General features: G+C 51.9%; 58 protein-coding genes (2 of these 58 cut by a window edge). 15 read left to right on the plus strand and 43 right to left on the minus strand.

Features of this window, described 5'->3' with window-relative positions:
• Together ACS18Q_RS10600 and fabB are read right to left on the minus strand one after the other, a co-directional pair.
• Positions 1-1,015 carry the 5' portion of a 4-phosphoerythronate dehydrogenase gene (locus tag ACS18Q_RS10600; protein WP_004724612.1) on the minus strand. The gene continues 131 nt to the left of window position 1, outside the view, so only the first 1,015 of its 1,146 coding nucleotides appear in the window; it begins with the start codon at positions 1,013-1,015; its stop codon lies off the left edge, out of view.
• A 248-nt stretch (positions 1,016-1,263) separates the two neighbouring features.
• Positions 1,264-2,475: a beta-ketoacyl-ACP synthase I gene (gene fabB, locus ACS18Q_RS10605; protein WP_238773208.1), complete on the minus strand. Its 1,212-nt coding sequence runs from the start codon at positions 2,473-2,475 to the stop codon at positions 1,264-1,266.
• A gap of 128 nt (positions 2,476-2,603) precedes the next feature.
• On the opposite strand from fabB, the gene mnmC reads away from it, so the two are divergent.
• Positions 2,604-4,622 carry a bifunctional tRNA (5-methylaminomethyl-2-thiouridine)(34)-methyltransferase MnmD/FAD-dependent 5-carboxymethylaminomethyl-2-thiouridine(34) oxidoreductase MnmC gene (gene mnmC / locus ACS18Q_RS10610; protein ID WP_441257070.1) on the plus strand — a complete coding sequence of 673 codons (2,019 nt, stop codon included), beginning with the start codon at positions 2,604-2,606 and terminating at the stop codon, positions 4,620-4,622.
• A gap of 100 nt (positions 4,623-4,722) precedes the next feature.
• Here the strand turns inward: mnmC and ACS18Q_RS10615 are convergent, their stop codons facing one another.
• The 3 genes from ACS18Q_RS10615 to ACS18Q_RS10625 form a co-directional block, all read right to left on the minus strand.
• Entirely contained in the window at positions 4,723-5,247 is a 525-nt protein-coding gene (locus tag ACS18Q_RS10615; RefSeq protein WP_004724621.1) for an NADPH-dependent FMN reductase, read from the minus strand.
• Between the two features lie 130 nt (positions 5,248-5,377).
• A complete protein-coding gene (locus tag ACS18Q_RS10620; protein ID WP_004724623.1) occupies positions 5,378-5,641 on the minus strand; it encodes a YfcL family protein in 264 nt (87 codons plus the stop codon).
• A 10-nt stretch (positions 5,642-5,651) separates the two neighbouring features.
• Positions 5,652-6,182 carry an elongation factor P hydroxylase gene (locus tag ACS18Q_RS10625; protein ID WP_004724625.1) on the minus strand — a complete coding sequence of 177 codons (531 nt, stop codon included), beginning with the start codon at positions 6,180-6,182 and terminating at the stop codon, positions 5,652-5,654.
• Between the two features lie 195 nt (positions 6,183-6,377).
• Here ACS18Q_RS10625 and ACS18Q_RS10630 point away from each other — a divergent pair, with 195 nt between their 5' ends.
• Positions 6,378-7,001, plus strand: coding sequence for a trimeric intracellular cation channel family protein (locus tag ACS18Q_RS10630; RefSeq protein WP_004724627.1), 624 nt, complete (start codon positions 6,378-6,380; stop codon positions 6,999-7,001).
• A gap of 76 nt (positions 7,002-7,077) precedes the next feature.
• Here the strand turns inward: ACS18Q_RS10630 and aroC are convergent, their stop codons facing one another.
• On the minus strand, positions 7,078-8,163 hold the full coding sequence (aroC, locus tag ACS18Q_RS10635; RefSeq protein ID WP_004724629.1) for a chorismate synthase: 1,086 nt from the start codon (positions 8,161-8,163) through the stop codon (positions 7,078-7,080).
• A gap of 187 nt (positions 8,164-8,350) precedes the next feature.
• Positions 8,351-9,283: a 50S ribosomal protein L3 N(5)-glutamine methyltransferase gene (prmB, locus tag ACS18Q_RS10640; protein ID WP_004724631.1), complete on the minus strand. Its 933-nt coding sequence runs from the start codon at positions 9,281-9,283 to the stop codon at positions 8,351-8,353.
• 64 nt (positions 9,284-9,347) lie between these two features.
• On the opposite strand from prmB, the gene smrB reads away from it, so the two are divergent.
• A complete protein-coding gene (gene smrB, locus ACS18Q_RS10645; RefSeq protein ID WP_004724633.1) occupies positions 9,348-9,902 on the plus strand; it encodes an endonuclease SmrB in 555 nt (184 codons plus the stop codon).
• A 39-nt stretch (positions 9,903-9,941) separates the two neighbouring features.
• Here smrB and flhB read toward each other — a convergent pair whose 3' ends face one another.
• From flhB to ACS18Q_RS10780, 27 genes are all read right to left on the minus strand, one after another.
• On the minus strand, positions 9,942-11,072 hold the full coding sequence (gene flhB / locus ACS18Q_RS10650) for a flagellar biosynthesis protein FlhB (RefSeq protein ID WP_038150802.1): 1,131 nt from the start codon (positions 11,070-11,072) through the stop codon (positions 9,942-9,944).
• Positions 11,073-11,090: 18 nt separating this feature from the next.
• Positions 11,091-11,873, minus strand: coding sequence for a flagellar biosynthetic protein FliR (gene fliR / locus ACS18Q_RS10655; RefSeq protein ID WP_014204623.1), 783 nt, complete (start codon positions 11,871-11,873; stop codon positions 11,091-11,093).
• A gap of 8 nt (positions 11,874-11,881) precedes the next feature.
• The gene (fliQ, locus tag ACS18Q_RS10660) at positions 11,882-12,151 is read right to left on the minus strand and encodes a flagellar biosynthesis protein FliQ (RefSeq protein ID WP_004724641.1); all 270 of its coding nucleotides are present in this window, start codon (positions 12,149-12,151) and stop codon (positions 11,882-11,884) included.
• A gap of 12 nt (positions 12,152-12,163) precedes the next feature.
• A complete protein-coding gene (gene fliP / locus ACS18Q_RS10665) occupies positions 12,164-13,063 on the minus strand; it encodes a flagellar type III secretion system pore protein FliP (RefSeq protein ID WP_004724643.1) in 900 nt (299 codons plus the stop codon).
• The gene (fliO, locus tag ACS18Q_RS10670) at positions 13,041-13,430 is read right to left on the minus strand and encodes a flagellar biosynthetic protein FliO (RefSeq protein ID WP_004724645.1); all 390 of its coding nucleotides are present in this window, start codon (positions 13,428-13,430) and stop codon (positions 13,041-13,043) included. Before fliO ends, fliP begins: the two co-directional genes overlap by 23 nt.
• 3 nt (positions 13,431-13,433) lie before the next feature.
• Positions 13,434-13,844 carry a flagellar motor switch protein FliN gene (gene fliN, locus ACS18Q_RS10675; protein WP_004724647.1) on the minus strand — a complete coding sequence of 137 codons (411 nt, stop codon included), beginning with the start codon at positions 13,842-13,844 and terminating at the stop codon, positions 13,434-13,436.
• Positions 13,845-13,861: 17 nt separating this feature from the next.
• Positions 13,862-14,920, minus strand: a complete 1,059-nt coding sequence (fliM, locus tag ACS18Q_RS10680) for a flagellar motor switch protein FliM (RefSeq protein WP_004724649.1) — start codon at positions 14,918-14,920, stop codon at positions 13,862-13,864.
• Positions 14,921-14,927: 7 nt separating this feature from the next.
• Positions 14,928-15,425 carry a flagellar basal body-associated protein FliL gene (fliL, locus tag ACS18Q_RS10685; RefSeq protein WP_004724651.1) on the minus strand — a complete coding sequence of 166 codons (498 nt, stop codon included), beginning with the start codon at positions 15,423-15,425 and terminating at the stop codon, positions 14,928-14,930.
• A gap of 32 nt (positions 15,426-15,457) precedes the next feature.
• On the minus strand, positions 15,458-17,314 hold the full coding sequence (locus tag ACS18Q_RS10690; protein WP_441257071.1) for a flagellar hook-length control protein FliK: 1,857 nt from the start codon (positions 17,312-17,314) through the stop codon (positions 15,458-15,460).
• Between the two features lie 131 nt (positions 17,315-17,445).
• Entirely contained in the window at positions 17,446-17,898 is a 453-nt protein-coding gene (gene fliJ / locus ACS18Q_RS10695) for a flagellar export protein FliJ (protein ID WP_441257072.1), read from the minus strand.
• A gap of 4 nt (positions 17,899-17,902) precedes the next feature.
• Entirely contained in the window at positions 17,903-19,225 is a 1,323-nt protein-coding gene (gene fliI, locus ACS18Q_RS10700; protein WP_004724657.1) for a flagellar protein export ATPase FliI, read from the minus strand.
• Positions 19,225-20,028, minus strand: coding sequence for a flagellar assembly protein FliH (gene fliH / locus ACS18Q_RS10705; protein ID WP_441257073.1), 804 nt, complete (start codon positions 20,026-20,028; stop codon positions 19,225-19,227). The genes fliI and fliH overlap by 1 nt, the downstream gene beginning before the upstream one ends.
• 56 nt (positions 20,029-20,084) lie before the next feature.
• Complete coding sequence (fliG, locus tag ACS18Q_RS10710; RefSeq protein ID WP_004724661.1) at positions 20,085-21,137, minus strand: flagellar motor switch protein FliG; 1,053 nt, start codon at positions 21,135-21,137, stop codon at positions 20,085-20,087.
• The gene (fliF, locus tag ACS18Q_RS10715; RefSeq protein WP_004724662.1) at positions 21,130-22,872 is read right to left on the minus strand and encodes a flagellar basal-body MS-ring/collar protein FliF; all 1,743 of its coding nucleotides are present in this window, start codon (positions 22,870-22,872) and stop codon (positions 21,130-21,132) included. Before fliF ends, fliG begins: the two co-directional genes overlap by 8 nt.
• Positions 22,873-22,888: 16 nt before the next feature.
• The gene (fliE, locus tag ACS18Q_RS10720; protein ID WP_038150871.1) at positions 22,889-23,200 is read right to left on the minus strand and encodes a flagellar hook-basal body complex protein FliE; all 312 of its coding nucleotides are present in this window, start codon (positions 23,198-23,200) and stop codon (positions 22,889-22,891) included.
• Between the two features lie 87 nt (positions 23,201-23,287).
• Positions 23,288-24,694: a sigma-54-dependent transcriptional regulator gene (locus ACS18Q_RS10725; RefSeq protein ID WP_038150805.1), complete on the minus strand. Its 1,407-nt coding sequence runs from the start codon at positions 24,692-24,694 to the stop codon at positions 23,288-23,290.
• A gap of 2 nt (positions 24,695-24,696) precedes the next feature.
• On the minus strand, positions 24,697-25,749 hold the full coding sequence (locus ACS18Q_RS10730; RefSeq protein ID WP_004724669.1) for a sensor histidine kinase: 1,053 nt from the start codon (positions 25,747-25,749) through the stop codon (positions 24,697-24,699).
• Positions 25,750-25,875: 126 nt separating this feature from the next.
• A complete protein-coding gene (locus tag ACS18Q_RS10735; RefSeq protein WP_158140346.1) occupies positions 25,876-27,342 on the minus strand; it encodes a sigma-54 dependent transcriptional regulator in 1,467 nt (488 codons plus the stop codon).
• A gap of 228 nt (positions 27,343-27,570) precedes the next feature.
• Complete coding sequence (gene fliS, locus ACS18Q_RS10740) at positions 27,571-27,981, minus strand: flagellar export chaperone FliS (RefSeq protein WP_004724672.1); 411 nt, start codon at positions 27,979-27,981, stop codon at positions 27,571-27,573.
• 11 nt (positions 27,982-27,992) lie between these two features.
• Complete coding sequence (locus ACS18Q_RS10745) at positions 27,993-28,298, minus strand: flagellar protein FliT (protein ID WP_014204621.1); 306 nt, start codon at positions 28,296-28,298, stop codon at positions 27,993-27,995.
• Position 28,299: 1 nt separating this feature from the next.
• The gene (fliD, locus tag ACS18Q_RS10750; protein WP_238820949.1) at positions 28,300-30,303 is read right to left on the minus strand and encodes a flagellar filament capping protein FliD; all 2,004 of its coding nucleotides are present in this window, start codon (positions 30,301-30,303) and stop codon (positions 28,300-28,302) included.
• Positions 30,304-30,325: 22 nt separating this feature from the next.
• A complete protein-coding gene (gene flaG / locus ACS18Q_RS10755; RefSeq protein WP_004724678.1) occupies positions 30,326-30,787 on the minus strand; it encodes a flagellar protein FlaG in 462 nt (153 codons plus the stop codon).
• Between the two features lie 75 nt (positions 30,788-30,862).
• Complete coding sequence (locus ACS18Q_RS10760) at positions 30,863-31,993, minus strand: flagellin (RefSeq protein WP_004724680.1); 1,131 nt, start codon at positions 31,991-31,993, stop codon at positions 30,863-30,865.
• A 230-nt stretch (positions 31,994-32,223) separates the two neighbouring features.
• Entirely contained in the window at positions 32,224-33,357 is a 1,134-nt protein-coding gene (locus tag ACS18Q_RS10765; protein ID WP_004724681.1) for a flagellin, read from the minus strand.
• A 240-nt stretch (positions 33,358-33,597) separates the two neighbouring features.
• Complete coding sequence (locus tag ACS18Q_RS10770; protein WP_441257074.1) at positions 33,598-34,734, minus strand: flagellin; 1,137 nt, start codon at positions 34,732-34,734, stop codon at positions 33,598-33,600.
• Positions 34,735-34,852: 118 nt separating this feature from the next.
• Positions 34,853-35,758 (minus strand): Dyp-type peroxidase, encoded by a 906-nt coding sequence (locus ACS18Q_RS10775; protein ID WP_004724686.1) that lies wholly within the window; start codon positions 35,756-35,758, stop codon positions 34,853-34,855.
• 87 nt (positions 35,759-35,845) lie between these two features.
• The gene (locus ACS18Q_RS10780; protein ID WP_014204616.1) at positions 35,846-36,310 is read right to left on the minus strand and encodes a DUF2919 domain-containing protein; all 465 of its coding nucleotides are present in this window, start codon (positions 36,308-36,310) and stop codon (positions 35,846-35,848) included.
• A gap of 130 nt (positions 36,311-36,440) precedes the next feature.
• Here ACS18Q_RS10780 and ACS18Q_RS10785 point away from each other — a divergent pair, with 130 nt between their 5' ends.
• The 5 genes from ACS18Q_RS10785 to ACS18Q_RS10805 all read left to right on the plus strand — a co-directional run bounded on the left by ACS18Q_RS10785 (position 36,441) and on the right by ACS18Q_RS10805 (position 42,495).
• On the plus strand, positions 36,441-36,791 hold the full coding sequence (locus ACS18Q_RS10785) for a DUF2956 domain-containing protein (protein WP_394624835.1): 351 nt from the start codon (positions 36,441-36,443) through the stop codon (positions 36,789-36,791).
• 324 nt (positions 36,792-37,115) lie between these two features.
• Positions 37,116-38,747: a sodium/sugar symporter gene (locus tag ACS18Q_RS10790; protein ID WP_004724693.1), complete on the plus strand. Its 1,632-nt coding sequence runs from the start codon at positions 37,116-37,118 to the stop codon at positions 38,745-38,747.
• A 99-nt stretch (positions 38,748-38,846) separates the two neighbouring features.
• On the plus strand, positions 38,847-40,709 hold the full coding sequence (locus tag ACS18Q_RS10795) for a DUF294 nucleotidyltransferase-like domain-containing protein (RefSeq protein ID WP_441257075.1): 1,863 nt from the start codon (positions 38,847-38,849) through the stop codon (positions 40,707-40,709).
• A gap of 1 nt (position 40,710) precedes the next feature.
• The gene (locus ACS18Q_RS10800) at positions 40,711-41,439 is read left to right on the plus strand and encodes a 3'-5' exonuclease (protein ID WP_238773238.1); all 729 of its coding nucleotides are present in this window, start codon (positions 40,711-40,713) and stop codon (positions 41,437-41,439) included.
• 48 nt (positions 41,440-41,487) lie between these two features.
• Positions 41,488-42,495, plus strand: a complete 1,008-nt coding sequence (locus tag ACS18Q_RS10805) for a substrate-binding domain-containing protein (protein WP_004724699.1) — start codon at positions 41,488-41,490, stop codon at positions 42,493-42,495.
• A gap of 386 nt (positions 42,496-42,881) precedes the next feature.
• Here the strand turns inward: ACS18Q_RS10805 and galK are convergent, their stop codons facing one another.
• From galK to ACS18Q_RS10825, 4 genes are all read right to left on the minus strand, one after another.
• Positions 42,882-44,045: a galactokinase gene (gene galK / locus ACS18Q_RS10810; protein ID WP_014204613.1), complete on the minus strand. Its 1,164-nt coding sequence runs from the start codon at positions 44,043-44,045 to the stop codon at positions 42,882-42,884.
• An 86-nt stretch (positions 44,046-44,131) separates the two neighbouring features.
• Positions 44,132-45,196: a UDP-glucose--hexose-1-phosphate uridylyltransferase gene (locus tag ACS18Q_RS10815; RefSeq protein WP_441257076.1), complete on the minus strand. Its 1,065-nt coding sequence runs from the start codon at positions 45,194-45,196 to the stop codon at positions 44,132-44,134.
• A 13-nt stretch (positions 45,197-45,209) separates the two neighbouring features.
• On the minus strand, positions 45,210-46,226 hold the full coding sequence (gene galE / locus ACS18Q_RS10820; protein WP_014204611.1) for a UDP-glucose 4-epimerase GalE: 1,017 nt from the start codon (positions 46,224-46,226) through the stop codon (positions 45,210-45,212).
• 342 nt (positions 46,227-46,568) lie between these two features.
• A complete protein-coding gene (locus ACS18Q_RS10825) occupies positions 46,569-46,856 on the minus strand; it encodes a winged helix-turn-helix domain-containing protein (RefSeq protein WP_004724708.1) in 288 nt (95 codons plus the stop codon).
• Between the two features lie 203 nt (positions 46,857-47,059).
• On the opposite strand from ACS18Q_RS10825, the gene ACS18Q_RS10830 reads away from it, so the two are divergent.
• From ACS18Q_RS10830 to ACS18Q_RS10845, 4 genes are read left to right on the plus strand one after another with little or no spacing between them, the layout of a single operon-like run.
• Positions 47,060-47,407, plus strand: a complete 348-nt coding sequence (locus ACS18Q_RS10830; protein ID WP_143678699.1) for an ArsC family reductase — start codon at positions 47,060-47,062, stop codon at positions 47,405-47,407.
• Between the two features lie 32 nt (positions 47,408-47,439).
• Positions 47,440-48,576, plus strand: coding sequence for a succinyl-diaminopimelate desuccinylase (gene dapE / locus ACS18Q_RS10835; protein ID WP_441257077.1), 1,137 nt, complete (start codon positions 47,440-47,442; stop codon positions 48,574-48,576).
• Complete coding sequence (locus ACS18Q_RS10840; RefSeq protein WP_441257646.1) at positions 48,576-49,262, plus strand: M15 family metallopeptidase; 687 nt, start codon at positions 48,576-48,578, stop codon at positions 49,260-49,262. Before dapE ends, ACS18Q_RS10840 begins: the two co-directional genes overlap by 1 nt.
• On the plus strand, positions 49,262-49,462 hold the full coding sequence (locus tag ACS18Q_RS10845; RefSeq protein ID WP_172475428.1) for a DUF2897 family protein: 201 nt from the start codon (positions 49,262-49,264) through the stop codon (positions 49,460-49,462). Before ACS18Q_RS10840 ends, ACS18Q_RS10845 begins: the two co-directional genes overlap by 1 nt.
• 31 nt (positions 49,463-49,493) lie before the next feature.
• Here the strand turns inward: ACS18Q_RS10845 and bamC are convergent, their stop codons facing one another.
• Together bamC and dapA are read right to left on the minus strand one after the other, a co-directional pair.
• Complete coding sequence (gene bamC, locus ACS18Q_RS10850) at positions 49,494-50,528, minus strand: outer membrane protein assembly factor BamC (protein ID WP_143678693.1); 1,035 nt, start codon at positions 50,526-50,528, stop codon at positions 49,494-49,496.
• 57 nt (positions 50,529-50,585) lie between these two features.
• On the minus strand, positions 50,586-51,464 hold the full coding sequence (gene dapA / locus ACS18Q_RS10855; RefSeq protein WP_004724721.1) for a 4-hydroxy-tetrahydrodipicolinate synthase: 879 nt from the start codon (positions 51,462-51,464) through the stop codon (positions 50,586-50,588).
• A 280-nt stretch (positions 51,465-51,744) separates the two neighbouring features.
• Between dapA and ACS18Q_RS10860 the strand changes: the two genes are divergently transcribed.
• Entirely contained in the window at positions 51,745-52,287 is a 543-nt protein-coding gene (locus tag ACS18Q_RS10860; protein ID WP_004724723.1) for a glycine cleavage system protein R, read from the plus strand.
• Positions 52,288-52,304: 17 nt separating this feature from the next.
• The gene (gene bcp, locus ACS18Q_RS10865) at positions 52,305-52,772 is read left to right on the plus strand and encodes a thioredoxin-dependent thiol peroxidase (RefSeq protein ID WP_004724724.1); all 468 of its coding nucleotides are present in this window, start codon (positions 52,305-52,307) and stop codon (positions 52,770-52,772) included.
• A gap of 122 nt (positions 52,773-52,894) precedes the next feature.
• Here bcp and ACS18Q_RS10870 read toward each other — a convergent pair whose 3' ends face one another.
• From ACS18Q_RS10870 to ACS18Q_RS10880, 3 genes are all read right to left on the minus strand, one after another.
• Complete coding sequence (locus tag ACS18Q_RS10870) at positions 52,895-54,766, minus strand: methyl-accepting chemotaxis protein (protein WP_014204606.1); 1,872 nt, start codon at positions 54,764-54,766, stop codon at positions 52,895-52,897.
• Between the two features lie 201 nt (positions 54,767-54,967).
• Positions 54,968-56,041 (minus strand): AI-2E family transporter, encoded by a 1,074-nt coding sequence (locus ACS18Q_RS10875; protein ID WP_014204605.1) that lies wholly within the window; start codon positions 56,039-56,041, stop codon positions 54,968-54,970.
• Positions 56,034-56,270, minus strand: a complete 237-nt coding sequence (locus ACS18Q_RS10880; RefSeq protein WP_143680989.1) for a sulfurtransferase TusA family protein — start codon at positions 56,268-56,270, stop codon at positions 56,034-56,036. Before ACS18Q_RS10880 ends, ACS18Q_RS10875 begins: the two co-directional genes overlap by 8 nt.
• A 267-nt stretch (positions 56,271-56,537) precedes the next feature.
• Here ACS18Q_RS10880 and ACS18Q_RS10885 point away from each other — a divergent pair, with 267 nt between their 5' ends.
• On the plus strand, positions 56,538-57,671 hold the 5' portion of the coding sequence (locus ACS18Q_RS10885) for a beta-barrel assembly-enhancing protease (RefSeq protein ID WP_441257078.1). Its footprint extends 327 nt past the window's final position; only the first 1,134 of its 1,461 coding nucleotides appear in the window; its start codon is at positions 56,538-56,540; its stop codon lies off the right edge, out of view.

Here is a 57,671-nt window from a genome sequence, read left to right on the forward strand (position 1 = left end):
GGTCAAACGCGCCAGGTTTGTGTATTTCGCGACGGAACAGGGCGTCATCACGACGCACATCGTAAATCAGTTGTGTGAGTGTCAGCAGCGTCGCTTCATCCCATGCACGATCTAACGTGACTTCTGGGATTGGCGCCACAGGCAACAAGGTTGAAGGGTTCGCCCACAACGCGTTCCCAAGGAACTCACAGTAACTGTTAAAAATCATCGTTGTGCCACGCGCTTTACCTTCGAGGCCATACCCGGCCACGTGCGGTGTAGCAAACGCCAGCAACGGCAGCAATGCCATATCCACTTGCGGTTCAAATTCAAACACATCCAACGCCGCGGTAAAACCGTCACCTTGTTGCAGGCGCGCTTTGAGCGCGTCGTTGTCGACCACTGGACCACGCGCAGCGTTGATCAGAATCTGATCGCTGCGCAGGTTCTCCAACACCGTGCTGTCAATCAAATGATGGGTGGGCCATTCCCCCTCGGTGGTGATCGGCGTGTGCAGCGTGATCACATCCGACTGGCTCAACAGCACGTCCAGCGGCGTGAATTCACGGCTGTCCCCTTGTGCCTGTTTCGGTGGATCGTTCAACAGCACGTTGATCCCCATTCCCATCAAACATTCAGACAAATACGTCCCCACCTGACCGGCACCAATGATACCGACGGTTTTATCAAATACCGAGAATCCCTGTTGCTGTGAAAGCACCATCAGCACGCTGAACACGTACTCCGCCACGCCCACTTTGTTACAGCCTGGCGCCGCGGTAAAGAAAATGCCACGCTCTGCCAGCAGCGCTTGGTCCACATGGTCCATACCTGCCGTCGCAGTGCCGACGAATTTTAACTTGTTGGCTTTGCTAATCAGCGCTTCATTCACCTTCGTTACAGAACGAATCATCAGCGCATCCACATCCACCAAGTCGTCTGCCGTCAATGTACGGCCCGGTTTCAGAACCACTTCGCCAAGCTGACTAAACAGCTCTGCGGCGTAAGGCATATTTTCGTCGATCACAATTTTCATAACAGAGTTCACACTATTTGAATTGACTGGTTGTTGTGTTGGAAAGTTTGCAAGGCATTGTGCAGAAAAGCACTGCCGGTGTCGAGGACTAAAGGGGCACGAATAAAAATGCCCGATGGCAAATTCGCCACCGGGCAACATCCAGAACAAAAGGATCCTATCCCGCTCTCCATGGGACAGAGTCTGCGTCTGTTCGATCAGCGAAGCCGATCAGTTCTGGAAACCTTTTACCTAAAGGTATGAGGTGCTTAACCTTGGTATTTTTTGATCACGAGCGTTGCGTTCGTGCCACCAAAACCAAAGCTATTCGACATCACTGTCGTTAATTCTTGCTCACGCGTCTCTGTCACAATGTCCAGACCTTGCGCCGCTTCATCCAAGTTTTCAACGTTGATACTTGGCGCAATGAAGCCGTGGTGCAGCATCAGCGTTGAGTAAATCGCTTCGTGTACACCTGCAGCACCCAGCGCGTGACCTGTCATCGCTTTGGTTGCCGAAATCGCAGGGCTGTTGCCACCGAAAATCTGTTGAATCGCGCCCAGCTCTTTCACATCACCTACTGGTGTTGATGTACCGTGCGTGTTCACGTAATCCACTGCTTCTACGTTTTGCATCGCCATCTTCATGCAGCGCACTGCGCCTTCACCCGATGGTGCAACCATGTCGTAACCGTCTGAGGTTGCGCCGTAGCCCACGATCTCACCGTAGATTTTCGCGCCACGCGCCAATGCGTGTTCTAACTCTTCCACCACGACCATACCGCCGCCGCCAGAGATCACGAAACCATCGCGGTCTGCATCGTACGTACGAGACGCTTTTTGTGGTGTGTCGTTGTATTTGGTTGACAGCGCACCCATCGCATCAAACATCATGGTCAATGACCAATCGAGTTCTTCACCGCCGCCGGCGAATACGATGTCTTGCTTGCCAAGCTGAATCAATTCCATGGCGTTACCGATACAGTGTGCAGATGTCGCACAAGCTGAGCTGATCGAGTAGTTCACACCACGGATTTTAAATGGAGTCGCCAAACAAGCAGAAACCGTTGAAGACATCGTGCGCGGCACCATGTAAGGACCAACACGTTTCACGCCTTTCTCACGCAACGTATCAACTGCCGTGACCTGGTTCATTGAAGACGCACCGCCTGAACCCGCGATGATACCAGTACGATCGTTTGACACTTGCTCCGGAGACAGACCAGAATCCGCAATTGCTTGTTCCAGAGATAGGTATGCATACGCCGCCGCATCACCCATAAAACGCATTTGTTTACGGTCGATGTGCTCAGCAGGGTTAATTTTCAGATCACCCCAAACTTGCGAGCGAAGACCGTTCTCTTTGAATTGCTCAGAAGCATTGATGCCTGACTTACCTGCTTTAAGAGACGCTAAAACTTCTTCGACGTTGTTACCGATACTTGAAACAATACCCATACCGGTGATTACGACTCGTTTCATGTGACATTCCTATAATTCAAAATTCCGCTAAATAATAACGAAGAAGGACAACAAAAGTGGTCAGCTTTCCCATAAATCCGTACAATCTCAGCCCATATTTCCGCCAGATTTCATAGAATCCATTCATAATGACTTCCATTACTCACGCGCAGCTCGGCTGGAACGATGTCGGCACACCGGTTTCAGACCAATTTGACGATGTCTATTTCTCGAACGTCAATGGCTTGGAAGAAACCCGCTACGTGTTTCTGACTCAAAATCATCTCCCACAAAGATGGCATGAATATGACCAACGTCGTTTTGTGGTGGCTGAGACGGGCTTTGGGACCGGCCTCAACTTCCTTGCCCTATGGCAATGGTTTGACAAGTTTAGACACCAAAACCCGCAAGCGACACTAAAATCGTTGCATTTCATCAGTTTTGAGAAATATCCGCTCAATAAAGACGATTTAATCAAAGCGCACGAGTCCTGGCCGGAACTGGCCGACTACGCCAAACAACTGCACGAACACTACCCGATTGCGGTGCCGGAATGCCATCGCATCGTGTTGGCAGACGGCGCCGTGACGCTCGATCTGTGGTTTGGCGACATCAAAGATTGTATGCCAAACGTTCCGGTTCCCGCCCAAGGTTTAGTGGACGCTTGGTTCCTTGACGGCTTTGCGCCCAGCAAAAATCCGGAAATGTGGAATCAAAACCTGTTCAACGGCATGGCAAAGCTGGCCAAACAAGATTGCACCTGCGCCACCTTCACTTCAGCCGGCTTTGTTCGCCGTGGCTTAATTGAAGCCGGGTTCGCGATGAAAAAAGTCAAAGGCTTTGGCACCAAACGGGAAATGATCGTGGGGTCCCTCACCGAGAAACATCCCGACAGTAACATTAAACCGTGGTACAAGCTCAACCCCCTAGAGAACGTTCATGATGTGGCCATCATTGGTGGCGGTATCGCCAGTGCAGCGCTAGCGAAATCGCTGAGCGAGCGCGGTGTGACCGTCACCTTGTATTGTGAGGATGATGCACCCGCACAAGGCGCATCCGGAAATCGTCAGGGCGCGGTTTACCCACTGTTGAATGGTGAGCACGTGGGGGTATCTCGTGTGTTTGCGCCTGCATTTCTCTATGCTCGTCAATTTGCCGAGCGTGCAGCAAAGCACATCGACTTCGATCATGATTGGTGTGGCGTCACCCAGCTGATGTGGGATGACAAATCGGCCGTCAAACTCAACAAAATGATCGACGGTGAGTTTTCAGCGCAATTGGTGACCCAACTCGATGCGGAGCAAACGTCCGCCATGATGGGGCTGCCCGTCTCGGTGCCGAGCGTTCATTACCCGCTCGGGGGCTGGCTGTGTCCGGCGCAGCTCACCATAGGGTTGCTCGAGAAACTCCGTGAGGAAGGCAAATTAACCGCGCATTTCAATCACCGCGTGACGGCCTTGAATTGGGATGCAGCCAACCAAGTGTGGCACCTCAGCGTTGCAGAGCGCCAAGCCGAACACCAATGCGTGATCGTTGCCAACGGCCATCAGTTTGATGCCTTTGAGCAGACTCAATCGCTGCCACTCGGCAAAGTCAAAGGTCAGGTCAGTCACATTCCGACCAATGACACACTCCAACAACTGCGCACCGTGCTGTGCTATGACGGGTACATGACCCCCAATAACCCAGCCTCAGGCACCCATTGCATCGGCGCCAGCTATGATCGCACGCACCTCGATTGCGAATTCGACCCTGCCGCGCAAATCGAAAACGGCGCCCGTCTGACAAAATGTATTGCCGACCAACACTGGCCAACATTGGTCGATACCCGCGACAACGCCTCTCGCCAAGGCATTCGTTGTGTTAGCCGCGATCACTTGCCGTTTGTGGGAAGTATCGGCAACCTAGATGCGATTTTGCGTCAGTATCATGACCTCGTCCATCAAGATGAGCAGCATGCCGAACCAGTCGCGCAATATCCGCACTTGTATGGCTTGCTGGGATTGGGCTCGCGCGGCCTCAGCTCCGCGCCATTGCTGGCGGAAGTGTTGGCCTCCATCATTTGTGGCGATCCGCTGCCGCTGCCCGTCGATGTGATGGAGACGCTGCACCCAAGCCGCATGTGGGTACGCCGCTTGCGCAAAGGCAAAGCGCTCAGCGAACAATAATCGCGCCCATCCGCCAAAATACAAATCAGTAGACACACAAGTCAGCAGACACAAAAAAGCCTCGCAATGCGAGGCTTTTTCTTGATGAAAACTGTGCAAATTATGCCAGTGTTGCCACCGCTTGTTGAATTTCAGTGGCGATGGCTTCGTTGGTCACTTGACCGCTTGCGAGATCAAAGTTGTCGTAGAAGCTTGGTACAGAAACCGACGCTTTGACATTGCCACCAAAGAATGGCGCTGAACCTTTTGCCGCCGCCAAGACTGATTGTGCGCCGCCAGGGCCCGGTGAGGTTGCAAGGTAAACGGCCGGTTTGTTTTTAAACATTTCACGATCGATACGTGAGGCCCAGTCAAACAAGTTTTTGTATGCCGCTGGGTAGTGGCCGTTGTGCTCAGCAAAAGAGATCACAAACGCATCAGCTTGCGCCAAATCGCGTAGGAAGCCTTGTGCACCTTCAGCTTGGCCAATCTCTTTTTCAAGATCTTCACTGAACATCGGAACGTTGTAGTTGTTGATGTCCAGAACCTGAACGTCAGCGCCATCGATGAGATTCGCTGCATAGGTTGCCAAAGCTTTGTTGATTGATGTTGAGCTAGTGCTAGCCCCAAATGCGATAACTTTCATGCTGATATCCTTAAGTGCTCATTTGATGAAACTAGATTAAACATTCAGCACGCCAGCCACAACCGTAAAAATTGTAAGGAGTTATTCGAATAAATTGAATGACCCAGACGCAACCTGCCACGGCGGTCAATTACACCAACGCCACCAGTTCACGCCACAGATCCGAGACAATCACGCGGTCGGCCGGATTGAGCTCTGAACGCGCCGCATCCAAGCTCTGTTCAATGCGATTTTTCAGCTCTTCCACATCCTGCACACCGTCGTCTTCACACGCCGCCGCCGATAACGAGATATGACCACGCAGATACCCTCCCGCAAACAATTCATCAGGGGAAGCGGTTTCGATGCGGGTGTCGATCAGCTCAAGGAGTTTTTCTTCAAATTCAATAATCATATTTATCTCGTTACTTCACTAAAAATTGGTCTGCGGTTAAAGGTGCGATGTGGTAAAAAGCGCGCAGTGCCTCCGACAACATCTTCACTCGCTGCGGCAATCCATCGGCTAAAATACGCAGCACTTCTTGATGCACCGTGTGCATAAACGCCAGTCGATCAGGCTCAAAATCGCCGTTGAGGTTGTCACAACTGACGGTAAAAGGAAACCCTGCACTCCGTGACAAAATCCATTCGTATGCCTGTGGGCGTACTTCCACTTTCTCAAACGCCGCTTGAACCGCCTCCGTGCGGCCATCCGGTTCATACCAATAGCCAAAGTCTTCCAATAGACGGCGCTCTGGCCCCGCCACGCACCAATGGGCGATTTCATGCAACGCAGAGGCATAGAACCCGCGCGCGAAGATGATGCGGTGATAAGCAACGCTATCATCGGCAGGTAAATAGATCGGTTCATCGCCCCCGAGTTCCAACTGGGTGTTGAATGAGGCAAAGAACGTCTCATTAAAAATGGTGATCAAATCTGTGTAGTGATGAGTCATAACATTACGGCTAACGATCCTCGACGCGGTGCATTCTGGCGATTTTTTTGTTCCGGGTAAAGATTTGCAACAAAGTTCATTAGTTTTAGTAATCCGGCAAACGGTTTCTTTGCACAAAATCTCATTCGTCAACGACGCACTTTCCCTCTACACTTGCGCCTTTTACGGCGCATACGATTCATAGGGTCTTTTTCGATGCTTTTGAGTGTTTTATATATTATCGGGATTACCGCAGAAGCCATGACAGGCGCATTGAGCGCAGGCCGACGCAAAATGGATTGGTTTGGTGTCATGCTGGTTGCCAGCGCAACCGCCATTGGCGGGGGCACGGTGCGCGATATTCTGCTGGGTCACTACCCGTTGGGTTGGGTGAAACATCCAGAATACTTGGCCATCACTTGCTTAGCAGGGGTTCTGACCACCGGCATTTACCAATGGGTAATCAAACTCAAAGGACTGTTTATTCGCTTGGATGCGCTGGGGCTGATTGTGTTTAGCATCATCGGGACCAAAGTTGCGATGGGCATGGGCCATCATGCGATGATCTGCATGGTTGCGGCGCTGGTCACAGGGGTATTTGGTGGCCTGCTGCGCGATTTGATCTGTCGTCAGCAACCTTTGGTGCTACACGATGAGCTTTACGCCTCGGTCACCTTGGTCGCATCCGGTTTGTACTTGGGCATGCTAGAGCTGGGCATCAATGACGTCACCACCACCATCGTCACCTTGGTGGTCGGTTATACGCTGCGCATGGCGGCTGTCCGCTTTAAATGGCGCTTGCCGTCATTCCATCTGGAAACGGAAAACTCATTGCACTGATGCATTGCATTGAGCATTGATACATAAAAAAACGCCCCTATCATTGGGGCGTTTTTGTTTGATGTTTGTGGTGCGATTAAATCATCGGCGTTTCCGTGTGCACGCCGTGGTTTTGACCACGGTGACGCAACAGATGATCCATCAACACAATTGCCAGCATTGCTTCAGCAATAGGCACTGCGCGAATGCCCACACATGGATCATGACGACCTTTGGTGATGAGCTGCGTTGCTTCACCCGTGCGCGTGATGGTGTCGCCCGGAACCGTGATGCTTGATGTGGGTTTCAGGGCAATGTTTGCCACCACATCCTGACCGGTTGAAATGCCGCCAAGAATGCCGCCCGCATGATTGCTTGCAAACCCTTCTGGCGTCAGCGGATCACGATGTTGGCTGCCTTTTTGCTTCACCACATCAAACCCGTCACCGATTTCTACGCCTTTCACCGCGTTGATGCTCATCAGCGCGTGAGCAATATCGGCATCCAAGCGATCAAACACTGGTTCACCAAGGCCCACTGGCAGATTGGTTGCTACAACCTGAATCTTGGCACCAATCGAATCGCCCTCTTTTTTCAGATCGCGGATCAGTTGATCAAACGCATCCACTTTGTCGACATCCGGACAGAAGAACGCGTTGTTGTCGATTTCATTCCAGTCCACTTTGTCGATCGACACATCCCCCATCTGTGACAGGTAGGCGCGAATCTCAACGCCGAATTCCTGCTTGAGGTACTTCTTGGCAATGCCACCTGCCGCCACGCGCATCGCGGTTTCACGTGCCGACGAACGGCCGCCGCCACGGTAATCTCGAATGCCGTATTTCTGATGGTAGGTGTAATCCGCATGACCCGGACGGAACTTGTCTTTAATGTCGGAATAATCTTTGGAGCGTTGATCGGTGTTTTCAATCAGCAGTCCAATCGAGGTGCCGGTGGTTTTGCCTTCAAACACCCCCGAAAGGATTTTCACTTCATCCGGTTCACGACGCTGTGTGGTATAGCGCGATGTGCCCGGACGGCGACGATCCAAATCCACCTGCAAATCTGCTTCACTGATCTCTAAGCCCGGAGGGCAACCGTCAACGATACATCCCAGTGCGATACCGTGACTTTCCCCGAATGTCGTCACTCGGAAATGTTGTCCGATACTATTTCCTGCCATTACTTCCTCAAATTAGCTTTCCGCAAGCCTGAACGTTTGGCTCGCGGCACACATTACAATTCTTCGTGGATTCATAGTCGCTTGATTACGAAATGATGTAAAGCCCCAAAATCGAACAATTTTGCGAGGCACAAAAAAGCCGGCGCAATGGCCGGCTTAGGTCGTTAATATGGGTAATTTGAGCGGCTTAGTCGCGGTAAAGCGAGAAATCGCTCGCGCATTCCACCAGTTGTTCACGGGTCAACAGGAACACGCCGTGACCGCCGTTTTCAAACTCCAACCAGGTAAACGGAATGTGCGGATATTGATCCATCAAGTGCACCATGGAGTTACCCACTTCACACACCAGAATGCCGTTGTCTGTCAGGTAGTTTGGTGCATTCGCCATAATGCGGCGCACCAGTTTCAGGCCGTCAGTTCCGGCAGCCAAGCCAAGTTCTGGTTCATGTTTGAACTCATCAGGCAGGCTGTTCATGTCTTCCTGATCCACATACGGTGGATTGGTGACGATGATATCGTACGGCGCTTGCGGCAAATCACGGAACAGATCCGAGCGGATCGGGAACACTTGTTGCTCCAAACCGTGGTCTTGAATGTTTTGCTCAGCCACTTGCAGCGCATCGGCTGAAATATCAATCGCATCCACTTCGGCATCTGGGAACGCATGCGCACACGCAATCGCGATACAGCCACTGCCAGTACACAAGTCCATAATACGAGTCGGTTCATTGATCAGCCACGGTTCAAACTGGGCTTGAATCAACTCACCAATCGGTGAACGTGGCACGAGCACGCGCTCATCGACGAAAAATTCTAAACCACAGAACCACGCTTTATTCGTCAGGTAAGCGACTGGGGTACGGTCTTTGATTCGTTTGATGACACGTTCAACCACGCGCAGACGTTCACTGCTGGTCAAACGCGAGTTCAACACGTGAGGAGGCACATCAATCGGCAAATACAGCGTTGGCAGAATCAACTGAACCGCTTCATCCCATGCGTTATCGGTGCCGTGACCGTAAAATAAATTCGCAGCATTAAAGCGGCTCACTGTCCAACGAATCATATCTTGAAGCGTATGCAGTTCAGAAACCGCTTCATCCACAAAAATCTTATCCAAAATTGCCTCCGAAAAGCGCTACAATACTGCTAATTCCGATTAACCACAGAATATTTATTCCCTAATGAGCAAAAAAGACACCGATTTCAACGACGATCATGATTTCGATGCTGATGATGATTTCGCTTTATTTCAGGATGCAGTAAAGGGCGTTAAAAAGTTTTCGCAGGATACCATAATCCAGCAGCCAAACAGAAACCCCAAACAAAAAGAAATCCGCCGTAGCGCACGCGAAGCGCGAGACAACGACTTCTATTTTTCCGATGAGTTTGTCCCCATGCTGAGCGAAGAAGGCCCGATGCGTTATGCCCGTAGCGATGTCTCAAAGTACGAAGTCAAACGCCTGCGACGCGGCGTCTACGTGCCAGATGTATTTCTTGATATGCATGGCATGACACAACAAGAAGCCAAACGCGAATTGGGCGCGATGGTCGCATACTGCATTAAAGAAGGCGTCCATTGTGCTTGTGTGCAGCACGGGATTGGCAAACACATTCTGAAACAGAAAGTGCCCTTGTGGCTGGCGCAGCATCCCGAAGTATTGGCGTTTCACCAAGCGCCACTCGAATTTGGTGGCAATGGCGCATTACTGGTGCTGCTGTCGGTGCCGGAGAAATAACACAACGCCCCAATCTTTGGGGCGTTGTTGTTGATGGGGTCAGTAGCGCATGTCCGGCGGAATCGGCATGTTCTCGTCTTTCAATTGTGGGCGCTGGCCGCCCTTGCGTCGATATTGTTTGAGCTGGAATACGTACGCCAACACTTGCGCGACCGCCACGAACAAGCCATCCGGAATTTCCTGCTCCAATTCAGTGGTGTGGTACAACGCACGCGCCAAAGGCGGCGCGGGAATAATCATGATGTCATGCTCGCGGGCCACTTCCCGAATCTTCAAGGCCAAATGGTCGATCCCCTTGGCGACCACCACCGGCGCTCTATCGGTATTTTGCTTGTAGCGCAACGCCACCGAGAAGTGATCCGGGTTGGTGATGATGACATCGGCCTGCGGCACATCGGCCATCATCCGTCGCTGGGCGGCTTCCCGTTGCAGCATACGAATTCGACCCTTCACTTCCGGTTTACCTTCCGTGTCTTTGTATTCGTCTTTCACTTCCTGCTTGGTCATTTTCAGTTGGTTGGCGTGTTGCCAAATCTGAAACGGCACATCAATCGCCACCACCACCAGCAACGAACAGCTGATCAGCAACACGAAGTTGAGCAGAATATCCAACGCATGGAAAATGTTTTGCGGGAAAGTATCCAGGCTAAGCTGAAACAGATCCTGCTTTGACGCTTCAATCAAATAGAAGGCGACGCCGGCCACCAGCAAGACTTTCAGAATGGATTTGAGCAACTCGACCCAGCTTTGCAGGCCGAACATGCGTTTCAAACCGCTCAGTGGATTCATTTTCGAGAACTTTGGCATCGCCGCTTCGGCAGAGAAGTTAATGCCCCCCACCCCAGCGGCGCCAATCAGCGCCGCGACAAACAGCGTGATGAGAATCAGCAGCAGCGGCAGGATCAAATTGACCATCGCACCCGAGACGATATCAAACAGTTTGTTGACGTCGAAAATCTCTTCGCGGCTCAGATTGAACAAACGCCCCATGGCAGCATACAACCCGCGTGCGAGCGCATCACCGAACCACATCAGTGATAATGCGCCCACCACCAGCACGGAAACCGACGCCAACTCCTTCGAACGCGCAACCTGGCCCTTTTCTCGAGCCTGTTGCAACCTTCGGGGCGTGGCCTCTTCGGTCCTTTCTTGTCCGTCTGATTCTGCCAATTCAGCCTCCTAAACGGGTCAACACGCGAGACGAATCAGGCGACAGACTTGCTGCTCGCCCTCCGCCCAGAACAGTTCATAATGCGAGAAAAGTCCGCTGAGGATGTACCAACACAGCAGCAAACCAACCAACAGCGCAAATGCAAAACCGAGTGAGAAAATGTTCAACTGCGGGGCCGCCCGCGTCATGACACCAAACGACAAGTTCACCGTCAGCAGCGCGACAATGCCCGATAGCGACATACTCAGCGCCACTTTGAACATGGTGCCAAGCCATAGCGCCAACTCACGAAAATCAACCGCAGTTAACGAATGAGTACCAATCGGTAAGCTCTTGAAGCTGAGCACCACCAGATGAATCATTTTTAAGTGCCCGTCGCTGACCAAAAAGAACAGCGTGGCCAGAAACATGAACAATTGACCGAGCAGCGGCGTGTTCTGGCCGTTGGCCGGATCCACCATCGATGCAAACCCCAAGCTCGATTGCATGCCGAGGATTTGCCCCAGCATCACGAAAGTTTGAATCATAAACTGCGTCACCATGCCCATCGCCACCCCGATGATGATCTGATTCAGCGTGGTCAAAAAGCCATTAAACGACAACAACTCAAGGTCGGGAGGCACTGCAGGAATCGCTGGCATGACTGCAAACGTGATCGCAAGCCCAAGGTAGAGACGAATACGGGTGGAAACAAAACGCGCCCCGGTCACCGTCATCACCATCAACATCGCGGAGATACGGGCGTAGGGCCAAAAGTAGTTGGCAATAAACTCAAGGATGACGCTGGTTGGGTACTCCATAAGCCGCCCTAATACAGCACCTGAGGCAAGCGCTCAATCATGGCGAAGAAGAACTCCATCATCATCTGCGTCATCCAGTGGGCAAACAACATCAGCGCTAACAAGGTCACAATCAGACGCGGCAAAAAGCTCAGCGTCTGTTCGTTAATCGAGGTGGCGGCTTGGAACACCGCCACCACCAAACCAATCAGCAAGCTTGGCACAATGATCGCACACACCATGATCAGCACCATCCACAGCGCATCACGGAACATTTCGACAAAGACTTCAGGTGTCATGATCGTCCCCCGCTACATGGCAAAACTGCCGGCCAGCGTCGAGAGGATAAGGTTCCACCCATCCACCAACACAAACAGCATCAGTTTAAACGGCAATGAGACAATCATAGGCGACAGCATCATCATACCCATCGCCATCAGCACCGAGGCGACCACCAAGTCGATGATCAAGAATGGTAAAAACAGCATAAAACCAATCTGGAACGCTGTTTTCAGCTCCGACGTGATGAACGCCGGGATCAGCACCGCCATCGATACATCTTCCGGGTTTTGCACTTCTGCGCCCGCAATATTGACGAACGTTTCCAAATCTTTGACGCGCGTTTGCTTGAGCATGAAGGCTTTCATCGGCTCCTGAGCGCGATCAAACGCCTGGCGCGCCGAAATTTGCTCATTGAGATACGGCTGAATGGCCTGATCATTAATCTTGTTCAGCACCGGCGACATGATGAAAAAGGTCAAGAAGATAGCAATGCCGACGATGACTTGGTTAGATGGCGTCTGTTGCAAACCCATGGCTTGGCGCAGAATCGACATCACCACCACAATCCGGGTGAACGAGGTCATCAAAATCACCATCGCAGGCAAGAAGCCCAGCATGGTCATCAGCGCCAGAATTTGCAGGTTGACCGAATAGTCTTCGCTGCCATCCGGGTTGGTGGTCATGGTGAACGCAGGAATGCCGCCGCTGCCACTCGCACTGCCCAGCGCCATGGTGCGGGAATTGCCCTGCTCTCTTTCCATCGCAGACACCGTCACACTGCTCGCTCCGGCGGCCGTGGCCGGAATCGGCGTCTCTAACTCCTGCTGCGCACTGGCGAGCGGCGCAAACAGCAGCGCGCTCAACCACATCACCATCGCCACACGGTGCGTGAGCACCGACAGCACATTACTCAGACGTTTTCTTATCATGCTTTTTCAGTAGCTGCGTCAATTGGTTCGAGAAAGGCGTTGACTCCAGCTCCTCCTGCTTGAGTGGCGTTTCCAATTTTGAAATCAGTTGAATCGACTGCGATGTTACGCCGATCAGAAATTGTGCGTCACCGGCCTGCACAATCATCACCCGCTCTTTGGTACCGACGGGCAACTGGCGAACCACGCTCAGCCCCTTTTGCTGGCCAAATGCAGGCACGCGCATGCGTTTCAACAGCCAAGCCATAAAAAGGATCAGCGCAATAACGAACAAAAGCGACCCGAACGTGGTCGCTAAATCCAGTGATGTGTTTTCGGCCGCCAACGCAGGTGCCGAAAACAATCCTAAGCTTATGAACTTTTTCATAAGCTATCTCAGTTTCTTAATGCGTTCAGTCTGGCTGATCACGTCGGTGAGACGAATACCAAATTTGTCATTGACCACCACGACTTCGCCATGGGCAATCAAAGTGCCGTTCACCATCACATCCAGCGATTCACCCGCAATGCGGTCCAACTCAACCACGGACCCTTGGTTCAATTGCAGCAGGTTACGAATACTGATTTTTGAACGCCCAACTTCCATGGAAATGGTCACCGGAATGTCCATGATGGTGTCGAGCTTACGACGTTCATCATCGGAAATTGGCGAGGTGGTGTCTTTGAGTTCATCCAGAGGTGCCGCGAGCACTTCATCGACATCGATGTCTGGCGCGGAAGGATCTTCGCCCAGCGCCGCTGCCCACTCATCTGCCAGCTTTTGATCATCTGATTTTGACATCTTTGTTACCTATTGTTTTATTCTACCGTTTCTTCATCTTCATCCTCGTCGTTCTCCAGCTCAGCAATAATATCTTTGCCTAAGAACGCAAGGTCGGTTTTCACCACATCCGGGCGACGGATTTTTTCGGAGACCTGGACCGCCAGCTTCTCTCCCGAACGTCCCATTTTCACGCGATACGTCGGTAATTCTTCGACGAACATGGTCGCATGTTCGGGCATTTTAATGGGAATGATATCGCCGACTTGCAGCTCCATCAGATCGCGCAGGGCCAAATCTTGTTCCAGTAGATTCACACGAAAATTCACCGGCACATCCATGATTTCTTCCCGCAGCGCAGAACTCCAGCGCACGTCGGTTTCCATCTTGTCCGATTGAACACCGGCATCGAGCAGCTCGCGAATCGGCTCCACCATGGAGTACGGCATCACAATATGGAAATCGCCGCCCCCGCCATCGACTTCGATGTGGAATGAACTGACGACGATCACTTCAGTCGGGCTGACGATGTTCGCCATGCTGGGGTTCACTTCGGAATCGAGGTACTCAAATTCAACCCCCATCACCGGCGCCCAAGCGTCTTTGTAATCACCAAACACGATTTTAAGCAGCAACTGAATAACGCGACGTTCAGTCGGCGTGAATTCGCGCCCTTCAATCCGCGCGTGATAGCGACCATCCCCGCCAAAAAAGTTCTCCACCAAGATGAACACCAAGCGCGCTTCCATGGTCACCAAAGCCGTCCCTTTTAACGGACGAAAACGCACCATGTTCAAACTGGTCGGGACATACAGCGTGTTTTGGTATTCACCAAATTTCATCATCTGCACACCGTTGATGGAGACTTCGGCGGTTTTGCGCAGCATGTTAAATAAGCTAATGCGCATGTGACGAGCAAAACGTTCGTTGATCAGCTCCAGCGTCGGCATTCGGCCACGCACGATCCGATCTTGCGACGAGAAGTCAAACGAGACCGCACTGGCGTCCGAGGTGTCTAACTCTTCTTCGGCTTCATCGACACTGTCTACCCCGTGGAGCAGCGCATCGATTTCGTCTTGGCTTAATAAATCAGTCACGAGTCACCTACTGCATTACAAAGTCAGTAAACAGAACGCGTTCAATCACCGGTTGACCAACCACTTTGGTCATCGCCGCTTTAATGTCATCGGTCGCTTTGTCACGCAATTCCACACGTCCGGTTGCGCTACGCAATTGCTCCACAGTGGCAGATGCAAACGTTGCCAACAACGTACTTTCGACCAACGGCGAGTGGTAACGCGCCAAGCCTTCATTTTTGCTGCCGCGCACCATCAACTGCACTTTGATCTGCACCATGCGATCACGCGTATCGCCGCTGACGTTAAACACGAACGGCTGAGCGATGTTGACGTAAGACACCGGGTCTACGGGAGCTGCCGCTTCTTGAGTTGTTTCCGCTTTCGCGTCTGCACCGCTGTCTGAGCCCATGAGGAAGAAAGCAGCACCGCCCCCGCCAAGCAGCAACACAACGGCCGCCACAATGATGATCAGCAGTTTCTTTTTGCTCTTCGGGGCGTCTTGTGGGAGTTCTTCAACAGCCATAACCTACTCTATGTCGTTATTTTCTATTTAGTTTAAGCGTAATAACTGATTCCATCACGCTTTGATGCCACATTCAAATCAAGTTTGACGTCTGTATCAATATTTTCTTCACCGCCAAAGTGCTCATTGCCTGCCGATTGACCAGACTGGCCGCCGCTTCCCGCCGCATAGCGCTGCTGCTGCCCCGAGTTCTGTTGCTGCACCGACGTATCCGCCAGTTGCACGCCTTGCTGAGCAAGCATTTCTCTCAACCTTGGCATCGAGTGTTCTAGCACATCACGCGCCTGTTGGTTTGAGACGGTAAATTGCACGTTTGCGCCATCGCCATGCATGTTCAGGCGAATGTGCAAGCGGCCCAATTCTGGCGGATCAAGACGAATGTCAACATGCTTTAAGTTTTTCGACATCATGACCTGCACGCGCTCGGCCAATTCATCGGCGGTCATTTCTTTGCTCAGTTGCATCGGCACCGATTGCGGCTGCTGCACTTGCTCACCACGCAGATTCTGCGTCACGTTTAAGCCTTGCTGACCCGCCGCAGCGGCCACTTGATGGGCGAAATGGCCATCACTACCAGTGCTCCCCTTCACATCCTCAATGCCACCCAACCCTTTGGTTTGCAGCGCCGCTTTCAGCATCGCTGGGGTAAGTGACTCTGCTTTGCCCGCGAGCTCAGCATGCAGCATGGGAACGGCGTGGCTTGCCCCCTGTGCGGGATGCGCCGAAGGATGGGCAGCATCGGCTTGCGCTACGGGCTGACCTTGCGCCGCTAACGCGTGTTGGGTCTGTTGTAATGAAGACTGCGCTTGCTGCTGTTGAGCCGATGTTGCATGCTGCGCTCCCGACGCGAGGTGCGCTGACACTGCTGATTTGGCTTTCGCCCCATCCTCATCGCTCACGTCATCTAACGGCGCATGATGCGCCTGATCGGCATTGGCTTTGGCCCACGGCATTGCCGCGGCTTCCATCGGTGACAATGGCTGACTGTTTGGATCCGTTGCGCCATCTACCGGTCCGGCTTGGGTCTGAACAGCCATGAGCGCCGCCATGTCACTGTCGCTCAATGCATGGATATTTTTGTTCGCTTTGGCTGCTTTCAATTCGGGTGACACGTCGTCTTCTGCGACCGAATTAGAGACCTGAAGGCGCTGCGCTTGCAACGCCTGAAGTTCATCCTCACTCAACGATTCAAGTGCGGGATCTTGCTGGGCTTGAAGCTGCGCTAACGCATCATCAGTTATCGCATCGGCCTGCACCTTGCCACCACTGCTGGCTTGTTCAGTGGCAACCGAGGCGGCCAGCTCACTTGTAGGAACCGTCTGAGGCAAACTCTTGCCGTTGTGCTGAGACAAAGCTTGATTCGCTTGTTGCAGCCGACCGAGCAACGCGCCACCGTCGCTCATCGCCTGAGCCGTTTTGGCGGACGTTGCAGCGTTAGCTTTGTTCGCATCGCTGGCGACAAAACGTTGTAAATTCTTTGGAATTTCAGCACGTTGCTTTGACGTATTCGCACTGTTGGGTTGATTTTGATTGGCTTTGCTACTGTCGGCAGGCTTGCCTTGTCTGAGCACGGCATCAGTGCTGGTCGCAGCTGTATTTTTGGCGGCTGCACTTTTCGCGGGATCAGCACCGGGGGTGGCAACTGGCGTCACTTGACCCGCACTCACTGATGGCGTGGCCACCTTGGTGTTTGCATTCGCGTTGGCGTTTCCAGTGCCAACACGCTGACCTTCCGCGTTAGGTGTCGCGCCAAAGAAAAACGCAGACAACTGATCCAAAAAGCTCCCGTTGTCTCCGGCGTCACCCTCTTTAACGCTTTGTCCAGCAACGCCTTTAGTCACCGCGGTGACTTTCGCATTATCAACTGAAGAGGTGGAATTGACGTTCATATTCACTTAGCTCGCATTTCGTACTGCATCAAACGCTACCGCAAGACCGGCTGTCAGTAGCACAGAGTTTTCAAACTTATTGCGTGTACTTTTGCAAAAAACACGCCAATTCCATCTAATCCATAAGGAAATTAGCGAAAGTTGGAATCAGCACGACGTCGGTTAAAGCTGAGTGTTGAAAATTCATCCATCAGCTTCTGTTCACGTTTTTCTTGCAGGCGAGCTTTTTCCGTGTGCTTCTTCTCAATCAGCCATTCGTAGGAGCGGCGCTGCTTGCGCACTTCCATCCAATGCTGTTCACAGTTCTCGACCTGAGTTTTGAAGTGCTGCTCGGCATTGCGCTGTTTGGCTAGTGTTTCATCGAGCTGTGTTAAAAAGCGGTTCAAGTGTCCATATTGGCTAGCGGTTAACCCGGCTTGACCGCGCTCCACCAGTTGCTGGCAATATTCGAGTCGATATTGCTCAATCTGCTTTAACTGATGGTAGTAACCGTCAAGCTCACTGCGCGCTTTACCAAGCGCCATCACAGCTTTGTCTTCGTTGTCTCGTGCTTGATCAAGCAAAAACTCCAGCGCGTTATCCATTCACCTACCCCAAACTCAAGACGTTTTTCAGCATGCTCACGCACATCTCGTACGGCACGGAATCTTTCATGCCCTGTTGCAGGTAGTTGTCCAGTTTTGGCTTCAAGGTAAAGGCGCTATCGATGGCCTGATCGGTGCCCGGCTTGTACGCGCCAATCGACACCAGATCTTGGTTCTTGCGGCAAATCGACAGAATCTGACGCACGGCTTTTGACATCAGGACATGTTCATCGGTGGTGATTTGCGGCATGACCCGGCTGACGGATTTCTCGACGTCAATCGCAGGGTAATGACCGGCATCGGCCATTTCACGTGAAAGTACGATGTGACCATCGAGGATTGCCCGCGACGCATCGGCAATCGGGTCTTGCAAATCATCGCCTTCGGTCAGCACCGTAAAAAATGCGGTAATTGAGCCTTGATGCGGGCCGCCGTTCCCGGCACGTTCCACCAGCGCAGGCAGTTTCGCAAACACCGATGGCGGATACCCTTTGGTCGCTGGCGGTTCACCGACCGACAGCGCGATTTCACGCTGAGCCTGAGCGAAACGGGTCAACGAGTCCATCAGCAGCAACACATCCAAACCTTGATCGCGGAAATACTCCGCAATGGTCAGGGCCGTTTGGCACCCTTTCAAGCGCATCAACGGTGACGCATCGGCAGGCGCCGCAACCACAACAGAACGTTGCCGGCCATCGACGCCTAAAATTTCTTCAATAAATTCTTTTACTTCGCGGCCACGTTCACCAATCAGCCCGACCACCACCACTTGCGCTGTGGTGCCGCGCGTCATCATGCCCAGCGTGACCGATTTACCCACACCGGAACCGGCAAACAGCCCGATACGCTGACCTTTGCCAACGGTCAGCAGCCCATTGATTGCTTTGATACCCACATCCAGCGGCTCGCTGATCGGTTTACGGGCCAGCGGGTTAATCGGCTGCGCATTGAACGAGGCGCGTTGGTCGGTATAAATCGGCCCCAGCCCATCAAGTGGATTGCCCACACCATCAATCACGCGCCCGAGCAGTTCCATGCCCACCGACAAACCAGCTTCTTCAGTGAGCGGCGTCACTTTTGCACCGGGCAGGACACCCGTGATCTGTTCACTCGGCATCAAAAACAGACTGTCCCCAGAAAAGCCCACCACTTCCGCTTCCATTTCACCGGACATGGTTTGCACTTTGCACAGCGAACCTATCGGCGCTCGACAGCCAGTGGCTTCAAGCGTCAGCCCCACCACGCGAATTAACTTACCGGACGCCACTGGGCGACTGGTGAGTCCTTCGGTTTTGTACTGCGCTAAACGATCCGCCAGTGCCAGCATTATTCATTACCTTGTTGATGACGATTGGTGCCACAAAAACTGTGTAGCACGTTGCGAATGCGCTCTTCCATGCGGTAGTTCACACTCGATTCCGCCGCTTCAATTTGCACATCGCCCCGATTAAGCGCGGGCTCATTGACCAACGTCCAGTGACGCTGCTCCAGCTCTTGCTCGCCGTACGCTTGTTTGATGATGTCGCCATCGTCTGGATTGAGTTTGAGCGTGATGGCGTGGCCTGCAATCGGCAGCGCTTCCACAGAAGCTTTGACGGTGTCGAGGATGACTTGCGGATTGGTCTGCACTTCAACGTGCACCACTTCTTTCACCAGCGTCAGCACCATGTCCACCAGCTGTTTTTCCACCTGCGCGTTCATCAGCTCCAATGGCTGCGCAAACTGATTGGCTAGACCGACGAAGGTATGGACATGCTCTTCAATCACCGATTGACCCGCTTGCAACCCTTCGTCTTTCCCGGCAGCCAGTCCTTCTTCATGACCTGCCTGAAAACCGGCCTCTTTGCCTTGCTCGAATCCTTGCTGATAGCCTTCGGCTTGCCCCTGCTCAAGACCTTCCTGATGGGCAAGCTGCTTGATCAGTTCGATGTCTTGCTCAGTCAGTTGAACCGGCTCCTCATTCTCCGGCTCATCAAAACTCGGCATCCAGCTGGGATCGTAGTTCATCGCCGTTTCACGGGCGTGTTTATGCGTTTCCGCGCCATAGTCTGGCAGCCCCCACTTTTTCGGAGGCTCCACTGTGTTATCCGACCCTAAACGAATAAAACCGCGTTTTCTATCACCTGACATGGTTCACATCCTACCCAAAGATAAAAAGGGCCCGCTGATTCAGCTGGCCCTTGGCATTACAAGAATTCGTCTGCCCCGCCAGACAACATGAGTTCTCCGTTGTCGGCCATTCGGCGGGCAATCGCCAAAATTTCTTTCTGCGCCGCTTCCACATCGGAGACCTTGATGGGCGGCATCGCCTCGAGGTCGTCTTTCATCAGTTCAGCAGCACGTTTCGACATGTTCTTGAAGATCTTGTCGCGCAGCGTATCGTCGGCGCCTTTGAGTGCTTTTTGCAGCACATCTTGAGGCACATCGCGTAGCAGTTTCTGAATCCCTTGGTCGTCGACTTCGACCAAGTTCTCGAACACAAACATCAGATCCTGAATCTGCGTTGCCAAGTCTTCGTCTTGGTCGCGCATCTGGTCCATCAACACGCCTTCGATGTTGTTGTCCAGGTAGTTCATGATATCGGCGGCGGCTTTCAGGCCGCCAATTTTCGCAGCTTGCGCGCCCGCTTGACCAGCGAACTGTTTCTCCATGATTTCGTTCAACTCCGCCAATGCCGATGGTTGAACTTCTTCCAAGTTGGCAATTCGCATCATCAAATCAAGGCGATCCCGCTCAGAGAACTGCGCCAGAATCTCGGCGGATTGATCCGGTTCAAGGTACGACAACACGATGGTTTGAATTTGCGGGTGCTCGTTGACGATGATACTCGCCACCTGACGGGGATCCATCCACTTGAGTGAGTCCAGACCTTTTGAGCCAGTGCCGAGCAGAATTTGATCCACCAAGTTATTGGCTTTGTCTTCACCCAGAGCGGCGATCAACGCATTACGCATGAAATCTTCGCTGCCCATACCGATATTGGTGTACTTCTGAATATCTTCCAAAAACGCGCGGTGCACGGCACTCACTTTGTCTTGGCTTAAATCTTTGGCGCGGGCCATGGCACTCCCCACGCGCTGAACCTGTTTCGGTTCTAAATGACGAATAATACCCGCAGCGTCTTCTTCATTGAGGCTGAGCAGCAAAATGGCAGCCCGCTCTTCGCCGGGAATATTGGAAATATCAACCGATGATTCGACCACTTCACCACCATCTTTTTTTACGATTTCGTTAGGCATTTTGCATCCAGTTCTTCACAACTTGAGCCGCCAATTCAGGCTCGTTGGCCACCAGAGCACGTACTGCTTTCAGCACATCCTCATCCTTGTGTAGATTTGGCAGGTCGATGCCTGAACCAAATTCGAACAACTCGCCACCTTCAATGTCTGAGCCAATCAGGCTGGTTTCACCATCCGCACCGATAGGCAACCCATCCGGTCCGTACAGTTGTTCGTCGTCTTCTGCCGCTGGGTTGAGCAGTTTCTTCAATGCTGGACGCACCAGCACCAGTACCACCACAATAATCACCAACGCACTTGCCAACCAACGAATCCAATCGCTAAAGTTCGGGTTATCCCAAATCGGCACATCCGCCAATTGGTCCATCTCCGGCTCAGCAAACTGCATGCTCAGCACATTCAGCAAGTCGCCACGATTTTCATTGTAGCCAACGGTACCGATCAGCACCTGACGAATCGAGTTCAGTTCACTCTCGCTCAGTGGCGTATAAGTCACTTCACCGGTATCAGCGTTAACGCTAGAACGGTTCTTCACCGCGACCGCCACGGTTTGACGATTAATCACCCCGGTTTGTTTGCGTTCATGACTGATGGTGGTATCCAGCTCAAAGTTACGCGTGGCTTCTTTGTGCACGGAGCCTTGCCCCATCACCGAACCATCTTTCATCTGCGCCACATCTTGCGGAATCGACGCATCTGCCGGCGGTTGGTTACTCAGCGCACCCGGCACGCCAGCAACCACGTTACCGTTGTTGTAATCTTCCAGTGTGTATTCACTGCGAGTGGCAGGCGTGTTCGGATCGAAGCGCTTGCGTGTTTGTTCAATCGCACTGAAGTCGAGTTCAATGTCCACCTGCGCGGTGTAGTTGCCTAACCCCAAAATCGGAATGAGGACTGAATCAATTTTGTCACGCAGGTTTTGCTCTTGTTTGCGCTCCAGCTCTTGCTCTTTGCGACGAGCGGCCGAGACCGGATCTTGCGAGCCTGAGCTCAGCAGACGACCGTGTTGATCGGTAACCGTGACACGCGTCGGCGTCATGCCCGGTACGGCACTCGCCACCATATCAACGATCGAATCGACTTCTTCTTGTTTGAGGTTAGAGCCTGTGCGCAGGGTTAAGAAGACCGACGCGGAGGCTTCTTGATTATGACGCACAAACACGCTCTGTTTTGGCAACGCCAACAACACACGTGCTTTGTTCACTTGACGCATCTCTTCAATGGCTTTGCCGAGCTGACGCTCGCGGCTCAGTTTGAGACGCTCTTGCTCAAGGCGTTGAGACACACCAAAGCCCATGTCTTGCAGCAGAATGTCATCTCCCGCTTGACGAGACTGGTTAAGCCCGGCGCGAACCATGTTGAGTTTGATGCTGTTGTAATCGCTGTTCGGCACCAGAATGGTATTGCCGTCCAGTTTGTAGGTCTGTTTCTGTTGGTCGAGATAATCCAACACAGGGATCAGTTCTTCGGTTTCATAGGCGCCCAGGGGACGCATTTCTGGCTCTTTGACCCAGAAAAAGAGCATCACAATCAAAGCCACACAGATCGAAATCGACAGCACCAGCACAATCTGACGCAGCAGGTCGAGGTCGCCCATGGCAAAATCAAGTTTGGAGGAGCTTTTTTCGTCTAAATCCGGGTTTTGCGCACCACCGTCAAGATCGGTGCTGGACACCAATCCATGTTCACCGCCGTTAGACAGTGCCAGATCCGTCGTTTGCTTATCGTCAGCCACAGTTCACACCCTACACTTACACTGGCATGTTCATCAGTTCTTTGTACGCTTCAACAAGCTTGTTGCGCACTTGAATCGTGGCTTCAAAGGCCACACTCGACTTGTTGCGGGCGATCATGACGTCCGACAGGGAAACCCCTTCGTCCCCACGGTCAAAACGCATCTGTAAATCGCTGGAAGTTTTTTGCAGTCCGTTCACATTATTGATGGCTTGAGTGAGCATATCGCCAAAGTCAGCGCCAACTTTTTGTCCTGTTGCTGCCGGACGACTGTTGGCCGCTTCCACCATCATCGCCTGCATTTCGCTTTGTATGCCGTCTAGTCTCATCATTACCTCTGATGCCAATTCTTTGACTCAAACCATTCTCTGTGTATGAATGCAGCAATTACTGTGCCACACTCCGTACGACTGCCGTTAACCCGGAATATCGATTCCCGCATCGCGCATTTTAGCTAGTTTGTAGCGCAATGTGCGAGGACTAATCCCCAGCTTTTCAGCCATTTCTTTGCGGCGTCCGTGACATTCCACCAAGGTTTCCATGATGATGGCGTATTCCTGATCGCGCAGCTCACCCCCCAGGCCCGCGCCTGTGTTGATGGATTTGGCAAAATCAACGTCCGCCACCGGTTTGATTTCTGGCGTGGCAACGTCTCCCGTTTCCACCACCCGTTGCAAACTTGACGCATCCTGCCAATCAAGCCCTTCCAACAGAATGTGCTCTTGGTCGATGTTGTCTTGTTCACTCAAAATCAGTGCGCGCTGAATCACGTTGTCGAGTTCACGCACGTTGCCCGGCCAGTTGTAGCTCAGCAGTTTGGCGATCGCTTGAGGCGACACGGTAGGCACCGCCAACCCCAGTTTCTTACAGTGACGTTCCACCAGATGATTGGCCAGCGGCTCGATGTCCCCTTTGCGCTCACACAATGCAGGCCAAGCGATGGGGAACACGTTCAAGCGGTAGTATAAGTCTTCGCGGAATTTATTTTCTTGCACATACGCTTTGAGATCGCGGTTACTGGTCGCCAGCACGCGCACATCCAGCTTGATGCTCTTGCGGCTTCCTAGGCGTTCCACTTCGCGCTCTTGCAGCACACGCAGCAATTTGGCCTGTAGGTTTAAGTCCATTTCGCTGATTTCATCGAGCAAAATCGTCCCGCCCTGCGCCTGTTCAAATTTGCCCGGACAAGCTTGCACCGCGCCAGTAAACGCGCCTTTTTCGTAACCAAACAGCGTGGCTTCGAGCATGTTATCTGGAATCGCTGCACAGTTGATAGCGACAAACGGGCCATCTTTGCGTGGTGACGCGTTGTGGATGTAACGAGACATCACCTCTTTGCCCGAACCACTTGGACCCAGCACCATCACATTGGCATCGGTTTTGGCCACTTTGTCGGCCAGCAGCAGTAACTTTTGGCTTTTCTCATCCGCCACCACCGCATCGCCGTTGTCGTCGGATTTCACCGGCGCGTAGCGACTAACCATGTTCAGCAGCACTTCTGGCGCAAATGGCTTGGCCATGTAATCAATTGCGCCCTCTTTCATCGCCGAGACCGCATCTTCAATGTTGGCGTAAGCGGTCATCAGCAACACTGGCAAATTAGGCCAATGCTGTTTGATGTTGCGCAGCAGCGCCAAACCACCCATCCCCGCCATCTGCACATCAGACACCACGATATCCACTGGGTAAGTTTTCAGTTTCACCAAAGCGTCTTCGGCGCAATCGGCTTCCAGCCATTCATAGCCAGCCAGTGCCAAGGTATCGACCAGAGCTTCGCGTAAACCTTCGTCATCTTCAACGATCAGGACTTTGCTTTGAGCCATCATCATTCTCCAGTGTCTGATTGAGAAATAGGTGATTGACGTTCCAGAGGCAGACACATGGTGAAACATGCGCCATCCCCCGGTTCAGAAATCAATTCGAGGCGGCCGTCGTGTGCACGACAGACCATTTGTACCACGGCCAGACCAAGTCCCGTACCCTGAGAGCGGGTGGTAAAGAATGGCTCCATGATTTTTTGTTGGAGCTCTTTCGCCACGCCGGGGCCATTGTCCTGCACCGAAATTTTGAGTTCGCCGTTGACCGGACGGAAAAACACGTCGATTTGCGCGCCCTTGCCAACGATTTGGATCGCGTTCATGACGAGGTTACTCAACGCTGAGGCAATCGCATTGACGTTGCCCAACAAAAGCGTCTCTTCCTGCTCCACTTCTTGACCATAATCGATGTGACTGTTTTTCACCGCCGTTTCGATCATTGGCATGAATTCGGTCACCAAATCTGCGATCGTGAACGGCTTAATCACTTTGTTGTCACCACCTTTGGCAAACAACAGCATGTCATTGACCTGCTTTTCCAAGTCATGCAGACGGTCGAGCAATTTGGTCTGAAAGCGATCGCGCGTCGGTTGCGGCAGATTCGGAGTCGATAAGTTGGCGGCGTAGAGCATCGCACTCGACAGCGGGGTACGCACCTGATGCGCCAAAGACGCCACCATACGACCCAGCGATGACAAGCGTTGCAGATCGCTGATGCGCGATTGCAGCAGACGCGTTTCGGTCAGGTCCGTAATCAAGATCAGTTGTCCGGTCGCCGAGGCTGAAATCGCCAAACGCACTTTGCGTCCGTTACGCAGTGAGATTTCATGCCCGTCGTCTTCACGCGGCGCAAATGCCGCTTGAATCACGGTGTACCAACGTTCGCCGACCAGTGGCACTTCCAATAAACGGCGTGCTTCCGGGTTGGCTTCGCGCACAATGCCTTGCGTATCTAGCAAAATCACGCCAGCGGGCATCACATCCAGCACCTGTTGGTAGCGCTCGACCTGATGTTCTAATGAGTCTAAATGTGAATGCTGCTCTTGCGCTGCGTCTTCCATCGTCGAAAATCTGCCTTTAAATACAACAATAGCCTGACACGCAAGATACATGCCAGGCCATTTCTATTTATTTTCAATTACTTATCGCAATGACAATAAATTGACTCACCAATTGTGAGGTTTAAATCAACGTTGCATATTGTATTTGCGCATCTTTTCAACCAGTGTCGTGCGGCGCATACCCAGCATGTCTGCGGCGCGAGCGACGACACCGCCTTGCGCTTCTAACGCCTGATTAATCAGGTTCACTTCCAAGTCAGCCAACAGCTCTTTCAGGTTGACCCCTTCCGGTGGTAACGACTGCGGTGCATCCAAACGACTATTGAGCTCTTCTTCCTGATCGAAACTGAATTCTTCCGAGAAGATATCCGACAGCACGTCGCGTTCTTGCTCTTCAACGGAGCTGAAACGGCTCGGCTCGGGTTGGAATTCGGGAATGTCGCTGTAACGGTACTTGGTTGGCAGATGGTTCACATCGACCAAGCTATTCGGATACAAGATCACCATGCGCTCGACAAGGTTTGCCAATTCACGCACATTACCCGGCCAATCATGTTCCATCAACGAGTTAATCGAACGTGGCGTAAAGCAAATCGGCAACCCGCCTTCCGCTTCCAAGCGCGTCATCAGCTCTTGTAGCAACAACGGAATGTCTTCTTTACGCTCTTTCAGCGCTGGCATTTCAATCGGGAACACATTGAGGCGATAGTAGAGATCTTCGCGGAAACGTTGGTCTTCGATCATGGTTTCCAGATGGCGGTGCGTTGCGGCAATCACGCGGACATTGGCTTTGATGGTGGTGTTGCCACCGACACGTTCAAAGCAACGCTCTTGCAGCACTCGCAGCAGTTTGACCTGCATGCTCATCGGCATGTCACCGATTTCATCCAAAAACAGCGTGCCACCCTCAGCCAGTTCAAACCGACCTTTGCGTGACGTGATCGCGCCCGTAAACGCGCCTTTTTCGTGTCCAAACAGCTCACTTTCCAGCAACTCGGCCGGAATCGCGCCACAGTTGATCGGCACAAATGGCCCATTGCGACGAGAAGAGTGATAGTGAATATTGCGCGCAACGACTTCTTTACCCGTGCCCGATTCACCCAGAATCAGCACGTTCGCTTCCGTCCCGGACACTTGTTCAATCAAATGACGCACTTCTTGAATGCCGTGGCTCTGACCGACCAGACTACGAAATAAGGTGTTTTTGCGGGCGGTTGCCAGCACGTGAATGCCTTTACGCCCTAAGAATTCTTTGCAGTGTCTCAATGCTTCGCTCAGCTGCGGGTAATTGAGCGGAAAATCCAACTCACCCACAAACTGCGGGAATTCTTCCAGAGAGTATGGCTGCTTATTCGCCATTAAAAGTGGAATGTGATTGGCCTTTGAAAGAGACTCAGATAGTGATTCAGGCAACGCCTGAGATTGAATCGAACCAAGAATGCATCCAGCCCACACAGCAGACCAGTCAATCTGATCCAACTGAGAAGACTCAATCACCTCACATTGCTCTCCTACAAATTCTAATATGGTACTGAGACTCAGACGAATAGACGGATCGTCCTCGATCACAAGTAGTTTTGCTAAACCTTGCATAGGTGAGAATATTTGCCTTAATTCTGGGATGTTGTGGTTGCACCTTTGAAAATCATCGACAGGCCTTTGATATTTTAATACTCGCCTGACTAAACGATAGACAATCTGTGGAATTCAGCAACAAAAAAGCCACTCGGCTAGTTAGTGGCTTCTATTCTATTTAATTAAAAAAATAAGGCAACCAAGCAATTAGCTGGTGTGATGTTAGTTATAAGTTTCAGAAATATCTCACAGTCCCACTTCTGAAGCGGTCAAATTGTGATACTCCGCCGGGATCTGATCCCAAGCCGACTTAATCTCGCGAATAATGTCGATCACATCGTCCAATAGCTGCGGTTCATTCTGATGGTTTGCTGCCGTGATCTGCGTGATCATGAACTCGTACAACTGATCGAGATTTTGCGCGATATCGCCGCCATCATCCATCGAAAGGCAGCTACGTAGGCTGATAATGATATCTAACGCCTTACCAAGACGTTCACCTTTCGCCGGGATGTTGCCCTGCATCATGGCCGCTTTACCCTGAATCAAACGCTCGATAGCACCGGCCATCAGCATTTGCACGATTTTATGCGGTGAGGCCGCACTGAGCTGGCTATCCACTGATACTTTTTTGTACGCCTGTAAAGAACCACGCATAGTCTTCCTCTTTATAAAAACTTTTTGTATTGCTGAACTGATTTATTACCGTGGCGATATTTATGAAGCGTTTTGCCTATCGCGGCGGTTTTTAACTGCATCAATTCAACAAGATGTTGTGTATCTTGAACGGCATCACGCCACTCATTGGAACGCGCAAAGCCCGGATGCTCTGACACGTAGGTCAGAAGCTCCTGCAATAACTGTTCTCTTTTATCGACCAGCGCGGTAATTTCTTCACTGTTTATGTCATCAACTGCAAGCTTTTCTTTCATTTGGTGATTCAAATCACACAATGCTTGAAGTGTATTCATCATCTTACTGGCCCAATGCGTTCATCATGCTCGCCAGTTGCGACTGCATTTTGCCGGTGGCATCCTGCATGGCCGAAAATTTGGCATGGGTGCGTTTTTCCAACGTGTCCATGCGGCGGTCAAGCGCTAGTTGGTCGTCCGATAAACGACGTGTCTGCTCACCCAAACTTTTTTCACGCGTGCGAATCGAACCGGTCACGCCCGTCATACTCTGAATCGCATCTTCGACACGTTTGGCAAAGCCGCGGTTGCCGCCAAAGAAATCACCCAGCTTGGTGAAGTTATTATTCAGCTGGCGATTGAGCATATCATAATTGATTTCCAGCGTCCCTTGACGGGTCGTGGTGATGCCAAACTCAGTCAGGCTTTTGATCTCGTCCGGCGCTTGCTCGATCGCCGATGAAAAGACCGCTTTCAAACGCGAATCGGCACTACGCACAATGCTGTCACCCGCCAGCGGGCCAGCAGCGCCTGTGCGCGGATCCACGCTGCTCAGTTGTTTGCTGATTTGGAAGAACTGGTTATAGGCCGCGACAAACTGTTCGATGTCGTCTCGCACGCCATCGCGATCGTATTCAATCCCAATTTCTGCTGGGCGTTCACCGGTGTTGGTTTTGCTTTTGAGGGTCAAATCGACGCCGTCAATCGCATCTTCAATCACGTTGTTCTCGCTGGAAAGTTTCGCCACACCATCGAGCAAGACCAATGAATCTTGCCCCGCTTGCACTTGCGTCATCCCTTGATACGTATCAAACGATTCCTGCGCAGCTTTCAGCTTGGCTTGCACCGCTTCCGCTTTCTCAATCGCTTCGCGTTCTTGCGGCGACATCTTCGCACGTTCAGCCTGCTTGGCCTCTTCCGGCGTCATTTTGCCGCTTTTCACCGCTGCATCAATCGCCGCTTTCTCTTTGGCCAATTGTGCATCCAGCTTCGCCTGTGCCTCTTTGGGCGTGACATACGAATCGGTCAGCGTACCAGAAGCCGTATTGTTCCAGCCGGGAACATCTGGTGCTTTTTCGCGCGCTTTGGCATCCAGTTCGGGTTCCGGCTCTGAATAAGAATCGAGCAAAGTGCCGGAGGCGGTTTCTGTCCAGCCGGGAATGCGATCTTCCGGTTTAAGGTATCGATTGACCTGAGACCCCGCCGCCGCGGCTGCTTTCAGCGCAGCATCGGGTAATTCGCCCGGGCTACCTTCGGGTTTTGGTTCGCCATCAGCTGCATTTTGCGCCGCCTGGTCAATGTGCTCTGCCACGGATTGATCCACCTCACGGGCGGCATCGCCGATCTTCTCTGCCACTTTAGCGGCAATTTTTTGCTGCTCCGGCGTGAGAGGGGCAAGGAGTTGCTGCGCTTCCGCGCGTGCTTTTTCTAAATCGTTGACTCGGTCTTCGAGCGTTTTGTATTCCAGACGTTTTAATGCATCACCGGGCTGAGCTTCTGCGCGCAGACCAATGCGATGTTCTTGTCCGGATAAATTGGAAGCCACAATCAGACGCGGGCCGTCAACGTCGTTGATGACGGAGGCGCGCACACCTGGGTTGGCTTTTTCGCCGTTGATGCCGCGAACGATATCAATCAGCTTGGAATTGGCATGTACATCGACATGAAAGGATTTGTTGCCTAACGAAATATGCAGCTTACCCGGCCCAAATTGAGCGTCTTCCGGTAACACCTCAGACGCCAACTTATGGCTCTGAGCAAGCTGCAACACATCGACGGCGTATTTGCCCGCAATGGCATCGGTGGTCGCGGTCGCTGAGACGGCCTTGTCGTCAGAAGTATCGACTTTGCGCGCAGCAAAGGCCTTCTCCTGACGAAAGTTCGTCATCAGATTTTTCATCGTATCCAGCGACTCTCTGAGTCTGCCGTAGGCACTGATGCTCGAATCAATTTCGGTTCGCTTATTGTCAATGCTTTGCTGCTTAGGCACACGCTCCGCATTCACAATTTTGCTGACCATTGAATTGATATCAAAGCCAGTGTTCATCCCCATTGGGCCTAAACTCATCCAATCACCTCAAAAAATACGATTACGCCTTCACCACTAACAGGCCCGATTTATGGTTCTGTTCCTTGGCGAGACGCCGCAATACTTCAAGCATTTCCTCTTCTGGGATCTGACGAATGATGTCGCCGGTTTTGGCTTCATAAATCGTCACCACTTCGCGTCCAGATTCTTCATCCACTCTGAACGCCAGCCCCTTGTTGATCGAATTGACGAAGTCGTTCATTCGCTCAACAATTTTCGCGCGTTGCTCCTCGTTGACCCGTTCCCGCTCGCGAGATTGTTCAACGGCAGCTTCCAGCATTTGGTTCTGGCTGCGTTTCAGCTGTTCAGTCGCGTGCTCCGACGTTTTTTCTGTGCGTCGCACGGGACGGTAGTCTTCCCTTGAATCAGAAGCGCTTTTCACGCTTTCGTTTTCTGAAGCAAGTTTAATGCCACTTTGCGAGCCGTAAGGCTGGATGTTCGATGTGTAGGATGGTACTTCCATAACAATCTCCCTTCCACCTTATAGGTAGTTTCATACCACGTCAAAACTACCCATGAAGCTCATTCACCCGAGGGATTAACCCAACAGGCTCAGAGCTGCAGATGGTGACTGCTTCGCTTGTGCCAACACAGAGGTACTCGCTTGCTGCAGAATCTGTGACTTGGTCATCGCCGTTGTTTCACGCGCGTAGTCGGTATCTTTGATACGGCTGCGAGACGCGTTCACGTTTTCGTTGATGTTATCCAAGTTGCTGATCGCGTGACCAAAACGGTTCTGGAAAGCACCCAGAGACGCACGTTGGCTATCCACAGATTTCAGCGCGCCGTCCAGAACGGCAACCGCTTCTTGTGAACCGGCAACGCTGGTCACATCGATGTCTTTCACGGTCACTTCTTGAGCCGCGCCAAAGCCGATCTCAGAACCCAGATCACCACCAATGGTCACATCGCCAGTCACTTTTTGTGAGGATGCGAACAGTTGCAGTTTTCCGTCTTCACCGACAGACGCTTTCACGTCGTCGCTTTGACCGTTGATGTAAGTCGCGACTTCTTCCAGATCATCACCACTTTTCGCGGTAATGGTCAGTTCACGGGCTTCGCCCTGTTTGTCAGTATAATTCAGGGTTAGGTCTTTCGCGTCGCCAACCGTCCAGTCAGCTGCTTTGCCTTCCTGAGCACGGTAAGATTTACCGCCCATCGCTGCGTTGTCTGAACGCATGTTCCCCATGGTTAGGTTCACTGCTTCGCCAGAATCCGCACCGATTTGGAATGATTTGCTACCGAACGTGCCGTTCAGCAGTTTGTTACCACCGAAAGAGGTTGTTTCTGCGATACGGTTCAGTTCGTCGTTTAGCGCAGACACTTCTTCTTGAATCGCAACACGCTCAGAACGTGAGTTTGAGCCGTTAGACGATTGCAGTGCCAAGTCACGCATACGTTGCAGAATGTTGGTGCTCTCATTCATTGCACCCTCAGCGGTTTGTGCAATAGAGATACCATCATTCGCGTTACGTACCGCCATGTCCAGACCGCGACTTTGTGACGTCAGTCGGTTTGAAATTTGCAGGCCGGCTGCGTCGTCTTTCGCGCTGTTAATACGGTAGCCCGAAGACAGACGTTCCATAGATTTCTGAACACCGTCAGCTGCACCGTTCAGGTAACGCTGGGCGGTCATCGCCGAAACGTTAGTACTTACGTTGATTGCCATATTGTTGATCTCCTTAGGCGGATAGTTAGTGTGCCTTCGAGTCTCTCACCTCTCGTCAGCACACCTCATTTCTCTCGTATCCTTTAACGGCCCGAGATTCATATCCTTTAGGAAAAAATTTGGCTTTTTTTAAAATAATTTCGAATCGCTTAAAAAACGTGATGATGAACACATAATCGCAGGCATAAAAAAATCCAGCCGAAGCTGGATTTTTCTGTGACGCTTGGGGATTAACCCAGCAGGCTCAATGCCGCTTGTGGCGCCTGTTTTGCTTGCGCAAGTACAGAGCTTGAAGCCTGAGAAAGAATTTGTGACTTGGTCAGTGCAGTCGTTTCTTTCGCGAAATCGGTATCTTTGATACGGCTCTTAGACGCATTCACGTTTTCGTTAATGTTGTCCAAGTTGCTGATTGCGTGGTTGAAACGGTTCTGGAATGCACCCAGTTCTGCGCGGTGGCTGTCTACGTATTTCAGTGCAGCATCCACAATCGCGACGGACTCTTGAGCACCACCGACGCTGGTGACGTCGATTTTATCAACAGTCACTTCTTTGCCTTCTTTCATGCCCAGCTCACCGGCCAGACCGCCGCTGAACGAAACTTCGCCAGACACTTTGTTGTTTCCTGCGAACACTTGCAGTTGGCCTTTTTCGTTCACAGACGCTTTCACCATGTCGGTTTGACCGTTGATGTAAGTCGCCAGCTCTTCGATGTCGTCGCCCGCTTTCGCGTTGATGTTGATCGACTGCTCGTTGCCTTTGTCATCGTTCAGGGTGATGGTCAGGTCGTTTTTACCCTGTTCAACGCTCCAGTTTTTGTCTTTCGCGTTTTCAGCTTGGTAGCTTGAACCACCCATCATACGGTTGTCGCTGCGCATGTCTTTCAGAGACAGCATGACCGCTTCACCGTTGTCCGCACCAATCTGGAATGATTTGGTTTGGAATGTGCCGTTGAGCAGTTTGTTACCACCAAATGATGTGGTTTCTGCGATACGGTTCAGTTCATCGTTCAGTGCGGTCACTTCTTCTTGAATCGCCACACGCTCTGCTTTTGAGTTCGAGCCGTTAGACGATTGCAGTGACAAGTCACGCATACGTTGCAGAATGTTGGTGGTTTCGTTCATCGCACCTTCTGCGGTTTGCGCAATTGAAATACCGTCGTTTGCGTTGCGTACTGCGACGTCCAGACCACGGCTTTGCACGTTTAGGCGGTTTGAGATTTGCAGACCCGCTGCGTCATCTTTCGCGCTGTTGATTTTGAAGCCAGATGACAGACGTTCCATTGAGGTTTGCTGAGCGTTGCTCGCGCTGTTCAAGTAACGTTGTGCTGTCATTGCTGATACGTTGGTATTTACATTCACTGCCATGGTGATTTCTCCAATTGATTTTCCGATGTTTCCGGTTTCCGACGTCTCGGAAAACCAAGTAGTTCTCTCAAAGTTACTTTCTTTAACGGCGCCCCCCGAAAAAGCTTTAGGAAGTTTTTAAGATTTTTTTGAAAAAACTTCCGTTGGTAGGGCAAACGTGATGAACAAAGAAAAATATGCAAAAAAGTGTTTTTTATCGCTAAAGCTTTTCAGGTGCGCGTCGATACAACTCAGTTTCACTTAGCTGCTAAGCAGCGTCAGCGCTACGTTTGGTTGATTTTTCGCCTGTGCCAATATAGAAGTGCACACTTGTTGCAGGATCTGCTGTTTGATCATTTGTGTGGTTTCTTTGGCGTAATCCGTATCTTTGATTCGGCTTTTCGACGCGGCGAGATTTTCATGTACGTTATCGAGGTTACTCACGGCATGACCAAAGCGGTTCTGAAGCGCCCCCAGCTCCGCGCGATGGCTATCGACGTATTTCAGCGCCGTATCCAACACCGAGACGGCACGCTGCGCGCCGCCAACGGAGGTAATGTCGAGGTTGTCGACCGCTTCATACCCTTTCAAATTCATCTGCAACTCATCAGCTAAATTGCCGCTAAACGACAAAGTACCTGCGGTTTCTTTGCCGGCCATATAGAGTTGCAATTGGCCTTTGTCATTGACCGACGCAGAGACTTTGTCGGTCTGACCATTAATGTAAGTGGCAAGCTGCTCAATATCGTCCCCTTGCTTGGCATGAATGTGGATCTGCTCATCCTCGCCCTGCGCGTTGGTAAACGATATTGTGAGTTGATTCCGCCCAGCCCCCACCTGCCACTGGCTGTTGGCTTCGCCAGCCGCCACATAGCTGAACCCGCCCATATTGAGGTCATCAGAGCGCATGTTCTTGAGCGACACCTGCACCGCTTCTCCCGATGACGCGCCAATTTGGAACGACGTTTGACCAAACGAACCATTGAGCAATTTTCGACCACCAAAAGAAGTCGTTTCAGCGATTCGGTTCATTTCATCATTCAAAGCGCCCATTTCTTCCTGTAAGGCAACGCGCTCCGCTTTGCTGTTCGAGCCATTGGCCGATTGCAACGACAAGTCGCGCATGCGTTGCAGCAAACTGGTGGTTTCTTGCATCGCGCCTTCAGCGGTTTGCATGATGGAGATGCCATCGTTGGCGTTGCGTACAGCGACATCTAAGCCGCGCATTTGGGATTCAAGGCGATTGGAAATCTGCAACCCTGCCGCATCATCTTTCGCACTGTTGATCCGGTTGCCGGACGAGAGGCGTTCTAATGATTGATTGAGCAGATCGGTCGCGGTGTTTAAATGTCGTTGAGCGACCAACGCCGAAACATTTGTATTAACCGTGATAGCCATGCGGGTGACAGAGTCCTTGGATTGAATGCTTTACCTGTATGACTATCGACTGAAGCGGGGAAATCTTTAGCACAAAAAAGCCAGGCAGAACGCCTGGCTGTTTGATTCGACACGGGATTTAGGCTTTCAGGCTGAGCGCCTGCAGCATCTCTTGCGATGGCGCAAAGAAATACGCCCCGGTCACCGCTTGCGTAAAGCGCAAGAGTTGGTCAACTTTACCATCGGTCACACCGTACATGCTTTCCATCATGGTTTTGATGTTGTGCAGCGTGTGGCAGTAAGCAATAAACAGCAGGCCATGGTCGCCACTGGCGGTGCCATACGGCAAGCTGTGACGCACGATCTTCAGGCCTTTGCCTTCCTCTTTAATGTCCACGCGGCCCACGTGAGACGCAGCAGGTACATTATCGAGTTCAATCGAATCCGGTTTGGTACGGCCAATCACTTTTTCTTGAGCCGACAGGTTGAGGCGGTTCCATGCAGGCAAATTGTGTACAAAACGCTGCACCATCACGTAACTGCCACCGGCGAATTCGCCATCCGCCACCACCGCGACTTCGCGACGTTTCTCGTCTTTCGGGTTCTCCGTGCCATCAATGAAACCGGTCATGTCACGAGCATCCAGGTAGCGGAAACCGTAAGTTTCATCGACCACATCAACATCTTCGGCAATGTCGGTTAAACATTTACGCATCACGTAAAACAGTAAGTCGTGGCGTTTTGCATGGCAGTGGATCAGCACATCGACATCCGTGCTTGGCGCCATGGTGCTGCCTTCGCCCAACACTGGAAAGTCAATCAACTCTTCTGGCATCGGCGCTTCAAAACGCTGCCAAAAGGCTTTGGTAAAGGCTATGGAGAGCGTCAGCTCTGCGCCCGGTTGATTGGCATTCACTTCGTCCACCAAGGCAGGCAAGGCTTGCAGCTGAGCAAGTACCTGCGCGTGGTTGTGTTTGATTTTTAATATGCTGTACAGAGCAAATGGCTCCGCTTCTGGCAAAATAGCCGACTGTGGCGTTGACATGTTGTCCTCACTTTTTCTTTTTTGCTCAGTGTGTACCCAATACGGTCAAAGGGTATGCTTCAAATTCATAGTCTGTGTTGATACTGATCATGGCTTGGCCATCAACGGCGACAAAAAACAGTCACGCACGCTGCGACTACGATAAACGTATAAAATTAACCAGAGTAGAATCAACAAAGTAAGTGCATTTGTCCAGTGGAAGGCACCGTGCTGTAAGTAGACATGATAGCCCGTCTGAAGAAACTGCGCGACCGCGGTCAGCAGTGTCACCCAGCGTCCGACATGGCACAGCGCATTGACCCAGCGTCGCTCCGGATGGCGCAAACTGATAAGCCACATCAAGGCGATGCTTGGCACGCCCGCGGCCAAGCCGAGATAGAGCGCCGTGTTGCCCGGATAGACAAAGCTCAGGATCTGCGATCCGCTGTCGCGGCTGACACCGGCCACGACAAACACAATCCAAGCCCGAGCCAAAAACAGCCATCCCAGCCACAACCAAATCGGGGCTTTCAGAAAGCCATGGGTATCATATTGTTCTATCGCGTAACGCACGTTGTTTCATCGTTGGTGGTGATTGCCCTTCACTTTAGCGCAATGATTTCAAATAGCTATATCTCAAGGTCAGTTTTTGGTGACAATCAAGCGTCGTGATACTCTAACCAAAACACAAGGGACACTCACGATGACCAATAAAATTGTTCCATCCCCACAAACGCAACAAGAAGCGATGAAAGTGGCGAAAGCAACACAGAAACCCGGACAAACCAAAGAACAAACCAAGCTGATCGCGCAGGGCATCGAAAAAGGCATTGCGCTCTATAAAAAGCAGCAAAAAGAAAAAAGCCGTCAAGCAGACCGCGCACGTAAAAAAGCGATTCGCAGCAAACCGTCTGTCACAGCTGATGTGGGCGATGTTGACCCGTCGTTTGACACCGAAACTACCCCCACCGCCACTCGGTCATGGCTGCCATGGGCGCTGCTGGCCGCCAGCTGGCTCGGGTTCATTCTGGTTTGGATGCAAAACGCCGCATAACCGCCGCCGTATCATCCCCGCAATATAGTGCAGTTGACGCGTGAATATGCAGCTTGATGGCAGGCTGTGTATTCCACGTTAAATATGTAAACGATTCCAAATCATCCGTTACTTTCTTCCCACCCTGACTCATCACCCCATGATATGAATTGGATAATCAATTCACCAAAACTCAATAGATACGTTGAATAACTAAGCAAAATCGACTCAAAACAAATGATTTTTAGTAAATTCATTTGGCAAAGTGTGACAAAGCTAGCACCGATTAAATGTGGAAACGTTTACATTAACGCCCATCACGGAAACTAACTTTAGGAACAAAACATGTCTCACATTCAAAATGGTCTGAGCTTTATAGACATCATGGTGTTTGTTGCTTACGTTGCGATTATCATTGCGGTTGGGCTGTGGGTCTCGCGCGATAAGAAAGGCGTCAAGAAAAGCACCGAAGATTATTTCCTTGCAGGTAAATCCCTGCCTTGGTGGGCTGTGGGCGCCTCACTGATTGCTGCCAACATTTCTGCTGAGCAGTTCATCGGGATGTCAGGTTCGGGCTACTCGATTGGCTTGGCGATTGCGTCCTACGAATGGATGGCGGCCCTGACATTGATCATTGTCGGTAAATACTTTCTGCCGATCTTCATTGAGAAAGGCATCTACACCATTCCCGAATTTGTTGAACAACGGTTTAATAAAAATCTAAAAACCATTCTGGCCGTGTTCTGGATTGCACTCTACGTCTTCGTGAACCTGACATCCGTGCTTTATCTGGGTGGTCTGGCGCTAGAAACCATTCTCGGTATTCCATTGATGTACGCCATCATTGGTTTGGCGCTATTTGCACTGGTTTACTCCATCTACGGCGGCCTGTCTGCGGTGGTATGGACCGACGTCATTCAAGTGTTCTTCCTTGTCCTGGGTGGCCTGTTAACCACATACATGGCAGTGGGCTTCATTGGTGGCGACAACGGTTGGTTCAGTGGCCTATCCACCATGGTTGAGGCTGCGCCAGAACACTTTGAAATGATTTTGGATCAAAGCAACCCACAATACATGAACCTGCCGGGCATCGCGGTGCTGATTGGTGGTCTATGGGTGGCAAACCTGTACTACTGGGGCTTCAACCAATACATCATTCAACGCACACTGGCCGCGAAATCGGTTCCTGAAGCACAAAAAGGGATTTTGTTTGCCGCGTTCCTCAAACTGATCGTGCCATTTTTGGTGGTCATTCCGGGGATTGCTGCGTACGTGATCACCAGCTCTCCAGAACTGATGGCGAGCATGGGCGACTTAGCGACGCAAAACATGCCAAACGCCGCGCACGCCGACAAAGCGTACCCATGGCTGACACAGTTCCTGCCGGTCGGGATTAAAGGTGTGGTATTTGCCGCCTTGGCTGCCGCAATCGTGTCATCACTGGCATCGATGCTGAACTCCACCGCCACCATCTTCACCATGGACATCTACAAAGCGTACATCGCACCACAAACCGGCGATCACAAACTGGTGAACGTGGGTCGAATCACTGCGATTGTGGCCTTGGTTGTGGCATGTTTGATTGCCCCAATGCTGGGTGGCATTGGTCAGGCATTCCAATACATTCAAGAGTACACCGGCCTCGTGAGCCCAGGTATCTTGGCGGTCTTCTTGCTGGGTCTGTTCTGGAAAAAAACCACCAGCAAAGGCGCCATCACCGGTGTGGTTCTGTCGATTCCGTTTGCGCTGTTCCTGAAATTCATGCCACTGAACATGCCGTTCATGGATCAGATGCTTTACACCTTGTTGTTTACAATGGTCATCATCGCCTTTACCAGCCTGAGCACATCGGTCAACGACGATGATCCAAAAGCCATTACGCTGACTTCCGCCATGTTCGCGACTGGCAAGAACTTCAATATTGCCGCGTACGCCATCATGATTGCATTGGCAGCGTTGTATACTGTGTTCTGGTAACGAGCTCGGGCCGCTGCGCCCTGAGGTCTTCGCTCCAAGCCCTGTCATGTTGGCAGGGCTTGATCACTTTGTTCGCCACAAATCACGAGCGGGTTCAACATGCATCAAGAGTTACTTCCCAACATCGTCTCCTTCCTTCAAACCATGTCGCCGTTTGATCAACTCAACGCAGACACGTTAAATGCCGTCGCCGGATCCATCGAAATCCTCTACCTCGGCCAGCACCAACACCTCGAGCCCCTGACTGCGCCGCCACAGCATTTCTTATACATCGTTCGCACCGGCGTCATTGAACAGCGTTACCACGACGGCTCCTTGCGTTCGCGCCTTGGGGCTGATGATATTTTTGGGTTCAGTCAACACGATGGTGCCGCGCTCGATTACCAAGTGGTGGCGATTGAAAATTCGCTGCTCTACCGCATCGATTACCCCACTTTGCTGACGTTGGTGAACCCGTACCCAGACGTCATTGCGCAGCTCGCCCCCAGCATTTCAACACGCCTGATTCACTCCGTCAGTTTGCCGCATCCCGCGCAAACGGAGAGCATTTTTCTTCAACCGGTACGCAAGCTTGCCAGCCAAAATCTGGTGATGGTCACACCCGACACTCCCATTCAGCAGGCGGCCGATAAAATGAGCCGCGAGCCCAACAGCTCGTGTGCAGCCATCGTCGATCAGCAGCAGCGTTTAATCGGCTTGGTCACCGACAAAGACATGACCAAACGTGTGATTGCACACGGGCTGGATGTACAGCAGCCCATCGCCACCATCATGACGCATCAATTGCACACGGTGTCGGTCGATGACTTGGTGATGAAAGCCTCCGAAATCATGATTGTGCATCACATTCAAAACGTGCCCATTGTCGATGACAACTTCACTCTGCAAGGCATCATTACGCCGCAGCAATTGATTCAACAAAACAGCATTCAAGCCATCTTCCTGAGTGAAAAAATTAGCCAAGCACCTTCGTTGCCCGCGCTGGTCGCGCTCGCGGCAGAGCGCAACGCCATTTTCAGTGTGCTGGTTGAAAACGGCGTCTCCAGCGATGTGATCGGCAAAGTAATGTCGTTGATTTACGATGCATTTACCTGCCGCTTGCTGGCGCTAGCGGAGCAGCATCTCGGCGCGGCGCCTTGCGAGTATTGCTGGATTGCCGCCGGTTCTCACGCGCGCAACGAAGTGCATTTGGGCTCCGATCAAGACAACGCATTGATTCTTGACGATGGCGCAACCGAATCAGACAAAGCTTATTTCAGCCACCTCGCGATGTATCTGTGCAAAGGCTTGGATCAATGCGGCTATGCGCTGTGCAGCGGCCGTTTTATGGCGGCGACGCGGCGATGGTGCCAACCGCTACACGTGTGGGTGGAATACTACCGCAAGTGGGCACGCGCGCCGGAATACGAACACCTGCTCAACCTGAATGTCTTCATCGAAATTCGCTATATCGCAGGCAATAAATCCCTGTTTGATACGCTCAATGACGTGCGACTGCAGCAAATCACCCACAATCCGAAATTGATTGCCGCGCTGGTGACCAACGCCCTGCGCACGCGTCCGCCGCTGGGTATTTTCAATAATCTGGTGTTGAAAAAAGATGGCGACAGCGGAGAGAAAACACTCGACATTAAACACGCAGCGTTAAGCAGTTTGGTGGACATGGCGCGCATCTACACACTCAGCGAAGGCGGAGCGATGCAAGAGACGCTCTCGCGTTTGCTGTTTGTCGAACAAAAAGGGCTGATGAGCCATTCGTCGTATCTCGATTGTTTGGGGATTTATCACTTTGTGACCGGATTACGAAACAAGCACCAAGTGGAAGCGCTGCAACAGGGCAAACCGATTGATAACCTACTGCAACCGACGCGCTTTGGTAGTTTTGAACGGCAGCACCTCAAAGATGCATTTCGCATTGTCTCCGGATTACAAGAGGCACTTCGCATTAAGTTTGGTCAATAGTATGTTACATAAGCTAGGTCGGTTATCCCCGCTGAGAAAACTAGAGCAACACCGCTTGCAGATGCGCGAACACCACCTGCCTCTGCCAGCGTTCGTGCAGGCCATCTTGGAAACACCACTGCCGCAAGCTGATTTTGATGTTCGCCAACAACCGTTATTGAGTTTGGATATCGAAACGTCCGGGCTGGATGCCGAACACGACCACATCGTCAGCATCGGCTGGGTACCGATCGTGAATCAGGTGATCCGTTTAGCCGAGGCGCGCTATTTTTTAATCACGCCATCGGGCCAAGATGACCCACAACAAGTGGTGCTACACCACATAATGCCGCAAATGCAGCGGCAAGGCATACCCTTGGCACAGGCAATTGAGTTACTATTTACCCAATTGAAAGGCAAAGTATTATTGGCACATGGTAGTGTTGTCGAACGGCAATTTATTCACCATTTTATGCAGCAACACGGATGGCCCGATTTACCCATTGTGTGGCTGGATACGTTGAAAATAGAACAGGCATACGCGCAGTACGCCCCCTACAACATGCCCCATTCGAATGCGAACGATTGGCGCCTGAGTACCGTGCGAAAACGCTATCACTTGCCGGCGTATCAAGCGCACCACGCGTTGTCGGATGCCATTGCCACGGCTGAACTTTACCTCGCACAGCAAAATAGGCTATTTGCCAAAGCGTATGTTCCGTTAGAATTGCTGATGAAAGCCTCTGTGTAACAAACACATAACCGCCGAACGGCAAACAGAATTGAAAAGGTTAACCCCATGACAACTATTAAAGATGTCGCCAAGTCCGCAGGTGTCTCCGTGGCCACTGTGTCTCGCGTCATCAATAAATCGCCCAAAGCCAGTCAAGCATCGATTCATGCGGTCACGCAAGCGATGCAAGCTCTGGGCTATCGCCCGAATGCCGCGGCGCGTGCGCTGGTTAGCCAAAGCACCAACACCATGGGCGTGTTGGTGTCTGATGTTTCCGACCCATTTTTTGGCACCCTCGTCAAAGCCGTCGATACCGTGGCGCGCCACAATGGCAAACACCTGTTGGTCGGCAATGGTTACCACAATGAAGAAGACGAACGCCGCTCGATTGAATTGCTGATCAACAACCGCTGTGACGCGCTGGTGATTCACGCCAAAGCGTTGTCCGATGAAGAGCTGATCGCGTTTTCCAAAGAGGCCAAAAGCATGGTGGTGATCAACCGCCATATTCCGGGGCTGGAAGATCGCTGTATTTCGCTCGACAATCACAAAGGCGCGTTCATGGCGACGGAGTACCTGATTCGTCAAGGGCACAAAAAAATCGCCTGCATTGTTTCCAACCACGCGATTGCCGATGCCGTTGAACGTGAAACGGGCTATCAAGATGCGCTTGAAGCCCATCACATTACATTGCCTGACACCTACATTGCGTATGGCGAACCCAGCAGTGAAGGCGGCGAGCAAGCGATGTTGTCGCTACTCACCAAAGGCATCGACATCACCGCGATTGTGGCCTACAACGACAACATGGCCGCGGGCGCGCTGTCGGTGATGGAAGAGAATGGCATTGAATCACCGGGGCAAATCTCGATCATCGGTTTTGATGACGGCTTGATTGCTCGCTACGTGAAACCTCATCTGACAACCGTCCGTTACCCCATTCAGATGATGGCCGAAACCGCCGCGCAGCTGGCGCTGGACTTGTCAAAAGATGACACCTTAAATGACGGCAGCCCGAAACGTTATTCACCGACCATGGTGAAACGCGATTCGGTGAAGTCACTCAACGACTGACGCGCCCCACCCGCACCGCCATGGCGGCGTGACGAGAACACAAAGCGAACACAAAAAAGGCTTACCGCGCGGTAAGCCTTTTTTCATACTCATATGTGAGGAATGGCCCCACGTGTCATCCCCTTTAGGAGTCATTGCCTTTGGGTCTCATTACCTTTGACTATCGTCCGTTCACTTGCCCGCATTGCGGGAAAAGATCCCCATAGGCAAAACGAAAGCCGCACCGAAATATCACTCCCCCAAGCATAAATCGGCTTGAGCGTTCTGGCGGAGTCCTTGACCAGTCGCTCACCTCTGACACTTTCGATTGCCATGGGAAAATGGCATCGTGCCGCGCACATCAATCAATGCCCGCAGACTGCTCACGATCGCCATTCAAGTGAGACTCACTCGAATGCGTTAACGAGTCCGGCGCCATCTTTGGCCTGACACACGTAAATGGTTTCTTTGAGTCCGGTCGCCGCTTGATACTGCTGCTCAATCGCAGCGGTCACAGGCGCCACCAAGGCAGGCGGCATCAAGGCGACCACACAGCCACCAAAACCGCCGCCAGTCATGCGCACGCCGCCTTGATCACCAATCACCTGTTTGACGATATCGACCAAGGTATCAATCTCTTTGACCGTAATCTCAAAGTCATCACGCATGGACGCGTGAGACGCCGCCATCAACTGCCCCAAAGTCGTCATGTCGTTGGCTCGCAGCGCTTGTGCCGCGGCTAACGTCCGGTCATTTTCCGTGATCACATGACGCGCCCGTTTGGCCACCAACTCGGGCAATTCCGCTTGGCGACGTTCAAACGTCTCGATCGTCACATCACGAAGCGCTTTCACGCCAAAAATCTGCGCCGCTTCTTCACACTGCTGACGACGGGTGTTGTATTCGCTGTCCACCAACCCGCGTTTTTTGTTCGAGTTGATGATGACAATCGCCATGTCTTCGGGCATGGAGACGGCTTGTGTTTCGAGACTACGACAGTCGATCAACAGCGCATGATTCGCCTGCCCTTCGGCAGAAATCAGTTGATCCATGATGCCACAGTTGCACCCCACAAATTGGTTCTCAGCCTGCTGCCCATTGAGGGCAATTTCAGCTTGACTGATCGCAAGCGAAAACAGCGCTTTGAATGTCTGACCGATGACCACTTCCAACGCTGCTGATGAACTCAGGCCAGCGCCTTGCGGTACGTTACCGCTCACCGCGATGTTTGCGCCGCCCAGCGTGTAACCGCGCTCAAGCAAAAACTTCACCACGCCGCGAATGTAGTTGGCCCACATTTTATCGGCTTGAAACTCAATCGGTGCATCGAGAGAAAATTCGTCCTGCGCGTTGGCGTAATCGACGGCAATGATGCGCACACGATTGTCATCGCGTTTCGACGCGGCCACCACGGTTTGGTAGTTAATCGCACACGGCAACACAAAGCCGTCGTTGTAATCGGTGTGTTCACCAATCAGGTTAACGCGACCCGGTGCTTGAATGACATGGCTCGGCGCAAACCCCAGCACTTGTTCAAACGAATGAATCACGTGTTGAATTAGATCAGACATAGGACTTCCCATCATATTTTTTGAAAGGTGCCAATGCATCGGCACCTCTATTGTTATTGGTGATAGCTGTTATTAGTGATCAGCGGTTATTGGTCATCTGCACGTTCTTTGTAGTGAACATCGCTCAGTTCACGCAGACGTTGCGCCGCCTGCTCCGGCGTTAAATCGCGCTGGGTTTCGGCCAGCATCTCATAGCCCACCATAAACTTGCGCACGCTTGCGCTACGTAGCAACGGCGGATAGAACAGCGCGTGCAGTTGCCAATGGTCAATGTCGCGCCCATCGTCAAAGAACGGCGCGTAATGCCAACCCATGGAATATGGGAACGAGCACTGGAACAAGTTATCGTAGCGACTGGTCAGTTTTTTGATCGCCAAGGCCAAGTCGTCACGCTGTGCGTCACTGAGCTCGCTCATGCGGCGAATGTGTGTTTTGGGCAGTAGCATGGTTTCAAAGGGCCACGCAGCCCAGTACGGCACCACGGCCAACCAATGCTCGGTTTCAACCACGGTGCGTGCCCCATCGGCCAGTTCCGCCTGCACGTAATCCACCAGCAGGTTGCTACCTTGCTGATCAAAATACGCTTTCAAATGTTTGTTTTTGCGTTCAATTTCGTTGGGTAGAAAGCTGTTGGCCCAAATTTGACCATGCGGGTGCGGCTGAGAGCAGCCCATGGTTTCGCCTTTGTTTTCGAACGCTTGCACCCAAACGTACTCTTGACCCAGTGCTTCAATCTGTTCATTCCACGTGTCAATCACGCCCCGAATGTTGGCGACTGCCAGCTCAGGCAAGGTTTTGCTGTGATCCGGTGAAAAACAGATCACTCGGCTCAACCCGCGCACGCCCTGAATTTTAAACAGCGGATTGGTGGAGGGCGGCGCATCAGGTGAATCGGCCATCAATGCCGCAAAATCGTTGTTAAACACATAGGTGCCGGTGTAGTTCGGGTTCACATCGCCAGACACGCGCGTGTTCCCCGGACACAAGAAGCAGTGCGGTTCATAGCTCGGCAGTTGGGCGGTCGACGGCGTTTCATCCTGACCACTCCAAGGGCGTTTAGCGCGATGCGGTGAGACCAGCACCCATTGGTCGGTCAGTGGGTTATAACGGCGGTGGGGATGATCCACCGGATTAAATTCAATCGTTGCCATGGGGTTACCTCGTTTACTCGTCATAGCCCAGTGGGTTGTGGGATTGCCAACGCCACGTGTCGGCGGTCATGTCCGCCAAGCTCCGTTTGGCTTGCCAGCCCAATTCACGTTGGGCTTTTTCGGTGCTAGCCCAGCACTCGGCGATGTCCCCCGGACGACGAGGACAGATGTCGTACGCGATCGGTTTGCCACACGCATCGCTGAACGCGTGAACCATATCCAGCACGCTTGAGCCTTTGCCCGTGCCCAAATTGTAGATGTGCAGCCCGGCTTTCTCTCCCACCGCTTGCAGTGCGGCGATGTGACCGTCGGCCAAATCCATCACATGAACGTAATCGCGAACGCCCGTGCCATCCGGCGTTGGGTAGTCGTTGCCAAAGACCGCTAGTTTTTCCCGGCGACCAACCGCCACTTGGGCAATAAACGGCATCAGGTTATTGGGAATGCCTTGGGGATCTTCGCCCATGGTGCCCGACGGATGCGCGCCAACTGGGTTGAAGTAGCGCAGCAGCGTGATGCTCCATTCAGGTTCTGCAACCACTAAATCCGACAAGCACTGCTCCACCATATATTTGCTGCGACCGTACGGGTTGGTGGTCGCGCCCGTTGGAGAGGTTTCGGTAATCGGTACCGTTTGTGGGTCGCCATACACGGTCGCCGATGAACTGAACACCAAACTTTTCACGCCCGCTTTGCGCATGCTGCGCACCAGCACCAAGGTGCCGTTGACGTTGTTGTCGTAGTACTCAATCGGTTTGCTCACCGACTCGCCCACCGCTTTGAGACCGGCGAAATGAATCACGGCTTGGACGTGATGCTGTGCAAACACGCTATCGAGAAATGCTTCATCACGAATGTCACCTTGATAAAACGCCGGACGCACGCCCGTGAGCGCTTCAATACGATTGAGCACTTCGGCTTTCGCATTGCACAAGTTGTCGACCATGATCGGGGTCATCCCCGCTGCAATCATCTGCACACATGTGTGGCTACCGATGTAACCCATACCGCCAGTGATCAAAATCTCCACCTGTCATCACCTCTCCGCTGATTTGATTTGCAATGAGTCTATCAGCAGCCCAAGGCTCACTTCTGTGACTACACTCTCAAAGTGAAAACGTTTCCACAACTTATCGCCGCAGTAAAACTCCGTCATGACTGACCAAATAATTCAAGCCGCGATAAAGAAAATGAATTAGGGTAAACGTTTCCAATTACAATCAAACGCAACGATCACCCAGCAAGAGCAGCCGATTCGCTGACGAATCGGCTGGAAAAACGAAGAAAAAAGGATTGGCCGTGAGAGACACGATCACCACCTTCAGAGAAGGTGGTTCATAGAAGAGAAAAAAGCCAGCACAGGCTGGCTTGGTTATGCACTAAATCCTAGACTTGCCGCGATATCACCTTTGCGGTCAAGTACCCATTGACTGTCAAATGGCCCCCAGTCTGATAACTGATAGTAGCCATCGTTGTGGCGGCGGCCATCCTGAACAAACATCAGTTCAATACCGATGCCCGGCAGGGCTTTGAGAACGTCCTGAATAGTACGACGAGGCCAGCCCGTTTTCTCGATTAACTTGGGAACATTGGGGCGTTCCAGACTTTCAACAAGCAAGGCTAAATAAAGGCGCCTTGCAAAAACAGGACTCAATTCCATTGATTACCTCCTAATCTGTGCAAGGCTCATTATTTCTGTTTTGCCAGTAAGTTTGTTGAGTTCGATCAATAACTCTCTAATCCTAGTCAACCGCAGAAGTTTTTTTTTATTCAGTAAAATATCCGCATCACACTTTTGTCAGATGAGAGGCTTCCTGTTAGGATTTGGCAAACACCACAATAAGCAGCATTTAAAGGACTTTTATGACCATCACCCTCTACGGCATCCCCAACTGCGACACGATGAAAAAAGCCCGCAAGTGGCTGGAAGCGCAAGGCGTTGATTACCAGTTTCACGACTACCGCAAAGACGGCGTCGATGCCACGCTGGTGAGCGAATTTTGCCAGGTCTTAGGGTGGGAAAATGTGCTCAATAAACGGGGCACCACATTCCGCCAATTGACTCAAGCGCAGAAAGACAGCCTCAATGGCGACACCGCCATCACGCTACTGGTTGAGCAACCGGCGATGATCAAACGCCCCGTGCTGCGCGTGAACGGCGAGCTTCATTTGGGCTTTAAAGCCGAGCAATACGCTGCTCTTTTCTCTTAATAGACGTTTCTCTGACTACAAGGATTTCAAGGATGACAGACAGCCCTGTACTGGCTCTCGCAAAAGATTTAATCAGCCGCCAATCAGTGACACCGGTCGATGCCGGTTGCCAAGACTTGATGATTGAGCGTCTCCAAGCGCTTGGATTTGAAATCGAAATGATGGTGTTTGAAGACACCACCAACTTCTGGGCGCGTCGTGGCACACAAGCACCGCTGTTTGCATTTGCCGGTCATACCGATGTGGTGCCTGCAGGCCCGCTCACCCAATGGCACACCCCCCCGTTTGAACCGACGGTGATTGAGGGCCATTTGCATGGTCGCGGCGCGGCCGACATGAAAGGCTCGCTGGCGTGTATGGTGGTTGCGGTGGAGCGCTTTGTTGCCGAGCATCCGAACCACACAGGTTCGATTGCCTTTTTGATTACCTCCGATGAGGAAGGCCCATTTATCAACGGCACCACACGCGTCGTGGATACGCTGATGGCACGCAATGAGATCATCGACATGTGTGTGGTGGGCGAACCGTCCAGCACTCGCGCAGTCGGCGATGTGGTGAAAAATGGCCGTCGCGGCTCCATCACTGGTGATTTGACGGTGAAAGGCGTGCAAGGTCACGTGGCTTACCCGCATCTCGCCAACAACCCAGTGCATCAAGCCCTGCCTGCATTGGCTGAACTTGCGTCCACCACATGGGATGAAGGCAACGAATATTTTCCGCCAACCAGTTTTCAGATCCCGAATCTGCAAGCTGGCACGGGCGCGTCTAACGTGATTCCGGGCGAGTTCAACGTGCAGTTTAACTTCCGTTTCAGCACCGAGCTGACCGATGAAGACATCAAACGCCGCGTGCACTCCACGCTGGATGCGCATGGTCTGGAATACGATCTGAAATGGATGCTCAGCGGCCATCCTTTCCTCACCGACACTGGCGCGCTGCTCGATGCGGTGGTGAAAGCCGTGGGTGAAGTGAATCACCAAGAGCCACAACTGCTGACCACCGGCGGCACGTCTGACGGGCGCTTTATCGCGCAAATGGGGGCGCAAGTGGTTGAGCTGGGGCCGGTCAACGCCACCATTCACAAAGTGAACGAGTGCGTGAATATTGCCGACCTAGAAAAACTGACCGACATGTACCAAAAAACGCTGGAGAATTTACTCGTCCAATGATGACACCCGAGCAGCTGACCGGACAAACCGAGTCGCATCTTGTTGAAGTGATGGTGGGCCAGAAAGCCTTTCTGGTGCACCCACAGGTCACCGCCGATTTGCTGGCCCTGAAACAGGCCGCGGATGCGGCCGGTTTTGTGTTCAACATTGCCAGCGGCTTTCGTCCGTTCGAACGCCAACTGGCGATTTGGAATCGAAAGATGGCGGGCGAAACCGCGATTTTGGATGCCAACAGTCAGCCGCTCGACACCACGCATTGGTCCGAAGCCGACAAAGTGCACGCGATTTTGCGCTGGTCTGCACTGCCCGGTGGCAGCCGCCATCATTGGGGCACCGACTTTGACGTCTTTGATCGCAGCGCGTTGCCACCCGACCAAGGGTTGCAATTGGAACCATGGGAGTATCTTGAGGCGCATCAACGCCCATTCTATGAATGGTTGAAAGCCAACCTCGCCCGCTTTGGGTTCTTCTTCCCGTATCAGTCAACCGGTTCTGGCGTGGCCTTTGAACCGTGGCACATCAGCCATCGTGCCACCAGCGAGCAATGCCTGACTGAACTGAAGTTGCCAATATTGGCTCAGCAATTGGCCTTTGCGCCGTTGTTAGGAAAGCCGACGGTGCAGCGAGAATTGCGCCAGATCTACACACACTACATGACTCAGATCAGCCGAGGAGACCGCGTATGATCGATTTTCTGTTTAACCCGTGGGTGATCACCCTCATCATCGTGTGTGTGTTTGTCGGCAACATTGCCGCATTGAAACACACCGCCACCATGAAACTGGGAATGAAAGGGAAAAAGAGCGATCTCGATAAGCTTAACGAGCTGGATCAAAAGCACCGTTCGTCAGCCGCGGAAGAAGAGACAAACAAAAAGGGACGCTAAGCGTCCCTTTTTTCTGTGCAAGCCGACTCGCTTATTGCTGAGTCGGTTTGCGCTCATCCACGATAGCGGCCAATACAGGCACCATCTCTTTCAGTAGCTCTTCCTCAACCGGTTTACCCGCTGAGTTGGTGACGTTGATTGATGTCCGGTTCCCCAAATCACCAAACAGGAAGGTGTAGGTTCCTGAATTCAGGTTCATCGGTTTCACGCCAATCTCATTCCAGAATTCGTCATCCGGTGAAGCGTACTTGGCTTTCATGGTGCCTTGCGACTGGTTACGTTCTTCAATCTTGAAGCCCATCTTCGGCAGCAAGTCTGGCAGACGTTGCCACAGAATGTCGTAAGGCGTCCGCGCGATGATCACCGGGAAGCCGCTGCGGTCAGAGCCCATCGTAATTGGAATCTGTTTCACCAGCTCTTGCGCTTTACGCGCCGCTTCTGCACGCACATCTTGATCGTAGCGAGACGTCACCAAGTTGGTCATAAACGCGTTGTAACGCTCTTTGTTGGTCGCGGTCACCGGCTTTTGTTTGCCGCCTTCACGCCAATCAATCAACGAGATCTTAAATCCGTAACGGTTGTTGGCTTCCACGCGACTCAATTCGTAGCGGCTGCCAATTTCCATATCTTCATCTTCCGACACCCAAGTCACCCAGTCGGTTTCGACGTGGTTGGCATTGGATTGCACGGCTTTGATGTTGCGCTCTTGCATCATGGTGTTGGCGATTTGCCACACTTTGTCTGCTTCGTCTTTACGGATCATCCACAAAGTGACTTCGCCATTTTGACGTTCAGCGCGCGCGCCCGGGATCAGCTCCAGCACTTGTTGCGGCGGACGAATGTCAACCACTGGGCCGATGCCACCGTTAAAATCACCTTGGGGAATATCGTAATCAGGATAAAACTGCGGGGTGGCGTCTTGCGGCAAAACCCACGGTTTAAAATCTTTTGTATCCAGGTAGTTAAAATCATTTTTGGCTTGGCGGCGTTGCGTCGGAGAGCTTGAACAGGCACTCAAAACCAAAACAGCCAGTGATCCAACCACTAGCTGGCGCGATAACTTCATTGAAACTCCTAAAATTTGCCGAGGCATGAAAACCTCGGCATTGTAATGGATAGCGCCTTATAAAATACAGGCTTCTGTCATTGCTTGGGCAACAAGTGGGCGCGCTTGTTCAGAGAGTTCCGTTAAAGGTAGACGTAGATCACCTTCTGCAATCAGACCCAGCTTATGCGCCGCCCATTTCACAGGAATAGGGCTCGACTCAATAAACAAGCCTTTGTGCAGTGGCATCAGGCGTTGGTTGATGATTTCCGCTTCCTCAAATTTGCCAGCCAGTGCTAAGTGCATCATGTTGGCCATATCGGCAGCGGCCACGTTGTTCGTGACTGAAATCACCCCTTGACCACCTAACTTCACAAATTCCAGACCGGTGGCATCATCGCCACTCAGCAGCACAAAGTCGTTGCCACACAGTTCACGGTGCAGCGCTACACGGCTCAAATCACCGGTTGCATCTTTGAGTGCCACAATGCTTTTAAGTTCCGCCAAACGTGCAACCGTTTCTGGATGCAGGTCAACCGCCGTACGGCCGGGTACGTTGTAAAGGATCACAGGGATGTCGGTTTCTTGCGAAATCGCTTTGTAGTGCTGGAACAAACCTTCTTGCGTCGGCTTGTTGTAGTAAGGCGTCACGCTGAGGTAACCAGCGATACCTGTGTTGTTCAGCAGACGGCTGAACGTCACGGATTCATGGGTCGCATTGGCGCCGGTACCGGCGATCACAGGAATACGGCCGTCCGAAAATTCAAGCGTCTTTTCAACGACTTTGACATGCTCTTCGATAGTGAGTGTGGATGACTCACCGGTTGTTCCTACCGAAACAATGGCGTCAGTACCGGCTTCGATGTGGTAGTCTACCAGCTTCTTCAGGCTAAGATAGTCAACCTCACCGTCATGGTTGAAAGGTGTAATTAACGCGACGATACTTCCTGAAAACATGTCTATCTCCCTAGATTGATAACTTTTGCATGGTACTGCATGGGGCTTGAAAAACACAAGGGGGGAAATTCGCTTAAACAGCCCTTATGAGTGAATATTTATCAGATGTTAGACGTTAGGCCTACTCTGCCTTTTCTCACTGGGTTATACACCCCTGTCAAATCCCCTTGTCAACAATACGTGATTTTGTGAAAACACAGGCATAAAAAGACGTTTTCTCGCGCTTTCTCTATACTTCAACTGTGATAACATGCCGAAAAACACTAAGCGAAGCGACTCTATGACTCAACATTTGGTGATCACCGCCGTGGGTACTGACCGGCCAGGGATTTGCAATCAGGTTGTCAAACTGGTAACGCAAGCAGGCTGTAATATCATCGACAGCCGTATTGCGCTATTTGGAAATGAATTCACGCTGATCATGCTGGTCTCTGGCAACGCCAACAGCATCACCCGTGTGGAAACGCTGCTGCCACTCTTGGGGCAAGAGCAAGATCTGATCACCATGATGAAGCGCACGTCCCCACACGCTCAACAAGCCAACGCCTATACCGTGGAAGTGTATGTCGAATCGGATGACAAACCGGGCCTGACCGAAAAGTTCACCCAGTTCTTTGCCGCTCGCAACATCGGCATGGCCTCCCTCAGCGCGCAAACCATCGACAAGCAAAAACTGGAGCGGGAAACCAACCAGTTCCAAATCGCGATCACCGCACACGTCGATGGCGATTACAATCTGATGCAGTTGCAAGAAGAGTTTGATGCGATGTGTCAGGAACACGACGTACATGGGTCGCTTAACTTCATTAAAAACAGTCAATAAAACAGAAAGGAAGGACCATGAATACACTCAAGGCAGGTTCGCCAGCTCCGGCATTTTCTCTTCTCGATCAAGACGGCAAGACCGTGTCTCTGTCTGATTTCGCCGGCAAAAAAATCCTGTTTTACTTTTACCCCAAAGCGATGACGCCGGGCTGCACTGTGCAAGCCCAAGGCATGCGCGACGTAAAAGGTGAATTGGATGCGCACAACGTGGTGGTCTTGGGCGTGAGCATCGACCCGGTCAAACGTTTGGGCAAATTCATTGAACGGGACAACCTGAACTTTACCCTGCTGTCAGACGAAGACCACGCGGTCGCTGAACAGTTTGGTGTGTGGGGCGAGAAAAAGTTCATGGGTAAAGTGTACGATGGCCTGCACCGCATCAGTTTCCTGATTAACGAAAACGGGGTGATTGAACACGTCTTCGATAAATTCAAAACCAAAGATCACCACGAAGTGGTGCTGGATTACCTCAACAGCAAGTGATGATGGCTGCGGGAATCGGCGAGATAGCTGGCCTAATTCATTTGCATTCCATGATTAATTTGCATAAATAGTCAAAAAGGCCAGTCGCGATGACTGGCCTTTTTCGTTACAAGTTCACCGAATTAGACCACGAATTTGTTGAGAATCGCATCTTGCTCACGCACGTTTTCTGTTTGAACTTGCATCGCAATGTTGGCTTCTTCCGCAGATTCTGACACCTGAGTCGACAGGTCTTTGATCTTCACCGTGTTGTTGTTGATCTCTTCTGCCACCAAACTTTGCTCTTCCGCCGCCGAGGCAATCTGCATATTCATATCACTGATTTGTTGAATTGCATTGCGGATCCGTTGCAGCGCCGCATCCGCCAGTTGCGATTTCTCAACCGCATCTTCGGCAGTCGATTTACTTTCGTTCATCGCGACCGACACCGAGCTTGCGCCCGCTTGCAGTTGCTCAATCATGTTACGAATTTCGGTGGTCGATTGTTGCGTGCGCTGGGCCAGCGTGCGCACTTCATCGGCTACCACAGCAAAGCCACGACCCGATTCGCCCGCACGTGCCGCTTCAATCGCCGCATTCAGTGCCAGCAAGTTGGTTTGGTCGGCGATGTCGTTGATCACTTTCAAAATGGTTTCGATATTGGCGGTGGCCGATTCCAAGCCACGCACTTCTTCGACGGCCATTTCGATGTGTGCCGACAAACGGTCAATCGACGCCGTGGTGTCACTCACCACGCGTGACCCTTCGACGGTGGCATCATCTGCCTCTTTAGCCGCTGACGCCGCGCCTTGGGCATTGTTCGCCACTTCCGTTGCCGTCACCGACATTTCGTGCATCGCCGTTGCCAGTTGTTCCAGCTCTTGCAACTGCGCGCGCATCGCTTCGGCAGAGCCGTGCACGGTGCCCATGGTTTGCTCAGCGCCACGCATGATCTCTTCACCGATGGCTTTCGACTGTTTGATCTGATGCTGCAAGGTTTCCGTAAAGCTGTTGAACCCTTTTGCCAATTCAGCAAACTCTTTGTCAGTATTGGTGTTGAGTCGCTTGGTCAAATCGCCCTGACCAGACGCCACATCTTGAATCGCTTCATTCAGTGCGCCCAGTGGGCGCATCAGCACTTTGATCAGCACGCTCAAGCCAATCACACTCAGTACCAACCCAATCACGGTGTAGAGAATCGAGCTGTTGCGCAAGTCAGACACCGCAGCAAACGCAATCGACTCATCGATGATGGCGCCGATGTACCAGTTTTCACTCGGCACCAGCGTAAAGTTAACCATAAACGGACTGCCATCGATGTCGATGCGCTGTGTGCCCTCTTTGAGTTGTACTTGGGGCAGATAGGTCGCGAGCTTCTGACCGTTGTTTTTGGTATCTGGGTGCGCGATGGTGGTGCCATCAGCAGTCACGATAAACAGATAACCGGCATCAAACAGGTTGATGGAGTTCACCAACTCCGCCAATTTGGTCAGCTCCAAGTCGTAGAACATCGCCGCTTTGAATTGACCATTTTCATACACGGGCGTACCAATCGAAATGATGGTTTTCTTGGTTGAAACGTCCACGTACGGGTCGGTCACGGTCAGCTTGCCGACGCGTTTCGCATCCACAAACCAAGGTCGTTTACGCGGGTCGTAATCGGCGCCCGGCTCCCAACCGTCATCATTTTCGACCACGGTGCCATTTGAGTCATACCCTAACCCCACCGCAAGGAAACTGCTTTTGAGCTTGGGTTTCTCAAGCACGTTTTTCACGTAGGTGCGGTTTTCCGGATCCAGCTCCAGCACCTCAGTCATCGACTGAGCCAGTGCTTTCTTACTGGTCATTTCGGATGTGATGGTATTTTTCACCCCGGCCACCATCTCTTTCAGACTACTGTTGACCAGAGATTCCACTTCCGAGCGCACGGTGCTCAGTTGTTGAATAGATAATAGTAAAATCACAATTAGTAGTAGCGCAGATGATGCAGCCACAATCTTTTGGCTAAATCTCATAATTTCCCTCGACTCGCAAACTCTCAGCACATTTGATTTTTTTATACTTATTCCTTGTTGTATCGACTAGCCAGATTGGAACTTGAGAGGTCTTAGCCCCTAAACTACATTTTAATCAATAATTTTGAACTCGCTTCATAAATGCACAAAAAAAAGCCCCATCACAACGTGACAGGGCAATTCGATTCAATTTTTGTGCGCTCACGCGCTGGTTTGTGGCGGCTCTTCGTCAATGCTCGGTAGTGCTTTCCACACGGCCTTGACCAAAGTGGCCAACGGAATGGCAAAGAACACGCCCCAAAATCCCCACAGGCCACCAAACACCAGCACCGCCACGATGATCGCCACGGGGTGAAGGTTCACCGCTTCCGAGAACAGCACCGGCACCAACACGTTACCATCTAGTGCCTGAATGATGCCGTACGCAATCAGCAAGTAGTAAAACTCGGGCGTCACGCCCCATTGGAACAGCGCCACAATAGCCACAGGCACCGTCACCACGGCCGCCCCAATGTATGGAATCAAGACAGAGAAGCCGACCGCGACAGCCAGCAGCACCGAGTAACGTAACTCCAGCACAGCGAAAGTGACGTAACTCACGCCCCCGACAATTAAAATCTCCAGCACTTTGCCGCGAATGTAATTCGAGATTTGCTGATTCATTTCATGCCACACTTCGGTCGCCAGTTTGCGATTGCGTGGCAATACACCGCGTACAATGCGCAGCATCTCCTGCTTATCTTTAAGCAAGAAGAACACCAGCAGCGGCACCAGAATCAGATACACCGCTAAGGTCGCAATGCTCACCAGTGAGGCCAATGACCCTTTCACCACCGATTCCCCCATGCTCAGTGCCTTGTTCTTGGCATTGTTCATGATGGGTTCCACGATTTCGAGGCTTGCCAATTCCGGGTAGCGATCGGGCAAGGTTGCAATGAATTTTTGCAATCCGGTGTACATGTTGGGAATGTCGTTAATCAAATTGACGATTTGCTGCCAAATGGTCGGCACCAACCCAAACACCGCAAACAGCATCACGCCGATAAACGCCACAATGACCAAAATCACCGCGAAAGTCCGAGGAATTTTCCAACGGCACAGTTGCACCACCGGCCATTCGAGCAGATATGCCAACACAATGGCCACCAGCAACGGGGCAATTAAGTGACCAAAGAAATAGATGGTAATGAAACCAAAAAACAGAATAGCGACGAGGCTGACTGCATGGGGATCGGAGAAACGTCGTTTATACCAACGACTCACCATTTCAAACATGGGGCGCTGTCTCCTTTAAGACATGAAGAGAGAAATGATCATTGAACGTCTTACACTGAAAGGCAAACTGCTTTCGCAGCAAATAAGACTCGATATCGCGTATGGCACTGGGATCGACAATCAAAATGGTCATGGATTCGCCATTCTGCAACCGCTCGGTGTGACGTTTCGCAAGTAATAACGCCATCGGGCAACGCTGCTGACGCAAATCGAGAATATTCGGTTCCATTCTGCGGCTCAATCCTTAATATAGGTGGAACATTGTATCGCCTTTTCCGCTGGGTGCCAGTATTTGGCTTCGGCTAAAAATCGTTACAATTCATTGCTTACTTATACCTGGGCGTCTGTTCGGTGATCGGGAAACCAATCCAGTCAGGTAATGTCTTATACCTTAACAGTCGAACGGATGCGTTGACCAATCAAAGTTGATGGCCTCGCCAATCACGCTCGATTACAAGGTAAAGTAGAAGATGATTTTGGAGTCTCACCTCAAACCATGATAATTAAACGTACTCGTTCATTCGTGAGCCTTTGTTTGGCTGCGGTACTTGCGACCCCGCCCTTGGCTTACGCCGACAACAGCATCGAGTTGCCCAGCATTGGGACCGTCGCAGGTTCCACACTGACCATCGATCAGGAACTCATCTATGGCGATGCGTACATGCGCATGCTGCGCAACAGTCGCCCTGTTATCAATGATCCGGTACTCAACGAATACATCGATTCTTTGGGGCATCGTTTGGTGGCTTATGCTGACGATGTCAAAACCCCGTTTACCTTCTTTATGATTCGCGACCGCGACATCAACGCCTTTGCCTTCTTTGGCGGATATGTCGCGCTGCACTCCGGGCTGTTTTTGCATGCGCAATCGGAAAGTGAACTGGCCTCGGTTCTGGCGCACGAAATCGCGCACGTGACCCAGCGCCACCTCGCGCGCAGTATGGAAGATCAAGCGCGTCGCTCACCAGCGACGATCGCAGCGCTGGCCGGGTCACTGTTGCTGGCTATTGCCGCCCCGGAAGCGGGGATTGCCGCCATTACCGCCACCACCGCGGGGAACATTCAAAGCCAAATCAACTACACGCGTGCCAATGAAAAAGAAGCCGACCGATTTGGGATTGCCACGCTGGCCAAAGCGGGATTTGACGTCAACGCCATGCCGCGCTTTTTTGGCCGCTTGGCCGATGAATACCGTTACGCCAGTAAGCCGCCACCGATGTTGCTGACGCACCCATTGCCCGAAGATCGCATCACCGACAGTCGCCAGCGCGCGCAGCAGTACACGCCCGTTCGTTTGCAACCGTCGCTCAACTACCATTTGGCACGCGCACGCATCGTGGCACGTTATGCGGGCATCGACAGCGATGCAGCGCTTGACTGGTTCAACCGCACGCAGAAAAAAGCCGAACCGTCACTGCACCCGGCGTTTGAATATGGCAAAGCCTTGGTGTATATCGACAGCAAACAGTACGATAAAGCTGAGCCACTGTTGAATGCGCTGCTCAAAAGCGATCCGGTCAACGGCTTCTATCTCGATGCAGTGTCTGACCTTTATTTGGCCACCGACCGTCCACAAAAAGCGCAAGCGCTGTTGAGCGCGGCGCTGAAACAGAAACCCAATAACGCGGTA

This window comes from Vibrio sp. Vf1514 (assembly GCF_052076135.1).
Classification (GTDB): domain Bacteria; phylum Pseudomonadota; class Gammaproteobacteria; order Enterobacterales; family Vibrionaceae; genus Vibrio; species Vibrio furnissii.

Excerpts from the sequence above, each read along its gene's own strand:
- ACS18Q_RS10630 (WP_004724627.1), top strand. The coding sequence starts at position 6,378 with ATGCTTTTGAGTGTTTTATATATTATCGGGATTACCGCAGAAGCCATG.
- fliP (WP_004724643.1), bottom strand. The coding sequence starts at position 13,063 with ATGATAAGAAAACGTCTGAGTAATGTGCTGTCGGTGCTCACGCACCGT.
- bamC (WP_143678693.1), bottom strand. The coding sequence starts at position 50,528 with ATGAAGTTATCGCGCCAGCTAGTGGTTGGATCACTGGCTGTTTTGGTT.
- fliR (WP_014204623.1), bottom strand. The coding sequence starts at position 11,873 with ATGGAGTACCCAACCAGCGTCATCCTTGAGTTTATTGCCAACTACTTT.
- mnmC (WP_441257070.1), top strand. The coding sequence starts at position 2,604 with ATGACTTCCATTACTCACGCGCAGCTCGGCTGGAACGATGTCGGCACA.
- fliE (WP_038150871.1), bottom strand. The coding sequence starts at position 23,200 with ATGAGACTAGACGGCATACAAAGCGAAATGCAGGCGATGATGGTGGAA.
- fliL (WP_004724651.1), bottom strand. The coding sequence starts at position 15,425 with ATGGCTGTTGAAGAACTCCCACAAGACGCCCCGAAGAGCAAAAAGAAA.
- galK (WP_014204613.1), bottom strand. The coding sequence starts at position 44,045 with ATGTCTGATCTAATTCAACACGTGATTCATTCGTTTGAACAAGTGCTG.
- bcp (WP_004724724.1), top strand. The coding sequence starts at position 52,305 with ATGAATACACTCAAGGCAGGTTCGCCAGCTCCGGCATTTTCTCTTCTC.
- fabB (WP_238773208.1), bottom strand. The coding sequence starts at position 2,475 with ATGAAACGAGTCGTAATCACCGGTATGGGTATTGTTTCAAGTATCGGT.
- ACS18Q_RS10730 (WP_004724669.1), bottom strand. The coding sequence starts at position 25,749 with ATGGAAGACGCAGCGCAAGAGCAGCATTCACATTTAGACTCATTAGAA.
- ACS18Q_RS10765 (WP_004724681.1), bottom strand. The coding sequence starts at position 33,357 with ATGGCAGTGAATGTAAATACCAACGTATCAGCAATGACAGCACAACGT.
- ACS18Q_RS10840 (WP_441257646.1), top strand. The coding sequence starts at position 48,576 with ATGACACCCGAGCAGCTGACCGGACAAACCGAGTCGCATCTTGTTGAA.
- fliI (WP_004724657.1), bottom strand. The coding sequence starts at position 19,225 with ATGCTGGCACTGGCGGATCGTTTAGCGCAGTACAAAACCGAAGGACTC.
- flaG (WP_004724678.1), bottom strand. The coding sequence starts at position 30,787 with ATGGAAGTACCATCCTACACATCGAACATCCAGCCTTACGGCTCGCAA.
- ACS18Q_RS10615 (WP_004724621.1), bottom strand. The coding sequence starts at position 5,247 with ATGAAAGTTATCGCATTTGGGGCTAGCACTAGCTCAACATCAATCAAC.
- ACS18Q_RS10825 (WP_004724708.1), bottom strand. The coding sequence starts at position 46,856 with ATGGAATTGAGTCCTGTTTTTGCAAGGCGCCTTTATTTAGCCTTGCTT.
- ACS18Q_RS10790 (WP_004724693.1), top strand. The coding sequence starts at position 37,116 with ATGTCTCACATTCAAAATGGTCTGAGCTTTATAGACATCATGGTGTTT.
- fliD (WP_238820949.1), bottom strand. The coding sequence starts at position 30,303 with ATGAGTTTAGGCCCAATGGGGATGAACACTGGCTTTGATATCAATTCA.
- ACS18Q_RS10815 (WP_441257076.1), bottom strand. The coding sequence starts at position 45,196 with ATGGCAACGATTGAATTTAATCCGGTGGATCATCCCCACCGCCGTTAT.
- fliH (WP_441257073.1), bottom strand. The coding sequence starts at position 20,028 with ATGTCAGGTGATAGAAAACGCGGTTTTATTCGTTTAGGGTCGGATAAC.
- dapE (WP_441257077.1), top strand. The coding sequence starts at position 47,440 with ATGACAGACAGCCCTGTACTGGCTCTCGCAAAAGATTTAATCAGCCGC.
- fliJ (WP_441257072.1), bottom strand. The coding sequence starts at position 17,898 with ATGGATAACGCGCTGGAGTTTTTGCTTGATCAAGCACGAGACAACGAA.
- ACS18Q_RS10745 (WP_014204621.1), bottom strand. The coding sequence starts at position 28,298 with ATGATGAATACACTTCAAGCATTGTGTGATTTGAATCACCAAATGAAA.
- ACS18Q_RS10880 (WP_143680989.1), bottom strand. The coding sequence starts at position 56,270 with ATGGAACCGAATATTCTCGATTTGCGTCAGCAGCGTTGCCCGATGGCG.
- fliG (WP_004724661.1), bottom strand. The coding sequence starts at position 21,137 with ATGCCTAACGAAATCGTAAAAAAAGATGGTGGTGAAGTGGTCGAATCA.
- ACS18Q_RS10875 (WP_014204605.1), bottom strand. The coding sequence starts at position 56,041 with ATGTTTGAAATGGTGAGTCGTTGGTATAAACGACGTTTCTCCGATCCC.
- ACS18Q_RS10785 (WP_394624835.1), top strand. The coding sequence starts at position 36,441 with ATGACCAATAAAATTGTTCCATCCCCACAAACGCAACAAGAAGCGATG.
- fliQ (WP_004724641.1), bottom strand. The coding sequence starts at position 12,151 with ATGACACCTGAAGTCTTTGTCGAAATGTTCCGTGATGCGCTGTGGATG.
- ACS18Q_RS10620 (WP_004724623.1), bottom strand. The coding sequence starts at position 5,641 with ATGATTATTGAATTTGAAGAAAAACTCCTTGAGCTGATCGACACCCGC.
- smrB (WP_004724633.1), top strand. The coding sequence starts at position 9,348 with ATGAGCAAAAAAGACACCGATTTCAACGACGATCATGATTTCGATGCT.
- fliS (WP_004724672.1), bottom strand. The coding sequence starts at position 27,981 with ATGCGTGGTTCTTTACAGGCGTACAAAAAAGTATCAGTGGATAGCCAG.
- fliN (WP_004724647.1), bottom strand. The coding sequence starts at position 13,844 with ATGTCAAAATCAGATGATCAAAAGCTGGCAGATGAGTGGGCAGCGGCG.
- ACS18Q_RS10735 (WP_158140346.1), bottom strand. The coding sequence starts at position 27,342 with ATGCAAGGTTTAGCAAAACTACTTGTGATCGAGGACGATCCGTCTATT.
- ACS18Q_RS10870 (WP_014204606.1), bottom strand. The coding sequence starts at position 54,766 with ATGAGATTTAGCCAAAAGATTGTGGCTGCATCATCTGCGCTACTACTA.
- fliO (WP_004724645.1), bottom strand. The coding sequence starts at position 13,430 with ATGAAAAAGTTCATAAGCTTAGGATTGTTTTCGGCACCTGCGTTGGCG.
- ACS18Q_RS10805 (WP_004724699.1), top strand. The coding sequence starts at position 41,488 with ATGACAACTATTAAAGATGTCGCCAAGTCCGCAGGTGTCTCCGTGGCC.
- aroC (WP_004724629.1), bottom strand. The coding sequence starts at position 8,163 with ATGGCAGGAAATAGTATCGGACAACATTTCCGAGTGACGACATTCGGG.
- ACS18Q_RS10795 (WP_441257075.1), top strand. The coding sequence starts at position 38,847 with ATGCATCAAGAGTTACTTCCCAACATCGTCTCCTTCCTTCAAACCATG.
- ACS18Q_RS10800 (WP_238773238.1), top strand. The coding sequence starts at position 40,711 with ATGTTACATAAGCTAGGTCGGTTATCCCCGCTGAGAAAACTAGAGCAA.
- ACS18Q_RS10830 (WP_143678699.1), top strand. The coding sequence starts at position 47,060 with ATGACCATCACCCTCTACGGCATCCCCAACTGCGACACGATGAAAAAA.
- ACS18Q_RS10770 (WP_441257074.1), bottom strand. The coding sequence starts at position 34,734 with ATGGCTATCACGGTTAATACAAATGTTTCGGCGTTGGTCGCTCAACGA.
- ACS18Q_RS10775 (WP_004724686.1), bottom strand. The coding sequence starts at position 35,758 with ATGTCAACGCCACAGTCGGCTATTTTGCCAGAAGCGGAGCCATTTGCT.
- dapA (WP_004724721.1), bottom strand. The coding sequence starts at position 51,464 with ATGTTTTCAGGAAGTATCGTCGCGTTAATTACACCTTTCAACCATGAC.
- ACS18Q_RS10690 (WP_441257071.1), bottom strand. The coding sequence starts at position 17,314 with ATGAACGTCAATTCCACCTCTTCAGTTGATAATGCGAAAGTCACCGCG.
- ACS18Q_RS10860 (WP_004724723.1), top strand. The coding sequence starts at position 51,745 with ATGACTCAACATTTGGTGATCACCGCCGTGGGTACTGACCGGCCAGGG.
- ACS18Q_RS10725 (WP_038150805.1), bottom strand. The coding sequence starts at position 24,694 with ATGGCTCAAAGCAAAGTCCTGATCGTTGAAGATGACGAAGGTTTACGC.
- ACS18Q_RS10625 (WP_004724625.1), bottom strand. The coding sequence starts at position 6,182 with ATGACTCATCACTACACAGATTTGATCACCATTTTTAATGAGACGTTC.
- ACS18Q_RS10760 (WP_004724680.1), bottom strand. The coding sequence starts at position 31,993 with ATGGCAATCAACGTAAGTACTAACGTTTCGGCGATGACCGCCCAGCGT.